Annotated in this window: 57 protein-coding genes and 4 tRNA genes (2 of these 61 running past the window's edge); 33 read left to right on the forward strand and 28 right to left on the reverse strand. The window is 36.2% G+C overall.

Annotated elements, in window-relative coordinates; genetic code table 11:
- Window positions 1-637, forward strand: the 3' portion of a protein-coding gene (locus IE155_RS06345; protein ID WP_189377401.1) for an FAD-dependent oxidoreductase. Its footprint begins 533 nt before the window's first position; the window shows 637 of its 1170 coding nt (coding positions 534-1170); its start codon lies beyond the left edge, outside the window; the stop codon is at window positions 635-637.
- Between the two features lie 65 nt (window positions 638-702).
- Here the strand turns inward: IE155_RS06345 and IE155_RS06350 are convergent.
- The 11 genes from IE155_RS06350 to lolB form a co-directional block, all read right to left on the reverse strand.
- Window positions 703-777: transfer RNA gene (locus IE155_RS06350), tRNA-Gln, on the reverse strand.
- Window positions 778-836: 59 nt separating this feature from the next.
- Window positions 837-911, reverse strand: a tRNA-Gln gene (locus tag IE155_RS06355).
- Window positions 912-983: 72 nt separating this feature from the next.
- Window positions 984-1068 (reverse strand) — tRNA-Leu (locus tag IE155_RS06360).
- 24 nt (window positions 1069-1092) lie between these two features.
- Window positions 1093-1169: transfer RNA gene (locus IE155_RS06365), tRNA-Met, on the reverse strand.
- 186 nt (window positions 1170-1355) lie between these two features.
- Window positions 1356-1706: a DUF3718 domain-containing protein gene (locus tag IE155_RS06370; RefSeq protein ID WP_189377402.1), complete on the reverse strand. Its 351-nt coding sequence runs from the start codon at window positions 1704-1706 to the stop codon at window positions 1356-1358.
- A 181-nt stretch (window positions 1707-1887) separates the two neighbouring features.
- Window positions 1888-2979: a redox-regulated ATPase YchF gene (ychF, locus tag IE155_RS06375; RefSeq protein WP_189377403.1), complete on the reverse strand. Its 1092-nt coding sequence runs from the start codon at window positions 2977-2979 to the stop codon at window positions 1888-1890.
- 31 nt (window positions 2980-3010) lie between these two features.
- Window positions 3011-3598 carry an aminoacyl-tRNA hydrolase gene (pth, locus tag IE155_RS06380; RefSeq protein ID WP_189377404.1) on the reverse strand — a complete coding sequence of 196 codons (588 nt, stop codon included), beginning with the start codon at window positions 3596-3598 and terminating at the stop codon, window positions 3011-3013.
- 19 nt (window positions 3599-3617) lie between these two features.
- Window positions 3618-4235, reverse strand: a complete 618-nt coding sequence (locus IE155_RS06385; protein ID WP_189377405.1) for a 50S ribosomal protein L25/general stress protein Ctc — start codon at window positions 4233-4235, stop codon at window positions 3618-3620.
- Between the two features lie 236 nt (window positions 4236-4471).
- Entirely contained in the window at window positions 4472-5419 is a 948-nt protein-coding gene (locus tag IE155_RS06390; RefSeq protein WP_189377406.1) for a ribose-phosphate pyrophosphokinase, read from the reverse strand.
- 123 nt (window positions 5420-5542) lie between these two features.
- Window positions 5543-6412, reverse strand: a complete 870-nt coding sequence (gene ispE, locus IE155_RS06395; protein ID WP_229817093.1) for a 4-(cytidine 5'-diphospho)-2-C-methyl-D-erythritol kinase — start codon at window positions 6410-6412, stop codon at window positions 5543-5545.
- A gap of 10 nt (window positions 6413-6422) precedes the next feature.
- On the reverse strand, window positions 6423-7109 hold the full coding sequence (gene lolB, locus IE155_RS06400; protein WP_308433813.1) for a lipoprotein insertase outer membrane protein LolB: 687 nt from the start codon (window positions 7107-7109) through the stop codon (window positions 6423-6425).
- A 161-nt stretch (window positions 7110-7270) separates the two neighbouring features.
- Here lolB and hemA point away from each other — a divergent pair, with 161 nt between their 5' ends.
- From hemA to kdsA, 7 genes are all read left to right on the forward strand, one after another.
- Window positions 7271-8539 (forward strand): glutamyl-tRNA reductase, encoded by a 1269-nt coding sequence (hemA, locus tag IE155_RS06405; protein ID WP_189377408.1) that lies wholly within the window; start codon window positions 7271-7273, stop codon window positions 8537-8539.
- A gap of 136 nt (window positions 8540-8675) precedes the next feature.
- Window positions 8676-9764, forward strand: coding sequence for a peptide chain release factor 1 (gene prfA / locus IE155_RS06410; protein ID WP_189377409.1), 1089 nt, complete (start codon window positions 8676-8678; stop codon window positions 9762-9764).
- 27 nt (window positions 9765-9791) lie between these two features.
- Complete coding sequence (gene prmC, locus IE155_RS06415) at window positions 9792-10637, forward strand: peptide chain release factor N(5)-glutamine methyltransferase (protein WP_308433814.1); 846 nt, start codon at window positions 9792-9794, stop codon at window positions 10635-10637.
- Window positions 10638-10690: 53 nt separating this feature from the next.
- Window positions 10691-11056 (forward strand): SirB2 family protein, encoded by a 366-nt coding sequence (locus tag IE155_RS06420; RefSeq protein WP_189377411.1) that lies wholly within the window; start codon window positions 10691-10693, stop codon window positions 11054-11056.
- Window positions 11057-11147: 91 nt separating this feature from the next.
- Window positions 11148-11948 carry a tetratricopeptide repeat protein gene (locus IE155_RS06425; RefSeq protein ID WP_189377412.1) on the forward strand — a complete coding sequence of 267 codons (801 nt, stop codon included), beginning with the start codon at window positions 11148-11150 and terminating at the stop codon, window positions 11946-11948.
- Window positions 11949-11973: 25 nt separating this feature from the next.
- Window positions 11974-13242 carry a DUF819 family protein gene (locus IE155_RS06430; RefSeq protein ID WP_189377413.1) on the forward strand — a complete coding sequence of 423 codons (1269 nt, stop codon included), beginning with the start codon at window positions 11974-11976 and terminating at the stop codon, window positions 13240-13242.
- Window positions 13243-13263: 21 nt separating this feature from the next.
- The gene (gene kdsA / locus IE155_RS06435) at window positions 13264-14106 is read left to right on the forward strand and encodes a 3-deoxy-8-phosphooctulonate synthase (RefSeq protein WP_189377414.1); all 843 of its coding nucleotides are present in this window, start codon (window positions 13264-13266) and stop codon (window positions 14104-14106) included.
- A 113-nt stretch (window positions 14107-14219) separates the two neighbouring features.
- Here the strand turns inward: kdsA and IE155_RS06440 are convergent, their stop codons facing one another.
- Window positions 14220-14495 carry a hypothetical protein gene (locus IE155_RS06440; RefSeq protein ID WP_189377415.1) on the reverse strand — a complete coding sequence of 92 codons (276 nt, stop codon included), beginning with the start codon at window positions 14493-14495 and terminating at the stop codon, window positions 14220-14222.
- 288 nt (window positions 14496-14783) lie between these two features.
- On the opposite strand from IE155_RS06440, the gene IE155_RS06445 reads away from it, so the two are divergent.
- The 4 genes from IE155_RS06445 to rlmM are packed head-to-tail and all read left to right on the forward strand — an operon-like array spanning window position 14784 to window position 17762.
- Window positions 14784-15677 (forward strand): transcriptional regulator GcvA, encoded by an 894-nt coding sequence (locus tag IE155_RS06445; protein WP_189377416.1) that lies wholly within the window; start codon window positions 14784-14786, stop codon window positions 15675-15677.
- Between the two features lie 3 nt (window positions 15678-15680).
- Window positions 15681-16319 carry an alpha/beta fold hydrolase gene (locus IE155_RS06450; protein WP_189377417.1) on the forward strand — a complete coding sequence of 213 codons (639 nt, stop codon included), beginning with the start codon at window positions 15681-15683 and terminating at the stop codon, window positions 16317-16319.
- Window positions 16300-16683, forward strand: a complete 384-nt coding sequence (locus tag IE155_RS06455; protein ID WP_229817095.1) for a DUF423 domain-containing protein — start codon at window positions 16300-16302, stop codon at window positions 16681-16683. Before IE155_RS06450 ends, IE155_RS06455 begins: the two co-directional genes overlap by 20 nt.
- Window positions 16680-17762 (forward strand): 23S rRNA (cytidine(2498)-2'-O)-methyltransferase RlmM, encoded by a 1083-nt coding sequence (rlmM, locus tag IE155_RS06460; RefSeq protein WP_189377419.1) that lies wholly within the window; start codon window positions 16680-16682, stop codon window positions 17760-17762. The genes IE155_RS06455 and rlmM overlap by 4 nt, the downstream gene beginning before the upstream one ends.
- Before the next feature lie 48 nt (window positions 17763-17810).
- On the opposite strand, the gene IE155_RS06465 is transcribed toward rlmM, so the two are convergent.
- The 6 genes from IE155_RS06465 to queF all read right to left on the reverse strand — a co-directional run bounded on the left by IE155_RS06465 (window position 17811) and on the right by queF (window position 24461).
- On the reverse strand, window positions 17811-18818 hold the full coding sequence (locus IE155_RS06465; RefSeq protein ID WP_189377420.1) for an isocitrate dehydrogenase: 1008 nt from the start codon (window positions 18816-18818) through the stop codon (window positions 17811-17813).
- A gap of 223 nt (window positions 18819-19041) precedes the next feature.
- On the reverse strand, window positions 19042-19458 hold the full coding sequence (locus tag IE155_RS06470; protein ID WP_189377421.1) for a DUF3192 domain-containing protein: 417 nt from the start codon (window positions 19456-19458) through the stop codon (window positions 19042-19044).
- Between the two features lie 199 nt (window positions 19459-19657).
- Window positions 19658-20464 carry a flap endonuclease Xni gene (gene xni / locus IE155_RS06475; RefSeq protein ID WP_189377422.1) on the reverse strand — a complete coding sequence of 269 codons (807 nt, stop codon included), beginning with the start codon at window positions 20462-20464 and terminating at the stop codon, window positions 19658-19660.
- On the reverse strand, window positions 20465-21811 hold the full coding sequence (gene ppnN / locus IE155_RS06480) for a nucleotide 5'-monophosphate nucleosidase PpnN (RefSeq protein ID WP_189377423.1): 1347 nt from the start codon (window positions 21809-21811) through the stop codon (window positions 20465-20467).
- A 27-nt stretch (window positions 21812-21838) separates the two neighbouring features.
- Window positions 21839-23422 carry a diguanylate cyclase gene (locus IE155_RS06485; protein ID WP_189377424.1) on the reverse strand — a complete coding sequence of 528 codons (1584 nt, stop codon included), beginning with the start codon at window positions 23420-23422 and terminating at the stop codon, window positions 21839-21841.
- A 193-nt stretch (window positions 23423-23615) separates the two neighbouring features.
- A complete protein-coding gene (gene queF / locus IE155_RS06490) occupies window positions 23616-24461 on the reverse strand; it encodes an NADPH-dependent 7-cyano-7-deazaguanine reductase QueF (protein ID WP_189377425.1) in 846 nt (281 codons plus the stop codon).
- A gap of 58 nt (window positions 24462-24519) precedes the next feature.
- Here queF and syd point away from each other — a divergent pair, with 58 nt between their 5' ends.
- A complete protein-coding gene (gene syd, locus IE155_RS06495; RefSeq protein ID WP_229817096.1) occupies window positions 24520-25098 on the forward strand; it encodes a SecY-interacting protein in 579 nt (192 codons plus the stop codon).
- 7 nt (window positions 25099-25105) lie between these two features.
- Here the strand turns inward: syd and IE155_RS06500 are convergent, their stop codons facing one another.
- Window positions 25106-25420: a hypothetical protein gene (locus tag IE155_RS06500; RefSeq protein ID WP_189377426.1), complete on the reverse strand. Its 315-nt coding sequence runs from the start codon at window positions 25418-25420 to the stop codon at window positions 25106-25108.
- A gap of 173 nt (window positions 25421-25593) precedes the next feature.
- Between IE155_RS06500 and IE155_RS06505 the strand changes: the two genes are divergently transcribed.
- Together IE155_RS06505 and IE155_RS06510 are read left to right on the forward strand one after the other, a co-directional pair.
- A complete protein-coding gene (locus IE155_RS06505; RefSeq protein ID WP_189377427.1) occupies window positions 25594-25971 on the forward strand; it encodes a DUF3192 domain-containing protein in 378 nt (125 codons plus the stop codon).
- 102 nt (window positions 25972-26073) lie between these two features.
- Entirely contained in the window at window positions 26074-26712 is a 639-nt protein-coding gene (locus tag IE155_RS06510) for a GNAT family N-acetyltransferase (RefSeq protein WP_189377428.1), read from the forward strand.
- Window positions 26713-26826: 114 nt separating this feature from the next.
- Here IE155_RS06510 and IE155_RS06515 read toward each other — a convergent pair whose 3' ends face one another.
- The gene (locus tag IE155_RS06515; RefSeq protein WP_229817098.1) at window positions 26827-27741 is read right to left on the reverse strand and encodes a permease; all 915 of its coding nucleotides are present in this window, start codon (window positions 27739-27741) and stop codon (window positions 26827-26829) included.
- Between the two features lie 123 nt (window positions 27742-27864).
- Between IE155_RS06515 and IE155_RS06520 the strand changes: the two genes are divergently transcribed.
- Window positions 27865-28155: an ArsR/SmtB family transcription factor gene (locus tag IE155_RS06520; RefSeq protein WP_189377429.1), complete on the forward strand. Its 291-nt coding sequence runs from the start codon at window positions 27865-27867 to the stop codon at window positions 28153-28155.
- A gap of 502 nt (window positions 28156-28657) precedes the next feature.
- Here the strand turns inward: IE155_RS06520 and IE155_RS06525 are convergent.
- From IE155_RS06525 to IE155_RS06540, 4 genes are all read right to left on the reverse strand, one after another.
- A complete protein-coding gene (locus IE155_RS06525) occupies window positions 28658-29584 on the reverse strand; it encodes a DMT family transporter (protein ID WP_189377430.1) in 927 nt (308 codons plus the stop codon).
- Between the two features lie 101 nt (window positions 29585-29685).
- A complete protein-coding gene (locus IE155_RS06530) occupies window positions 29686-30393 on the reverse strand; it encodes an AraC family transcriptional regulator (protein WP_189377431.1) in 708 nt (235 codons plus the stop codon).
- 1541 nt (window positions 30394-31934) lie between these two features.
- A complete protein-coding gene (locus IE155_RS06535; RefSeq protein ID WP_189377432.1) occupies window positions 31935-32234 on the reverse strand; it encodes a DUF3301 domain-containing protein in 300 nt (99 codons plus the stop codon).
- 1 nt (window position 32235) lies between these two features.
- On the reverse strand, window positions 32236-33261 hold the full coding sequence (locus IE155_RS06540; protein WP_189377433.1) for a DUF3549 family protein: 1026 nt from the start codon (window positions 33259-33261) through the stop codon (window positions 32236-32238).
- Window positions 33262-33398: 137 nt separating this feature from the next.
- Here IE155_RS06540 and truC point away from each other — a divergent pair, with 137 nt between their 5' ends.
- A complete protein-coding gene (truC, locus tag IE155_RS06545) occupies window positions 33399-34148 on the forward strand; it encodes a tRNA pseudouridine(65) synthase TruC (protein WP_189377434.1) in 750 nt (249 codons plus the stop codon).
- 101 nt (window positions 34149-34249) lie between these two features.
- Here truC and dapD read toward each other — a convergent pair whose 3' ends face one another.
- The 4 genes from dapD to IE155_RS06565 all read right to left on the reverse strand — a co-directional run bounded on the left by dapD (window position 34250) and on the right by IE155_RS06565 (window position 39288).
- Window positions 34250-35080, reverse strand: coding sequence for a 2,3,4,5-tetrahydropyridine-2,6-dicarboxylate N-succinyltransferase (gene dapD, locus IE155_RS06550; protein WP_189377435.1), 831 nt, complete (start codon window positions 35078-35080; stop codon window positions 34250-34252).
- Window positions 35081-35106: 26 nt separating this feature from the next.
- Window positions 35107-37722, reverse strand: coding sequence for a [protein-PII] uridylyltransferase (gene glnD, locus IE155_RS06555; RefSeq protein WP_229817101.1), 2616 nt, complete (start codon window positions 37720-37722; stop codon window positions 35107-35109).
- A gap of 45 nt (window positions 37723-37767) precedes the next feature.
- Window positions 37768-38556: a type I methionyl aminopeptidase gene (gene map, locus IE155_RS06560; RefSeq protein WP_189377436.1), complete on the reverse strand. Its 789-nt coding sequence runs from the start codon at window positions 38554-38556 to the stop codon at window positions 37768-37770.
- Window positions 38557-38682: 126 nt separating this feature from the next.
- Complete coding sequence (locus tag IE155_RS06565; protein WP_189377437.1) at window positions 38683-39288, reverse strand: hypothetical protein; 606 nt, start codon at window positions 39286-39288, stop codon at window positions 38683-38685.
- A 377-nt stretch (window positions 39289-39665) separates the two neighbouring features.
- On the opposite strand from IE155_RS06565, the gene rpsB reads away from it, so the two are divergent.
- The 16 genes from rpsB to dnaE form a co-directional block, all read left to right on the forward strand.
- Window positions 39666-40394 (forward strand): 30S ribosomal protein S2, encoded by a 729-nt coding sequence (rpsB, locus tag IE155_RS06570; protein ID WP_189377438.1) that lies wholly within the window; start codon window positions 39666-39668, stop codon window positions 40392-40394.
- Window positions 40395-40505: 111 nt separating this feature from the next.
- A complete protein-coding gene (gene tsf / locus IE155_RS06575; protein ID WP_189377439.1) occupies window positions 40506-41345 on the forward strand; it encodes a translation elongation factor Ts in 840 nt (279 codons plus the stop codon).
- Between the two features lie 127 nt (window positions 41346-41472).
- Window positions 41473-42216 (forward strand): UMP kinase, encoded by a 744-nt coding sequence (gene pyrH, locus IE155_RS06580; RefSeq protein WP_189377440.1) that lies wholly within the window; start codon window positions 41473-41475, stop codon window positions 42214-42216.
- 26 nt (window positions 42217-42242) lie between these two features.
- Window positions 42243-42800: a ribosome recycling factor gene (frr, locus tag IE155_RS06585; protein ID WP_189377441.1), complete on the forward strand. Its 558-nt coding sequence runs from the start codon at window positions 42243-42245 to the stop codon at window positions 42798-42800.
- A 158-nt stretch (window positions 42801-42958) separates the two neighbouring features.
- Window positions 42959-43654: a polyprenyl diphosphate synthase gene (gene uppS, locus IE155_RS06590; protein WP_189377543.1), complete on the forward strand. Its 696-nt coding sequence runs from the start codon at window positions 42959-42961 to the stop codon at window positions 43652-43654.
- 19 nt (window positions 43655-43673) lie between these two features.
- On the forward strand, window positions 43674-44540 hold the full coding sequence (locus IE155_RS06595) for a phosphatidate cytidylyltransferase (protein ID WP_189377442.1): 867 nt from the start codon (window positions 43674-43676) through the stop codon (window positions 44538-44540).
- Between the two features lie 6 nt (window positions 44541-44546).
- Window positions 44547-45761 carry a 1-deoxy-D-xylulose-5-phosphate reductoisomerase gene (ispC, locus tag IE155_RS06600; RefSeq protein WP_189377443.1) on the forward strand — a complete coding sequence of 405 codons (1215 nt, stop codon included), beginning with the start codon at window positions 44547-44549 and terminating at the stop codon, window positions 45759-45761.
- Window positions 45762-45766: 5 nt separating this feature from the next.
- A complete protein-coding gene (gene rseP / locus IE155_RS06605; protein ID WP_189377444.1) occupies window positions 45767-47122 on the forward strand; it encodes a sigma E protease regulator RseP in 1356 nt (451 codons plus the stop codon).
- A gap of 31 nt (window positions 47123-47153) precedes the next feature.
- On the forward strand, window positions 47154-49619 hold the full coding sequence (bamA, locus tag IE155_RS06610) for an outer membrane protein assembly factor BamA (RefSeq protein ID WP_189377445.1): 2466 nt from the start codon (window positions 47154-47156) through the stop codon (window positions 49617-49619).
- A gap of 62 nt (window positions 49620-49681) precedes the next feature.
- Window positions 49682-50200 (forward strand): OmpH/Skp family outer membrane protein, encoded by a 519-nt coding sequence (locus IE155_RS06615; RefSeq protein ID WP_229817102.1) that lies wholly within the window; start codon window positions 49682-49684, stop codon window positions 50198-50200.
- Window positions 50201-50367: 167 nt separating this feature from the next.
- Window positions 50368-51405, forward strand: coding sequence for a UDP-3-O-(3-hydroxymyristoyl)glucosamine N-acyltransferase (gene lpxD / locus IE155_RS06620; protein ID WP_189377446.1), 1038 nt, complete (start codon window positions 50368-50370; stop codon window positions 51403-51405).
- A 25-nt stretch (window positions 51406-51430) separates the two neighbouring features.
- Window positions 51431-51883 carry a 3-hydroxyacyl-ACP dehydratase FabZ gene (gene fabZ, locus IE155_RS06625; RefSeq protein ID WP_189377447.1) on the forward strand — a complete coding sequence of 151 codons (453 nt, stop codon included), beginning with the start codon at window positions 51431-51433 and terminating at the stop codon, window positions 51881-51883.
- Window positions 51884-51899: 16 nt separating this feature from the next.
- Window positions 51900-52670: an acyl-ACP--UDP-N-acetylglucosamine O-acyltransferase gene (gene lpxA / locus IE155_RS06630; protein WP_189377448.1), complete on the forward strand. Its 771-nt coding sequence runs from the start codon at window positions 51900-51902 to the stop codon at window positions 52668-52670.
- 6 nt (window positions 52671-52676) lie between these two features.
- Window positions 52677-53843 (forward strand): lipid-A-disaccharide synthase, encoded by a 1167-nt coding sequence (gene lpxB, locus IE155_RS06635; protein ID WP_189377449.1) that lies wholly within the window; start codon window positions 52677-52679, stop codon window positions 53841-53843.
- Between the two features lies 1 nt (window position 53844).
- Window positions 53845-54471: a ribonuclease HII gene (gene rnhB / locus IE155_RS06640; protein WP_189377450.1), complete on the forward strand. Its 627-nt coding sequence runs from the start codon at window positions 53845-53847 to the stop codon at window positions 54469-54471.
- Between the two features lie 13 nt (window positions 54472-54484).
- Window positions 54485-57671, forward strand: partial view of a DNA polymerase III subunit alpha gene (gene dnaE / locus IE155_RS06645; RefSeq protein ID WP_189377451.1) — the 5' portion only. It continues 356 nt past the right edge of the window; 3187 of the gene's 3543 nt are visible here — the first part of the coding sequence; it begins with the start codon at window positions 54485-54487; its stop codon lies beyond the right edge, outside the window.

Raw genomic sequence — 57671 nt, forward strand, 5'->3', positions numbered from 1 at the left:
GTGGGATTACGGACAAGCCGCAATGTTAATTAATGTTGAGACAGAATATCCTCAACAAAATATTACTTGGCAACAATTCAGGACAACAGGCCCAGTTGCTATGCTACCTTTAGCAGGAAATAATGCATCTTTAGTTTGGTACAATAATAAGTCAGAGGTAAATCGTTTATCTTCATTGTCCAATTCTCAATTATGCTTAGAAGTTAATCAGCAATTTCCAGAAAAACTAGGACATATTAAGCAAGTAATAGCCAAAGGCGCTTTTCCGTTAACACGACGACATGCCAACCATTATCAACAGGGACAGGTAATACTTATTGGTGACGCTGCACATACAATTAACCCTCTAGCAGGACAAGGTGTGAACTTAGGTTTCAAAGATGTTTTAGCGTTAAAGAATGTTATTGCAGAAGCCATTGGAAATGGTGAAATGTGGCATAGTGAGCTGGTTTTATCTCGATATGAGCAATTGCGCCGTCCAGATAACTTATTAATGATGACAACTATGGATGCTTTTTATGGAGTATTTAGTCATTCATCTAATTTTGTTAAATCATTTCGTAATGCAGGATTATCTTTTATCAATAAATCATCACGTATAAAAAATAAAGCGCTAGCATATGCATGCGGAATTTGATGTGAAAATATAAATAATTATGCGTATTTGAATATATAGATGTTATTGGGAAATTCAAAAGAAAGTGGCAGGGGTAAGAGGATTTGAACCTCTGAATGACGGGATCAAAACCCGCTGCCTTACCGCTTGGCTATACCCCTACAAGTAAACTGTAGTCATGTTACATTAAAAACTTTCATGATATATCAGAAAAAGAAAGTGGCAGGGGTAAGAGGATTTGAACCTCTGAATGACGGGATCAAAACCCGCTGCCTTACCGCTTGGCTATACCCCTGCAATGTAACTTACTTTCACAACTTTCGTTGTNGCAATGTAACTTACTTTCACAACTTTCGTTGTGTTGAAATGGTACGGGGTGAGAGACTTGAACTCTCACATCTTGCGATACTGGAACCTAAATCCAGCGCGTCTACCAATTCCGCCAACCCCGCATTATTCATACTACTCAGTTGTAATGGTGGCTACACCGGGATTTGAACCTGGGACCCCATCATTATGAGTGATGTGCTCTAACCAGCTGAGCTATGTAGCCTTTCCAACTCGCCTCTCAGCAAGTGGCGCGTATTATGCAAATCTGCTTAGCTTACGTCAACCGTTTTTTTCTAAAAAAGTAGACTTTTTATCTGTTTGCTTAAAGTCTCACCATTTTGCGCGTATTATACACGAAAATGGTGAACATTATGGTGAGTTTAGTAAAAATGAAATAAGCCTAGCAGGTTTATTTTACTCGTTCTTTCGCTTTTTCTTCTAAATGTTTTGAGTATTTTGCTATTTCAGCGATGTTAGCTGTTACTTCTTTTACCGATGTGTTGCCAATTACAAATTCACCGGTTTCTAAGGCCGAATTACTGGCTGAAAATACAAGTAAATTTTGTTCGTTACACATGATTTTATCGTATACATCTCGTAATTTAAGTTTATTTTGTTTTAGATACGACCGTAAACGACTTTTGTCGTTGGCTGCAACATATTCACAAATTCGTAATGAAATGTTGTCATCAGCATAAGTCATGGGGGCTAAAACGATTGAGTGAACTGCTAATACGCTAATTAAAATAATTTTTTTCATATTTAAGCCTTTCTAGTAAAGATAATAAGTAATTATTATCGGTAGTAGTATAATTTTAATGTGGCTATGTGCTTGCCAATTTAAGTTTGGTCTATTTTTTAATAATTACAAGAAAAGTAAAAAGGCTTATGAATGAATCCATAAGCCTTTTGTTGAGTTTTAAAAGGAGGGGGACTATTTATTAGACATTAAATCTAAAATGCACCACATCACCATCTTTAATCAGATAGTCTTTACCTTCTAAGCGCCATTTACCGGCGTCTTTGGCTCCAGACTCACCATTAAATTCGATAAAATGCTCATAGCTAATGACTTCAGCTCTGATAAAACCTTTTTCAAAGTCAGTATGAATAACGCCAGCAGCTTGCGGTGCAGTTGCGTTTTGCTTAACAGTCCACGCTCTTACTTCTTTTACACCAGCAGTGAAATAAGTTTGTAGATTCAATAAGCCGTAACCTGAATTGATTACTCTATTTAAGCCTGGCTCTTCTAAGCCCATTTCTGCCATGAATTCATCGCGATCTTCTTCATCCATTTCTGAAAGTTCGCCTTCAATTTCCGCACATACCGCTACTACAACAGCGCCTTCGACTTCAGCTATTTTATGGACGACATCAAGATATGGATTATTTTCAAAACCATCATCATTAACATTAGCGATATACATGGTAGGTTTTATTGTTAAAAAATTTAAATAAGCGACTGCAGCTTTTTCTTCTTTAGATAAATCTAAAGAACGTACCATATGACCGTCTTCTACATGCTTTAATATTTTTTCTAAAACAGGGAGCTCAAATTTAGCGTCGCTATCACCGCCTTTTGCGCGTTTAGCTTGTCGAGTAATGGCACGCTCAGCGGTATCCATATCTGCTAACGCAAGTTCGGTATTGATAACATCAATATCTTCAGCAGGGTCTATTTTATTGGCAACATGAATGATATTGTCATTTTCAAAACAGCGAACAACATGTCCTATTGCATCTGTTTCACGTATGTTGGCCAAAAATTTATTACCAAGACCTTCACCTTTAGAAGCACCCGCAACAAGGCCAGCAATATCAACAAATTCCATAGTTGTTGGTAGAACACGCTCAGGCTTTACAATTGCGGCTAATTTATCTAGTCGCGGATCAGGTACAGGTACTACACCTGTGTTAGGCTCAATGGTACAAAAAGGAAAGTTTGCGGCTTCAATACCCGCTTTAGTTAACGCGTTAAATAGAGTAGATTTACCAACGTTGGGCAAGCCAACAATACCACATTTGAAACCCATGATTATTACCTATAATTGTTACGCTCAGTGCTTATGCTTGAGCCTTAAATGAGTGTAAACGATTTTGTGCTTTCTTTAAGTCGTCTTTTTGCCATATATCAAAACAACGACTGGCTTCATCGATACTTTGTTCTATTAAATTTTGTTCATTTGCAGGGGCTTTACCTAAGACATGTCCTGTTACTCGGTCTCTGTGCCCAGGATGTCCGATGCCTATTCGCAAACGGTAGAATTCTTTATTATTTGCCATACAGGCAATAATGTCTCGTAATCCATTATGACCACCGTGGCCACCGCCTTGCTTAATTTTACATATACCAGGTTCCATATCTAGTTCATCATGTGCCACTAAGATGTCTTCGATAGGAATTCTAAAGAAATTTGCTAGGGGAGCGACAGCATGACCACTACGATTCATAAAAGTGGTAGGCACTAATAAGTGGACATTTTTACCGCCAATAAGTCCTTTACCGTATAGGCCGGAATATTTTTTTTCGGGTCTTAAAGTAATGTTATTTCGCGAGGCTAGTTCGTCGACGAACCAAACACCGGCATTGTGGCGGGTTTTTGTGTATTCGGGGCCTGGATTACCCAGGCCCACAACTAGTTGAATAGTCATTTAAGGAATAAACTTTAAATTATTCTTCAGTAGTTTCTTCTTCTGCTTCAGCGTCGTCAGCTTTGCCTTTAGGAGCATTCGCAGTTACAACAGCTAAGTCATGACTCTCACCTTTAGCTAGTTCATCAGATGTTACACCTTTTGGAAGAGCGACATCAGATAAATGAAGAGTTTGACCTACTTCTAAATCTGCAACATCTACTTCAATGAACTCTGGTAAGTTCTTTGGTAAACATGAAATAGCAATTTCAGAAACGTGATGTGCAACAATAGCGCCTTTCTTAACAACAGCTTCTTCATTAATGAAGTGAACTGGAACGTTAGTATGAACGGCATGAGATGCATCAATACGCATAAAATCTAAATGCATGATCACTTGTTTGAACGGATGACGTTGCATGTCTTTGATTAAACATTCAACAGGTTTTCCGTCAACATTTAATGTTAAAACGTGAGAGTAAAAAGCTTCTTCTTGTTGAGCACGGAATACTTTATTGTGTGCTAAAGTTAAAGAAACAGGCTCTTTGCCTTCACCGTAAAGGATTGCTGGAACTTTGTTCGCGTGACGTAGGCGGCGGCTCGCACCTTTCCCTAAATCAGTACGTACTTCAGCATCCAAAGTAAAAATATCAGTCATGGTTTTATACCTAATTTTAAATAAAAGTTGCGTTGTTTTTTGCGACCAAAAACAACAAGTAATACCTTTAAATACCTAGTGGGTTTAACTACCAGATAAAAAAGGCGCGCAATATTACCATTTCATTGATAACAATGCCAATAATTTAGAATACCTAAATGCAAAAAAGTAGCTAACATCGTTAAATATTAGCTACTTTTGTAATACGCTAGTTGATTAGAAATAAATTTTCTAACTTAATTATCAAACATCGCTGAAATAGATTCTTCGTTGCATACACGACGAATGGCTTCAGATAACATACCGCTTAATGTTAATTGGCGTACTATTTTCAGCTTTTTGATTTCTTCAGTTAAAGGAATAGAGTCTGTAACAACAACTTCATCAATGACTGAATCTTTAAGGTTTTGCGCAGCATTTCCAGATAAAACCGGATGAGTAGCATAAGCAAACACGCGTTTAGCGCCATGTTCTTTGAGCGCTTCTGCTGCTTTGGCTAATGTCCCGCCGGTGTCAATCATATCATCAACGATGAAGCAATCTCTACCTTCCACGTCACCAATAATATGCATAACTTGTGCAACGTTAGCTTTAGGGCGTCGTTTATCAATAATAGCTAAATCAGCATCATCTAATAACTTCGCTACTGCCCTTGCGCGAACAACACCACCAATATCTGGAGAAACAACCACAGGGTTTTCAATGTTCCTTGCCAGCATATCTTCAAGTAAAATTGGTGTACCAAAAACGTTATCGACAGGAACATCGAAAAAGCCTTGAATTTGTTCAGCGTGAAGGTCTACTGTTAGTACTCGGTCAACACCTACACTTGATAAGAAGTCAGCAACTACTTTTGCAGTAATAGGAACACGAGCACTACGCACTCGGCGATCTTGGCGAGCATAACCAAAATATGGCATAACTGCTGTAATGCGGCCAGCTGAAGCACGACGAAGTGCATCAATCATGACGATTAATTCCATTAAGTTATCATTGGTTGGCGCACAGGTAGACTGTATGATAAATACATCAGCACCACGTACATTTTCAGTTATTTCAACACTTATCTCGCCATCGCTAAAACTACCAACCTTGGCTTCGCCTAAGGTGATATATAGACGGTTCGCTATTTGTTTGGCCAGTTCAGGGGTGGCATTACCCGCAAAAATCTTCATGTCAGGCACAATCAGTTCCTCAGAAACTTATGACATTTAAATTACAACACAGTGATAAATTTAGTACAAATTATAACAATGCATTGGGTTGAGTATTACCAATAGTAGTTGGCAAACTTGATAATTCCTAATTTATTTTGGTGCGAAATTCAATGCAACCTTTGCTAATTGTGCATGCAAAGTTGATTGGTTAACACCTTGAGCTACAAACGATTCAATACCTTGCGGTAGTTTGGATTGAACGAGCACAGCCTCTTTTTGAGTGGTAAAACGTGAGAAAATACAAGCGCCAGTACCAGTCATACGAGACGGCGCGTATTCTACCAACCAAGTCAGTAGCTTGGCAACCTCAGGATAGCGATTTATTACCAGAGTTTGACAATCGTTTCGGCAACTTTCTACTTCAATATCATTACTACTTAATTTTACTGTATCTCTAGGAAGTTGAGGATCGTTAAAGATAGCGGCTGTTGATATATGGACATTAGGTTTAGTGATTAAATACCAGTATTCTTTAGGGTTAATAGCACTAAGCTTTTCTCCAACTCCTCGAGCTATAGCGGCATATCCATGAATAAAAATTGGTACATCAGCGCCGAGTGATAGTCCTAATTGAGCAAGAGTTGATAGTGGCAAATTAAGTTGCCAAAGTAAGTTTAATGCAAGTAATACCGTTGCAGCATTAGACGAACCTCCACCTAAACCTCCACCCATGGGCAATATTTTATCTATCTTTATATTAGCGCCTTGGCTACAGTTAGTGTGCTTTTTTAATAATAAAGCGGCTTTTACGATTAAGTTGTCTTTTGCTTCAACACCAGCAATTGGTGTAAGTAAATTAATTTCGCCTGATTGATTTATCGCGATTTCAATTTGATCGTTATAATCTAGAAACTGAAATAATGTTTCTAATTCGTGGTAGCCATCATCGCGTCGCCCAACAATATGTAAAAATAAATTTAATTTAGCTGGTGCAGGAAAAATATAAAAGGGTTCAGTCACATCAACCTCGTTAGAACATCCACTGATTAATTACTATTTTAATTGTTAACTGGTCTTGTTTTATTGTTAATTGTTTAGGCAAGGGGATATTGTTAACGTTAATATATTCTTTATATAAGATATCCCATGTTTGGTTATTATAACTCCCTATAATTGATTCGGGGAGCTGGGTTTTACTATGGTATGTGATCTTATCATTTACAGAAAAAGGTATCGCTTTAATCCAACTTTTAAGTGCTTGGGAAGGCAGTTGATAACCAGTAAGAGACATTAAAATATGATCAATATTGCTATTTTGATAGCTATTTCCATCAACTTCAATCGTATAAATACCTTCAGCAAGGTTAACTTCTAGTACATTTATGCCCAAATAAGTGGTTAAACTTAATTGCTCTGTATTTTTATTTGGGTTATTTTGCCAAAAAAGCGTCGCACTTTTTCTTTCTTTATCATCTAAAAAAGCAATTTTTCCATTTATTTGCCAATTGTTGATGGTAGTCAAATAATCCACTCTGTTTTCAAGGCTATAATTAGTTGGAAGTGATTGCTGATTTAATTTAGGCATACTACTGCAGCTTACTAAAAATGCTACTAAACACAGCGTAGTTAATTTAACCGCGAACATTGAGATTGATCGCTTATATATGTTTATAACGCAAGTTAGCGCTAATGCTGAAGAGTATCTACTTTCAATCATGATAAATATTTCGTAAAATTGCGCTATTGTTTAAATAATTAATAAATTTGTGTGTCGTTGTTGATCTTGTACACAATACGTTGATGTCGATTATATCGGTAACATGACACTTCTGTCATGCCTACATGATAATTAATCACTAATTAGGCTAAAAACTTTATATGTCCATTGTTGCTGTTGGTATAAATCATAAAACTGCGCCAGTTGCTGTTCGGGAAAGAATTTCATTTAATCCTGATCAGTTAAGCATGGCATTACAGGAAATGTTACAACACGTTCAATGCAAAGAAGCGGCTATTTTATCAACGTGTAATAGAACCGAATTATACTTAGTACAAGAAGGAGATATAGCATCAACTAAAGAAAGGGTTTTAAGGTGGTTAGAGCAACATCATAAGGTTCCTGCATCTACGATAAGTCCTAGTTTATATTGGCACAATGATCACAATGCTGTAAATCACATGATGCGTGTTGCTTGTGGCTTAGATTCGCTAGTTTTAGGTGAACCGCAAATTTTAGGGCAAATGAAACAAGCTTATAGTCAAGCAAAAGCCGCGGGTTCTATGTCTTTAGTCATGGACCGTTTATTTCAACGAACCTTTGGTGTTGCTAAACAAGTACGTACTGAAACCGAAATTGGTGCAAGTGCTGTATCTGTTGCATTTGCTTCTGTTAATTTAGCTAAGCACATTTTTGCGGATATTGAAAAAGCGAAAGTGTTACTGGTCGGTGCAGGTGAAACTATTGAACTAGTGGCTAAACACTTGTACGAAAATAAAGTGAATAAAATTACTGTTGCTAATCGCACTTTAACTCGGGCTGAAGGTATGGCTAAACAGATAGGCGCTGATGTAATCACCTTAGCGCAAATACCTGAGCGAATGGCAGACGCTGATATTGTTATTAGTTCTACCGCTAGTACTCTGCCTATTATTGGAAAAGGCATGGTAGAACAAGCATTAATTAAACGTAAGCATAGACCTATTTTTATGGTTGATTTGGCTGTACCTAGAGATATTGAAGAACAAGTCTCTGATCTAGACGATGTATTTTTATATACGGTAGATGATTTACAAAGTATTATTGCTAAAAATTTAGATAAACGTCGAAAAGCAGCTGTTCAGGCAGAATCTATCGTTACTAAACAAACAGATGGCTTTATGGCTTGGTTACGCGGACTTAATACGCAAGATACGGTGATTAGCTATCGTAACCAATGTATTGAAGAGCGTGATATTTTACTAGAAAAAGCGTTATTACAACTTAATACTGAAAAACCGCCAGAAGCAGTAATTGCAGAATTAGCAACTAAATTAACGAATAAGTTTATGCATGCGCCAACGAGTGCTATACAAAATGCAGCACAAGGCGGTGAACTTGATAAAATTGTTTACTTAAGAGAAATTTTTAATCTTGACCAATCTAATTAAGGTTTTCGCCTACTATAAGATTAATTGCAACTAGCGTTATTAATCTTTACACTGCCGTCAATTTATCATGTGATAATTGTTCAATGTATTGAATCTTTATCGCCCATAATTTTATCTATTTTAGTAAGTTAATTTAATGAATAATTCTGTTTATCAAAAGCTTGAAGGTTTAGTAGAACGCTTTGAAGAAGTTCAAGCTTTATTGTCTGATCCTGAGACCATATCAAATCAAGAAAAATTCCAAGCATTATCAAGAGAGTTTTCACAGTTAGAAGAGGTTACCCAAGCCTTTCATGCTTATCAAGGCGCCGAAGAAAACTTTGCGACAGCAGAAGAAATGCTAAAAGATGATGACCCTGATATGCGTGAAATGGCGCAAGAAGAGTATAAATCAGCGAAACAAGCTGTTGAAGACCTTACCCATGAATTACAAATTCTTTTACTGCCAAAAGATAAAAATGACGACAATAACTGTTTTGTTGAAATACGCGCAGGTGCTGGCGGTGATGAAGCTGCAATATTTGCTGGTGATTTGTTCCGTATGTATAGCCGTTATTGTGAAAAGCAAGGCTGGCGTATTGAAGTAATGAACATGAACGACAGTGAACAGGGCGGTTTTAAAGAAGTTATTTTTAAAATAGTGGGTAATAGTGTTTACGGTCAAATGAAATTTGAATCAGGTGGGCATCGAGTTCAACGCGTGCCAGAAACTGAATCTCAAGGGCGAGTCCATACATCTGCTTGTACTGTGGTTGTTATGCCTGAAATTCCTGAATCAGAAGCGATAGAAATTAATAAAGCTGATTTGAAAATTGACACTTTTAGAGCATCCGGTGCGGGTGGTCAGCATGTTAACAAAACTGATTCAGCTATTCGTATTACCCATATACCCACTGGGGTTGTGGTGGAATGTCAGGATCAACGTTCTCAACATAAAAATCGTGCGCAAGCTATGTCGGTTTTACAAGCTAGATTACAAGCTGCAGAAGATGAAAAACGTAGAAGCGAGGAAGAGTCGTCTCGTCGAAATCTAGTGGCTAGTGGTGACCGTTCTGAGAGAATTCGCACTTATAATTATCCACAAAGCCGAATGACAGATCATCGTATTAACCTTACACTTTATCGATTAGGTGAAATTATGGAAGGTAATTTACAGTTAATACTTGATCCAATATTACAAGAAAATCAAGCTGATTTACTTGCTGCATTAGCTGAACATCAATAGCTCTTAACTTGTACTATTCATCATAATATGATGGCAATTTCAACGATTAAAAAACTGATTCATTTGGGCGAGGTTACACTTGCCCAAATTTCTGATAGTGCCAAGCTTGATAGTCAAATTCTACTGAGTTTTGTTTTACAAAAACCGATCAGTTATTTTTATACTTGGCCTGATGAACAGGTTAGTCAAATACATGAAAAAACCTTTTTAGCATTATTAAATAGGCGAAGTAACTATGAGCCAATTGCTTACATAACTGGTGAAAAAGAGTTTTGGTCAATGATGTTTAAAGTTGCTCCTAGTACTCTTATTCCAAGACCTGATACCGAAGTTTTAGTAGAAACGGTATTAAAGCATCATAATAATGATAAGTTATTATGTTGCGATCTGGGAACCGGAAGTGGGGCTATTGCTCTAGCATTAGCTTCAGAGAGGCCTAGTTGGTTAATTGATGCGTTAGACTTTAATGTTGAAGCGGTCTATTTAGCACAAGAAAATGCAACAACATTAGGTTTCTCTGACGTAAATATTTATCAAAGTCATTGGTTTTCTCAAGTGTTATCACAAAAGCGTTTTGATATTATTGTCAGCAATCCACCTTATATTGATAAGGAGGATCCTCATTTAACCCAAGGTGATGTACAATACGAACCGTTATCGGCTTTAGTTGCTGATGATAAAGGAATGAAAGATATTCAAAATATTGCACAACAGGGGCGTAATTATTTAAAAGCAAATGGTATGATATATTTCGAGCATGGGTATAACCAAGGTATGCAGGTGCGAGACTTATTACTTGATTTAGGTTACCAGAATATTGAGACTGTTATGGATTATAATGGGAATGAACGAGTTACTTTTGGTCGTATATAAATTATCCCAGTAATACCTTTAATAATAACTAAAAATGAAGAGAGTAGTAACACATGTTTAAACATTTACATATGACACTAGCTGTTATCAGTGTTTTATTATTTACAATAAGATTTATTTGGACATTAATTGATTCACAACAATTATCAAAAAAGTGGGTTAAAATTACTCCGCATATTATTGATACATTATTGCTAGTCTTGGGTATTGTAATGGCCGTGAAATTGGCAATTAACCCATTAGAACAACTTTGGTTAGGTGAAAAAATTCTAGCAGTTATCGCGTATATATTTACAGGCTACTACACATTAAAATTAGCAAGGAACCGTATGTTACAAGTCATTGGTTTCTTAGGCTCTATTGGTTGGATTATGCTTGTGTTTCGAATTGCGATGACAAAAGAAAATATTATCTTTTAGCGTTTATTACCTTTAAATTTCTAAATTCTCCCTTATATAGGGAGAATACCTTTTCCAATTACTACAGATAAGTTGTTGCTATTTTTATCCTATGAATGATTTGTTGTTATCTGAAATTAATGCTCCGCGTCGATCTTTATTGAATCAACTTTCATTACTTGAAACGTCTATTTTTGGTCAATCTACTGATATTAATAAAGCGTTAGCACCTTTAATTGATAGTTGTTCACTTGCTATGAATGATCATGAAAATTCCATGGATAGAGCGGAAGTTTTTATTAACGAAATTTTTATTTCACAACTTTTGATTGATAATTCGCGTGCTCTATGGCCCGTGTTATCGTATCGAATTGCTGAAAGTGTTAATTTTAAAGTGATTGCACCGGTAGTAAAAGCTGCTGTAATCCAGTATGTGGCAAATAAATGTGAATTAGAAACAGAGATCGTTTATTTACCTGAAAAAGTGATGATACGAATTTTATGTGATGATATATATTCAATTATTTTTGATCCCATCACTGGAGAATCTCTTAATTGGCAAGAATTAGAACAAGGCTTAGATGATCTGGGCGGTGACCCAAGTCGAATGCAGTTAATACCCATGGAGCAAGAATCTATTGTTGTGGAGTATTTAACTGGGTTGAAAAACAGCCTAATTAATGAAAGTAGCTTCGAAAAAGCGTTGAAATGTGTTGATTTGTTATTATCTATGCGCCCTGATGACCCTTTCGAGAGAAGGGATAGAGGTTTTTTATTACATCAATTGGATTGTTTTAAAGTCGCATACGACGATTACCAGTACTTTGTTGCGCAATGCCCTAAAGATCCCGCGGCCCAATTATTAAAATTACAACTTGATAATATCTCAGTAAAAGATACCGTATTACATTAAATAATAAAAAGAACATGGAGATTATATGACTGATGCACCATCAGAGGCGCTAATCCATAGCCCAATGCTTACCAATGACGCTACAATTTTAGGAATTCTTGCCATTATGCTAGGGGCTGTATTTTATACAGCACAAAGTGGCCATTCTTTTTGGAAAAAGTTTTATAGTATAGTACCAGCTGTACTTGTTTGTTATTTTCTCCCTTCTTTACTTAATACCTTTGGCGTTGTTGATGGTGAACAATCTAAATTATACCATGTTGCCTCGCGTTATTTACTTCCTGCCTGTTTAGTCTTATTAACCCTGAGTGTTGATTTAAAAGCGATAGCAAGATTAGGTAATAAAGCCATTATTTTATTCTTAACAGGGACTGTAGGTATTGTTATTGGTGGGCCAATTGCTTTATTAACCGTTTCTGCATTTGTACCTGAGCTTATTGGCGTTGATGGCCCAGAAGCTGTATGGCGCGGCATGACAACGGTTGCGGGTAGCTGGATTGGTGGCGGGGCTAACCAAGCATCAATGAAAGAAATTTATGGCGCCGGCGACCAGATATTTTCAGCAATGGTAACTGTTGATGTTATTGTGGCAAATTTATGGATGGCAGTGTTACTTATTATGGCAAGTAATGCTAAAACAATAGATGCTAAATCAGGAGCTGATGTTTCTGCTATTGCTGATTTAAAAGAAAAGGTTGAACAATTTCATGCAAAACATGGTCGTATTGCAACTTTACCTGACTTAATGATTATAGTGGCTGTAGGCTTAGGCGTAACAGGATTTGCACATTTATTTGCTGATATTGTCACGCCATTTTTTGTTGAAAATTACCCTGATAGTGCTCGATTTAGTTTTCATAGTAAGTTCTTTTGGTTAATTGTTTTTGCTAGTACTGTTGGGGTATTTTTATCATTTACTAAAGCGAGAAAATTAGAAGGAGCGGGAGCTTCTAAAGTAGGCTCTGCATTTTTATATATTCTTATTGCGACTATCGGCATGAAAATGGATGTACGTATGATTGTTGATGCGCCAATATACTTTATTATTGGTGCTTTATGGATGATTGTGCATGCTAGTTTGATGTTGATCGTTGCTAAACTTATTAAAGCGCCACTTTTCTATATGGCAGTTGGAAGCCAAGCTAATGTTGGTGGGGCAGCATCAGCACCTATCGTTGCGAGTGCATTTCATCCATCGTTAGCACCTGTTGGTGTTTTACTTGCCGTACTTGGTTATACTTTAGGTACGTATATGGCATGGTTTTGCGGACAAATATTACAAGTTATCGGTTAAAAAGCTGGTAAAGGAAACAATATGACAATTTCAAAAATCGAGCTCGGTAATATTACAGTTGCCAACGATACTGCGTTTACATTATTCGGTGGTATGAATGTACTTGAATCAAGAGACTTAGCCATGAAAATAGCTGAGCATTATGTTCAAGTTACACAAAAACTTAATATCCCTTATGTATTCAAAGCTTCATTTGATAAAGCTAATCGATCTTCGGTTAATTCCTATAGAGGGCCGGGTTTAGACGAAGGTTTAAAAATATTTGAAGAAATTAAATCGACTTTTAATGTACCTATCATTACCGATGTCCATGAACCTTATCAAGCTAAGCCTGTTGCGGAGGTTGTTGATGTTATTCAATTACCCGCATTTTTAGCTCGACAAACAGATCTCGTTGTCGCTATGGCTGAAACTAACGCTATTATTAATGTTAAAAAACCGCAATTTTTAGCCGCTCATGAAATGCGTCATATTATTAAAAAGTTTGCTGAAGCAGGTAATGAGCAAGTCATGCTTTGCGAACGAGGAAGTTGTTACGGCTATAACAATTTGGTTGTGGATATGTTAGCGATGGATGAGATGAAGCAATATGCCCCAGTCATTTTTGACGCAACACATGCGCTACAAAAACCAGGCGGTAGAACCGACTCTGCTGATGGAAGAAGAGCTCAAGCCGCACAATTGGCGCGTAGTGGTATGGCACTAGGTATTGCAGGACTTTTTATTGAAGCTCATCCAGATCCTACAATCGCTAAGTGTGATGGCCCATGTGCACTACCACTTGATAAGCTTGAGCCGTATTTAGCTCAAATGAAAGCAATTGATGAGTTAGTAAAAAGTTTTCCTGCACTTTCTACAGATTAAGTTAAAAGGATAAGCTTAAACAACCATAAAAAACAAAGGGTGCTCTACACAATAGAGCACCCTTTTTTATTAATTCTAGAGAAATTAATAATATTGTTTATACGTTTAGTATGTTATTCCGCATTATAACTAATATTAGCAAGTGTCATCGTTTTACGCTTTTCTTGCTGATCTGTATTTTTTAACACGGTAATAATGGGTAGCTCATTATTAACGATAGAAATGCTTGAAACAGCCATAGTTTCTTGTAACTGTACTTTTACAGTTGCATGTAATTTATCGAGGTTGATTGGTTCAGCTTTTTCGATTTCAAGTGTTTGAGCACTTGCTGTGCTTGCGAATAAAATAGTGCTAATGGTTATGCTTAAAAGAGTGTTTAATAGTTTCATGTTTGTCACCTGTATATACTACGATTACTATCTATATAGATGCTTTGGGACTTTACTCTCGCGTTGTGAGTTTTGGTTGGGAGTGAAACTAACAACTTGCTACATTGAAACATTAGGAAAGATGATGTCCTTCATCTACGGTTGCTATAATAAGGTAATGCTGGCTTTATTTAAAACGACATTTTATAATGTTTTTCATTAGAAAAACTAATGAGTTGCTTTGTGTGTATTTAATTACGTCAAACGATTTGTTTATTGTGATAAATAATTTTATTTATAGGATTGATTGTGGCTGCCAGACTCCCACCACTAAACGCTTTGAAAGCTTTTGAAGCATCGGCAAGGCAGTTAAGTTTCACTAAAGCTGCTGAAGAATTGTTTGTAACTCAAGCAGCTATTAGTCATCAAATAAAATCCTTAGAGGAGCATTTAGGCTTAAAACTATTTATGCGAAAAAATAGAGCGCTTTTACTTACGGAAGAGGGGCAGTCTTATTTTTTAGATATTAAAGATATTTTCACATCACTCCAGGAAGCAACGGAAAAACTATTAGCAAGAGGCTCTAAAGGAGCAATTACTGTAAGTTTACAACCAAGCTTTGCTATTCAGTGGTTAGTCCCTAGGTTGACGAGTTTCAGTGTACAGCATCCTGAAATTGATGTTCGTATCAAAGCGGTTGACCAAGATGATAACTCGTTAACAGAGGATGTTGATGTTGCGATATATCATGGTAGAGGAAGATGGCCAAAAGTTCATGCTGATAAGTTGCATACAGAATATTTAATTCCAGTTTGTTCTCCTATGTTATTAACCGATAAAAAACCATTAAATACAATACATGATTTAGCTCATCATACTTTGCTGCACGATACCTCTAGACGCGATTGGAAACGCTGGTTTAAGGAAGCAAATGTTAAAGGCATGAATGTTAATCATGGACCTATTTTTAGTCACTCAGCTATGGTTGTGCAAGCTGCAGTACATGGACAAGGTGTGGCCTTAGCACAAAGTATATTGGCGAAACCTGAGCTTGACGCAGGCAGATTAATTAACTTGTTTGATCTACATTTAGTCAGTAAAAATGCATTTTATATCGTGTGCCGCGAGCACCAAATGGAAGTCGGTAAAATTGCAGCGTTTAGGCAATGGGTACTTGATACAGTAGCGGCAGAAGAAGAATAAGATATGAGTAACACCTCAATAGTCAGTCAAACAGTGACTCATGCTAAAGCCACTGTGATTTTTGCGCATGGCGCAGGAGCAGATAAAAATAGTGATTTTCTTAATTTAGTATCAGCGCAGCTTTTACCACATGGCATAAATGTACTGCGTTTTAACTTTCCTTACATGGACAAGCGTTTGCAAGATGGTAAGCGAAGACCACCTGATAGAATGCCAAAGCTTATAGAATGCCTAGCACAAGTTATTGAGGAACATAAAACAAGTCTCCCGTTATATCTTATGGGGAAGTCTATGGGCGGGCGTGTTGCTGCAACTTTGGCAAAAGATCATAGTGAGCATATTCGAGGCGTTATTTGTTTGGGGTATCCATTTCATCCGCATAAACAACCTGATAAATTGCGTCTTGAACCGCTACAAAATATCACTAAGCCTGTATTAATTATTCAAGGTGATCGCGATGCATTAGGTAATAAGTGTGAGATTGAACGTTACGAAATATCAACGCGTTGTCAGCTTCACTTTCTCCCTGATGGTGATCATGATTTAAAGCCAAGAGTTAAATCTGGCCATACACATCAACAGCATTTACACTCAGCTATAACGATTATCAATGGATTTATTAATGAAAATAACGAGAATTGATCGCTTTTTAGTGGTTTTTATTGGTATCAGTGGCTGTTTTTCAGTATTATTCGGCGCTTGGTTATCACATGCCGCTCAAGGCTTAATCGCAGAGCAAATGCATAGGGTACAAGTCGCTCATCAATATCAAATGCTACATACTTTAGCGTTGTTAGCTGTCGTTGTGTGGTATCGAATAGATAATAGTAAATTATTGTTATTTTCTGCGTTATCTTTCACCGCAGGCATTATGCTTTTTAGTGGTAGTTTGTATTTAAAAAGTTTTTTTTCTATTACTGGTATCAGTAATTTAGCACCATTTGGCGGTATTTTATTAGCGCTTGCATGGTTGCTATTAATATTTGTAGGTAAAAATAAGCTATGACAGCCGTTGTTTTATATTGTCGCCCCGGGTTTGAAAAGGAATGTGGGGCTGAAATTCAAGAAAAGGCTTCCTGGAACGAAGTTTATGGTTATCTTGAACTTACTAAAAACCAAGGAATTGTTTATTTCCATTTAAACAATTCAGAGGAAGGCGAAGTGTTAATGCAACGCATTCCTTTGAAGCGTTTGATTTTTACAAGGCAATGGTTTGTTACGTTAACCGATAAGATAGATTTACCTGATTATAATCGTGTTGAAGCAATAGTCGAATCTCTGGGTAAAGAGTGGCAATATGCCGATTTACGAATGGAAACTGCTGATACTAATGACGGTAAAGCACTGTCAAAGTTTTGTCGAAAGTTAGCGGTTCCATTACGTCAGGCATTAAGAAAAGAAAAAATTCTTACAGAAAAGCATGATAACGAAGGGGCTGTGCTGCATGCATTATTCTTTAGTGGCTCTGAAGTGATTTTAGGTTTTTCATTAGGCACGAATACCTCACCTCATGTTATGGGGATCCCGCGACTTAAGTTTCCAAATCAAGCACCAAGTCGTTCTACATTGAAACTTGATGAAGCCTTCTTATATTTTATCCCTAAAGATGAGTGGGAAACTCGACTCACTTCAGGGTTAAATGCTGTTGATCTAGGTGCTGCACCTGGTGGTTGGACTTATCAATTGGTGCGTAGGGGAATGATGGTTACATCAATTGATAATGGGCCCATGGCTGAGTCCTTAATGGAAACGGGTCAGGTTAAACATCGGATGGTTGATGGTTTTAAATATATACCGCAAAAGCAAAATGTTCATTGGTTAGTGTGTGATATGATAGAAAAACCTGATCGTGTTGCAAAATTAATGGCGCAATGGTTACTCAATGGCTACTGTAAAGAAGCGATGTTCAATCTGAAATTACCGATGAAAGGACGTTATGCAGAAGTGGTAAAAGACTTACAAATTCTTAAAGATGCTTTTTCAGAATATAATGTGAAATATGAATTATTTGCCAAACACTTATATTATGATCGCGAAGAAGTCACTGTTCATGCAAGACTGCTATCTCCAGTGCCAATTTTTTAATGAGATAGACAGGTTCTAGATCTTAGGATCTAGAACCCAAGTGCTATCTTACAAGCGTTCTAATACGGCATCTGTAAAGTCTGTAGTGCCATGAGAACCGCCTAAATCACGCGTTGTTCTATCGCCAGATTCAATTACATCTGTAATTGCTCTTCGGATATTTTCGGCTTTATCACCCATTTCTAAATATTCTAACATTTGAATTGCGGCTAAAATAACGGATGTTGGGTTCGCTAAGTTTTTACCTGCAATATCAGGTGCACTGCCATGTACGGCTTCAAAAATAGCACAATCTTCACCGATATTAGCGCCAGGAGCCATACCTAAACCGCCGACTAAACCAGCACATAAGTCAGATAAGATATCGCCAAATAAATTAGTGGTAACAATCATATCGAATTGTTCAGGATTCATCACCAGTTGCATACAACAGTTATCTACAATCATTTCAGTTGATTCAATATCAGGATATCGCTGTGCTACTTCACGAGCAACTTTTAAAAATAATCCTGACGTTGATTTTAAAATATTGGCTTTATGAACGGCAGTAACTTTTTTACGCCCTTCTTTTCTAGCGGTTTCATAGGCAAAAGTAACGATACGCTCTGCGCCTTCTCGCGTCACTAAACTCATTGCTTCGGCTTTCATACCATCTTCAGAAAGTGTCTGACCTAAACCTGAATACATGCCTTCGGTGTTTTCACGAATAGTGATGATATCAATATTGTCGTAGCGTGCTTTTGTGCCTTTAAATGAAAGAACAGGGCGAACATTAGCATATAGTTGAAATTGTTTACGTAAGGTGACATTAATTGATGTAAAACCTTCGCCAACAGGCGTTGTAAGAGGACCTTTTAATGCTATTTTATTTTTTTTAATGAGTGCTAATGTTTCTTCAGGAACTAGCTCACCGTGCTTTTCTAATGCAACAAGGCCAGCATCGGCATATTCATATTCAAAATTACATCCAGCTTTATCAAGAACTTTAATCGTTGCGTTGATTATATCAGGGCCGATTCCATCGCCAGGGATCACAGTAATTATTTGTTTAGCCATTAGTTGTACCTTTAGGATTGTCTATTTAGATCAAATACGAGCTGATCTTGTGTTTAATAGTAGGTTTGTTTGCAAAGTAAAATATACTCTAAGCTTTGAATGAACATTACGCTTTTTATAATAGATTTATTACAATTTAAGCGTTTTGTTATTAATTATACCTTTTTTATCTACTGTTTGGTGGGTAAATAGTATAAAAATTTCAGAAAAGTGCCATTCGACATTAGTCGGTAGCTGTAGTTCTCTTTTGATGTTGCAGAATTACCTCATCAAGGCCATCATATTGACTAGCAATGGCATACTCTTGTAAAACATTATCGATAAAAAGCAAATAGGAACATTCATCTTGCGTAGTAAATCCGTCTGATTTCATATGCTGAGTACGATAAAATAACACTTGGTAATATCGACCATCGACTGACTTTGCTTCGGTAATGTCAGGTTTACCTAATTTTTCAATAGCTTGATCAAAATGAAACTTGTTAATTTGAAGTTGATTAATAAATTGACGATTAAACTCTTCTCTGTCTTCCCACTTCATATTTGATGGGTTATCGTCGTAGAATTTAACAACTAACAATACAAATAAGCCATAAAGACCTAAAGCAAAAATAATACGAAAAACAACTTTTTTGTTCATTTTTATCCTGAAAAGTAAGGTTCGGCCATTAATGTAATAGCTGAGTGCTTTATTGTTTCTCATATTTTATAGCACACAAAAAACAAAGCTTATAATAAAATGCGATGAATGGTTTATTAAGAAAGATATTATTAGGATTATTAATCTAAGTAATATTGCAAACCTAAAATTTATTGTAATAAATGCTTAGGCTAACTAATTAATCTTGTTGAGAAAGGCGGATATCTTTTAGATTGAACCCTAAGGGAATATCTATTTTTAATGTAAGTAATGTTTTACTTAAATGTATTTGTTCACGATGCTGCGCTAATTTTTCTCTTAAACTTGCTTTAATATCGGTGGCATTTAGTAAAGCATTTAACGAACCATACTGATTCAATAAGTTAGCTGCAGTCACTTGCCCTATGCTTGGCACACCTGGTATTTTATTTGTGTTGTCTCCCGTAAGTGTCCATAAATCGAGTAACTGTTCTGGTTTAACGTTAAACTTTTCTTTCGCATATTGGTGGTCAAGGTAACGACGATTAAAATAGTCATATACGTGTATATTTTGATTTAATAAAGATAAATAACATTTATCAGTAGAGATGATTGTAACTCTTTGTCCTCGTAGTGCGACTTTAGTTGCTAATGTGGCAATGAGGTCGTCTGCTTCATCTGATTCGGAATCAAGGGAATCAACATTACGCTTCAAAAAAACATCTTGAATATCATTTAGCTTTTCGGCTAAATGCTCAGGCATTTTTTTTCTACCTTTTTTATAGTCAGGATAAAGTTGATAGCGCCAACATGGATTTTTACTGTCAAATACGGCTAAAGCATGTGTGGGCTCTTGGCTTTCGAGTATTTTTAAAAGCGCATTTTCACAGGCTTGAACGGTATTAAATAATACTTGTTTTTTGGTGTTATCAGCAAGCTCGCTGTTATGTAAAAAAGGGCGCTCTTGGACTGCGTATATTCTACGAATTAAATTAAGAGCGTCGATTAATACTAAATGTGCAGACATCTATTGCTCTCGGATGACTTTATAACAAGGAATATATTCACTACCAGGTAGTTTCATACGTTGTTGAGTCACAAAAGAATTAAGTAACGTATCAATAAGTGCCATAATTTTTGTGTCACCAGTAATTTTAAATACACCGTGCTCTCTAATTGCTTTAATCCCTTCTGATTTTACATTACCTGCAACAATTCCAGAGAAAATGCGTCTTAAGTTTGCGGCAAGTGTTGCGGTGTCTAATTCATAGCTTATTTCTGTGTTAGCCATATTTTCATGGTTAGGTTCAAAAGGATGCTGAAAATCAGGCTCTATGGCTAATGACCAATTAAAATGGTACGCATCACCCATTTCTTTGCGGTAATTCAGTACATCTTCTAGTCCTTTCGACATAGTTTGTGCAACAAGTTGTGCGTCATCAATAATTATTTGATAAAGCTCTTGTGCCTCTTTGCCTAGTGTCTCACCTATAAAGGCATCAATTTGCTGAAAGTATTCAGCACTTTGTGCGGGGCCTGTAAGAATAATAGGCAGTTTTTGTGCTTTATTTTTTGGGTGTAACATTATACCTAATAGATAGAGTAACTCCTCAGCAGTGCCGGCACCACCAGGAAAGATTATAATCCCGTGCGATATTCTCACAAATGCTTCTAAGCGTTTTTCTATATCTGGCATGATAACCAATTCATTAACAATAGCATTAGGGGGTTCAGCAGCAATAATACTTGGCTCTGTTAAGCCAATATATCGCCCATTATTAATGCGCTGTTTCGCATGGCCTATGGTTGCTCCCTTCATTGGGCCTTTCATAGCACCAGGTCCGCAACCAGTGCAAATATTAAAACTTCGCAGGCCTAACTGATAACCGACCTCTTTTGTATATTTATATTCATGTTCTTGAATTGAATGCCCACCCCAACATGTAACAAGGTTAGGTTCACTATCTGGAATTATAATTTCAGCATTTCTTAGAATATCAAACGTTTGATGAGTAATACTGGCAGATGAGTCATTATCTGTGTAGCGATTGTTAATAAATAAAATATCACGTAAAACAGCAGAAAGGTGTTCTTGTATCCCTCTGATAATTTTACCATCAACAAAGGCATGCATAGGAGGGTTTTCCAATGCTATTTTTACACCTCGTTCTCGACGTAATACCTGTATATTGAACTCTTTATATTGTTGATAGATTACTTCAGCGTCATCTGTGTGACTACCTGAGTTAAGCACCGCTAATGAGCAATTACGGTACAACTGATATAGCTGACATGTTGCTGACTGCTGTAGTTGCTGAACTTCCAAAGGAGACAATAAGTTCATATTTCCGACAGGGTTTAATTGAATTTGCACAAGCAACTCCTTTACGACGAAGAATAATTAAGCGTAAATAATTTGGTTTTTACCACTTTCTTTAGCTTTATAAAGAGCAGCGTCAGCTCGTTCGAACGCCAGATGAATATTATCGTTTTCAACAATGTGCGTTACTCCAATTGATAAGGTAATGCTGACACTGTTGTTTTTAAATTTAAAAGGAAGTTTAGCGACTTTTAGTCGAATTTCGTTAAGCTTTTCAATAAGTTTTTCTTTATTGTAGTTACTATATATCATTACAAATTCTTCACCACCATAACGACCAACAAACTGCTCTTTATCAACAGACTTAGCTAGAGTATTAGCAATAACTTGAAGCGTTTTATCGCCGGCGGTGTGCCCATAAGTATCATTAATACGTTTGAAATTATCTAAATCTAATACAACAATTGCCAGTTCAAATGGTGAGTGATGAAAACGTACCATTTGCTTGGTGAAATAGTCATCAAAGGCGGCCCTATTACCTAATTTTGTTAACGCATCTTGATAACTACGCGCTTGTTGTTCTTTAATTTTTTTCTCAAAAGCGCGCCCTTGAACCTCTAATATATTAACCTTTTCCTGCATGCTGTTTAATTGTTCGCTTAAAGCCTTAAATTGTTCAAATTCGAAAGCTGTTTTTTCTTCAAGTGAAGTAACTATTTGCTTAAGCTTTTCATTAATATCAATTTTAATTCCAGCGAGTGAGTTTGCATTTTCTACACCTTCAGCTAATTCCGTGATATTTTTCTTTAATTGTTGGTTAAGTTCACTATGTTTAGTTTTTGACGCTTCATTTGAGCTAATTGTTGTTTGAACTGCTGTTTGCACGGAAGATAAAGTTGCGCTTAATGTCGACAGAAAAACTTTAGCAGTATTACGCTCTTCTATTAGATCTTTATTAATTATTTCAAAGACTTCAAGGAAGTCATCTAATAATTCTTGGTGCGAAATTTTATCTGATAATTCAGACTTAATTTTATTGATAGCTGGTTTGTATGGTTTAGAAACGTTTAAGTGTGTTAGGAAAAAAGTAAAACGCTCAATCACTACTTTATCTACGTAGGGATTTTGGATCGCTTTAGGGGGAGTAACATTACTTAACTCATTACTAGGTAAATTTTCCTTTGCTATTAATGCTGCCTGGTAGAATTCAATTAATTGACTTAATGGCGATACATATTGCACGACAGAATCTTTTTTATCTGTTGTATCTGTTAACAACGTACGTAACTCTCGACGTAGAGAGTCAGGTAAGTTTCTAATTTTTTGTAATAAAGCCCCAGCTTGATGAAATTGTTGATGTAAATGTGCAATGTTATTATCATTTTTAATAGAATGCTTTTGTAACAACTGAGCTATGTCATTAAACATTGCTTGTACATCTTCCCAAGATGATGACTTAGAAAGCATTTTTCTTAATTTTGCTAATTTATTATCCAGTAAAACATCAATACCTTTAGCTGTTTGTGATAACTTACTGATAAATTGAACAAAAGCTGATGATTGAATTTCTAGATCTTTTTGTAACTCTAAACGAGCATGAATGGCAGAATCCAACTTCTTTTTTAATGCAATAATTTCTTTATCTGCGCTAGTTGGTTGATTCATAAAAACGTCATTCCTTTATATTTTAAAAACGACTTTACGCTAAGTCATTGTCTAAACTTTCTTTTAATTATGTAACAAGATCAATAATCATTTAACAATAGTATACGCAAGATTAATAAAAGTCAGTAATGATGATTTAAAAAACCGATAACAAATATGATTTTATCAATCGTCATTTAATCGGTTGTTAAATTTACTGCCTTAATGTTCGCAAGTTAGGAGCTGAACTGTGTTTAGTCGAACGATAAGGATTAATGTCTAGTCCACCTCTTCTTGTGTAGCGAGCGAACACAGTGAGTGACTCTAGCTGACAATAATTCATTAAATCTATAAATATACGCTCTACACATTGCTCGTGAAATTCATTGTGTTGGCGAAATGAAATTAGATATTTTAAGAGGGCTTGATGGCAAATTTTGTTGCCTTGGTATTCAATATAAATAGATGCCCAATCAGGTTGATTGGTTATAAGGCAGTTGGATTTAAGCAAATGACTCACTAGTTTTTCTGACACGGTATTATTCGTTTCGGGGAACTTAAGGTGCTCAGGATCAAGTTGGTAATTAGTTATTTCAATATCTTGCTCATCAATACAAATATAATCATTGGGCATAATCGCTAGAGCAGGGCACTCTTCTACATTAAATAGAGTTACTTTTACATCGCCCTCAACAATGTTTGTTAAATCTTTAATCATTACCGCTTGAACATCTTGCCACGTACTAAAGCAACTCTGATTGAAGCTATTAAGGTATAACTTGAAAGATTTTGATTCAACAATATTAACGCTGGTACAGGAGAATCTAAATTCAGCAACTGCAACAACAGGCTTACCTTTGTTATTTAGCCAAGATAATTCATAACCGTACCAAACATCTTCACCGTAAAATGGTAAACTGTCGGCAGTAATGCTTAATTGCTCTCTGTTTAAAGTACGGGGTACGCCCTGTAGTAAATTAGGATCGTAACATTGACTATAGTCTGTAGCTTTTCCTAAAGTCAGTTTGCTTAATATTGAATTATTACTGTATTGACTCATACTTATAATTAATTGAGTATTTGCCTTTTATTTTACTTTATTTCGTTCGGAGAAGATATTGTTAAACAGCAGTTTATCCTCATCACTTTGTTTATTCAGCCAACAATATGTTGCAGCTTATCAAAAGCAATTTAATCATTTACCGCTAACTGAAGTTGACGAGCAGTGGCCATCGCCGTGTATTGTAAATTCTTTTGACGAGCAGCTAAATGAGTGGCAACCACAAGTTATCGCTAATCCATTGTCTTTTACAAATGTAGAGCAAGCGTTAGGTGTAGAATTACATGAGGATATTTGTCAGTATTTCACTACCCTCTTTAGTGAAAGTATGCCTGCAAATTGTGAGCATGGTGAATTGTCATTATTATTTGCTTGGAGTGAGGATGATTTTGTTAGGCTGCAAGAAAATATTATCGGTCATATCTTAATGAAGCAAAAATTAAAGCAAAAAATAACCGTCTTTTTTGCCGTCACTGATGACGATAACTTTCTTTTATCCGTTGATAATAATGATGGTTCTGTTTGGGTTGAACGTATTGGTTGTGAACCGCATAAGAAATTGGCTGATTCACTTAATGAATTCATCAAAAGCTTAACACCATTTATCTATATAGAAGAATTACATAAGAAAACCTAGTAAAAACTTACTTATCTATTTGAGATTTTAAGTTTTCTAATTGTGTTCTTAAGGCATTAATTTCTTGGCGAAGTGGTTCGATAGCTTGAGATATCATCAGCTCAATTTTATTCTCTTCGGTTTCCATTGTGAGGGGAGATTCCTGCGCAGTTAATGGTATTTCGGTATTATCTGGTTCATGTTGCCAATTCTTAAGCGTATTAATTAAGAGAGCCAAAGGCACAGATTGACTTAGTCTAGATTTTACTAATGCCACAGTGGGCTTTTTTCCGGAGTTGGCTAATCTGTTAGCGATGATTAAAATTTCTTCAGAAGTCGTCATATTAATAAAATCCATGTGTTTAATTGACTAGATTTTAGCTAAATTACCAAACAAAGTCTTTACAATATTTATAATTTAACTTGTAACTTATTGTATATAAAAGAATTAAAACAATTGGCTTATTGATTGCTAATTTAAATAAAAATTAATAAACCGATTTAAAGGAATATAACATGAAAAAATCATTAATAGTTTTAGCTCTTCTTGCTCCATTAACACTAACTGGTTGTGTAATTGCGGTTGACGGGGATCGTGATGGTCACAATATCAATTCAAGTTTCGATGATAGAGAATACGATAACCGTAAAATTATTACGGCATTACCTCTAAAATCTAGCATTATCGATGTTAAAACTCGCTTAGGTACGGCTGATTTTACAGAATCATATGAAAGTGAAGGTAGCACGATTAATGTATTGTATTATCGCACGCATAGGGTTCATAAAGATGGTTTAACCACTAAAGATGAATGTACTTATTTGTATTTTGTTGATGGCGCTTTAACGGATACAGGTAATGGTGCTGATTTTAACCGAAATATGAGAACGTAAACTTTAAACATGCCTAATAAACTTATCTTCAATATTTGATCTTAATTTAATTTACCTGTTATTGTAGAAAAATAATAATTAAAAAATTAAGTAAGGATTTTTATGAATGCAGAATTACTGGTAGATGATAAAGTTGATATTAGAGCCTCGTACCTTGTTGCAGAAGATTTAAAGGTTGCAGCCTCGTTATTATACCAAGCTTATCACGATGATCCTGTGTTCCTCGAAATTTTTGATGGTGATAATATTGATTATGAACAGCGCTTACGTACTTCTATTCGTGAAGAACTAGGCGCTTTTTGGCATGCTAAACAACCAATAGTTGGTCTTTATTTAGGTGAGACTATGGTTGGCGTTGCTTGCTTAAATAAGTCCAATGATGGAGTTACTTCTGGTCGTTTTTGGCATTGGCGTTTGAAAATGCTATTAGGAGCAGGATATTTTAGTACTAAACAAATGATTGAAAAAGAGGATATTGTTATCTCCTCTGTTCCAATGAAAAACTTTCATATGCTGTCATTTATTGCTATTCATCCTTTGCATCAACATCATGGTTTTGGCCACTACTTAATGGCCGCTGTAAATACGTTATTAGATGAACACCCAGATAGTGAAGGAGTTGCTGTATATGCAACGACAGAAAAGTATCAAAAGTTTTTTAGTGGTGTTGGCTACCAATTAGTTAAAAATGTAACGGTGGGTAATATTTCTGGTTCACTAATGATTCATTATCGAGAGTGAGCTATTTTATATTGGAAGGCTTTTGAATATGTAAAGGGGCCATTTCTTATACTAAGTTGAAATGACGCTGCTTATACAGCAAAGCCCCTTTAGTTCATAACGTTAATAGCGTTATTAGAAAATGTAGGAATATAAGTAACCCGCACCTATTGCCATTGATAAAATCATTATTAAAAATGCAATTATCATTGGGTTTTTGAATATAGATTTTAGTAATACAACTTCTGTTAAACTAGCCCCTGCGCTACCTATGATTAATGCCATAACTGCACCAAGACTCATCCCTTTTGCAGCTAAAGCTGCACTTAATGGAATAACTGCTTCAGCCCGAATGTATAGAGGGATACCAATCACAGCTGCAATAGGAACGGCAAAGGGGTTATTGTCACTTGCTACACTAACAACAAATTCTGTTGGCATAAACCCGTAAATCATTGAGCCTAATGCGATGCCACCTATTAAATAAGGTAGTACACTTTTAAAGTCTGACCATGTGCTACGCCAAATTTTAGTCCATTTACTAACAGGTTTGATATTATTACCACAGCTACTTGTACAACCCTTACTTTCAGGTGGGATATAGGCTTCAGGTTTAATGTATCTTTCAAACCCTAACTTTTCTAATGAATATCCTGCAATAATTGACGCCCCCATCGCAATAGTAAAGTAGAACACAGTAACTTTTATACCAAAAGTAACAGCAAATAAGCCAATAATTATTGGGTTAAGTAATGGGCTAGCAAACAAGAATACCATCATAGTGCCAAAGCCAGCTTTTGCTCTAAGTAACCCTTTTAAGAAAGGAATCGTCGAGCAAGAGCAGAAAGGTGTAATGGCTCCAAGGAAGCCGGCTACGATATAGCCTCTGCCATTTTTACTACTTAATATACTTTGTATTTTACTTGGCGGAATATATTCTTGAAGAATACCAACAATATAGCTAATAAGTAAAAAAAGGATAGTGAGTTCGACGGCTAAAAAAGCAAACATATTTAAGGTATCAAAGACCATTTGTTGTGTAATATTCATAATAAAAAAACAATTAATTCCATATTTCTAGATTATTCGAATTATAGGTAAAAAAGTATCCTTGTCAATATATTTCTAGTAATATCGAACTATTAACAATTAAATTTATTTTGAGAAAAAATTATGGATATAGAAGTTGTTGCCAAAGCTTTGAAAGAATTAGGCCATCCAACTCGGTTAGCGGTGTTTAAGCGTTTAGTTAAATCCGGTGAAAGTGGAATTTCAGTGGGGGTAGTGCAAGAAGAACTAAAAGTGCCAAGCTCTACATTGTCACATCACTTAGCTAGTTTAGTTTCTGCGGGCTTAATTAAACAACGGCGCGAAGGAAGAGTGCTTTATTGTGTTGTTGAGTATGAAAAGCTATTATCTGTTATTGCATTTCTTCAAGAAGAATGTTGTGCCGATGAGCAATAAAATCTACACATGTGGATCTTTAAATAAAATGAGATTTATTGTTATTTTATTCTTGACTGTAGAGAGAAATGGACAATAACTTGAAGATTCCACGTCAAAAGTCGTGAGAAAATCATAAAAAACTTCACAATTAATCATAAAGCTCTTTCCGTATATCTTCGAAAGTTTTAGTGTCAATTAAATATGTAGCTAACTCCACATCAACTTTGGTTAACTAATGCAAATTTAACACTTACAACCGGAGTTCTAGCATTTGTCTTTTTCGTGTGCATTGTTAACCTTAGTTTTTGGCTATTATTTAAGGCAACTGATAGCCAAAAACTGATATTGGCTTTTGTAAGACATTAAACATATTAGTGGCAATTTTGACTAAAAATAAATACATGTTTAAGGGGCTTTTGTAAGTTCATACTTGCCGTTGATATTTTTACGTTAAGTTAAGTTGGCACCTAAAAACATTATGAATTTTTTATCAAAGCAGTAATTGTATAAGACGGTATAACTACGTTGATTTGATGGCTAACTGTAGTTGTTTTTGAGTTTTTATGGTTTGCATCAATAGACATAGTAATACTAAAGCGACACCTACCCAACCAATTACCTTAAACCTTTCGCCAATGATGAAAACAGCTAAAACAGTTGCAACCAATGGTTCAATTAAAGTTATGAGTGTCGCTTTACTTGCGTCAATAAAATTCAAGCCAAAACCAAATAATAGATACCCTAAAAACATTGGAATTATTGCCATATATAAAGATACCAACGCATTCGTTGAGCTTGAAAATAAATTATCACCCGTAAACCATAATGAGGGGAGTAACAATAGTGCGGCACAACCGAACAGCCCTGACATGGACGATGTTGAATGAACGCCACTTTCGATTAAACTCCTTGCTGCCCACGAATAACCTGCATAAGTTAATCCAGCAATACAGCCCAAGAAAATCCCCAAACTCTGTTGATTAACACTATAAGCAGTATTATTACTCTGGTCTTTACCTAAAGTTAACAACGTAATACCTATAGCCCCAACGACAAAGCTCAATATCCATTGTAACGATATGTACTTTTTACTAATAAGACGCTCAAGGATTGCGGCAAAAAAAGGTGCTGTAGCGATAGAAACCACAGTGCCAATGGCAACACCCGATAAACGCATTGAGGTATAAAAGGCTAATGGATAAATAGCGACAGAAGCGGCACCTAAAAGTAATATCTTAGGTTGTTTGAGCATCACTTTATAATCTATAAGTAGCTTTTTTCTACCTGTGATCAGAAGTAAGACTCCGCCTATACCCATAGAGAACGCACCAATCGCCAAAGAGCTTATATCAGGAGTATAGCTTGCTGCGGTGCCTGTCGTTCCCCAGAAAAAACTGGCAATAATAATAGCTATAACACTTTTAAAATTTTCGTGATTATTTTCCATAATGAGATCTGTTTATGATAACTTTATTACAGAAATAGTATGCTAATTATGGAAGGCATTTTTAACAATTAAGACGCAATCGTTAACAATTCAGACTAAGTTTACTTTTTGAACTTAGTTGGTGATAAGCCAAAGTATTGTGAAAATCTTCGGCTAAAGGTGGATGGCTCTTTATAACCTACTTTTTCACCAATAATTGCTAACGGGTAATCTGTATGCGTAAGTAAAGCTTGGGCTTTTTCCATTCGAAGTTTTGTTACGTACTTCATCACAGTCAACCCTGTTTGTTGTTTAAAGAGTTTCTTAAACTGTGTCTCACTTAGGAAAGCAGACTCAGCTAAACGTTTGATTTGGAGTTGCTCTGCAATATTTTTTTCGATAAAAGATATTGCTGTACCAATACGATTATCTACTTTTGGCAATAAAGGTTGCTCTGCAAGCAGTAAACTAAACATTTCAATCATTGCTTGCTCTAATTGAGCATTAACTTTGTTTTCTAGTTGGTTTTCGATGAAAGTTAAGTAACTTTTAAGAGATGAATTAATTGCAAAAACAATACATTGTGAAGATGAAATGTTTAGGGGGAGGTGTTCCATATCCACGACTACAAACCTAGCTTCAGTATCAGCAGCGAACAAGTGCTCTTCGTTGGCTTTAACTACAACACATTCACTGGGTGCAACTCTACCATTAAAATTACCAACACATATATTTATGACACCACGTAAAGGTAAAACCAATTGATTAAAGTGATGTGAGTGACGCGCTGGTTTTGTACTGTAGGAGCGAATGGATAATAGGTTCATCATAATAAAAGCAAATGTATGGTCTTACTTCATTCTAGTTCTGGTTATACATAGTAGAGCAATGGATGATAAAGTGAAGTGTTACTTTTTATTGATGCTTTACTTTCAAGTATCTATGACCGCTTTGGTAGCCTGATTCACACTCAAGCTGAGCCACTTACTTGCAAAAGCCATCATCAAAGCCTCAAATACTTATGTGGAGAGCGTCTGCTTTCGTATCAAATGTGAGCATAAACCTAAGTGTGGTTTTTACGAATCAATTAGGTCTACTGTATGACATTATTTATCATACGTGAGGTATATTTCCAAGCTAGGAGCAATAATAAAACGTAACTAATATGTTAAACTTTCATATCTGGTGAAGTTTTTCTCACGCTTCACCAAGATCAACACACAAAAATACCCAGTCATATCCCTAATTGTTGAAAACAATGTAAGACATATCTTACATTGATGTGCGATATCGCAGAATTATTTAGTATAAAATATTTACATTATTATTTAAGTTGTTGTTAATATTATAAATATATGGACTTTGGGTTGTTATCAAAATGTTACATTAACTTTGTTTTTATTTTACATCTTCGAAAACGTTGAGCTTAGCGTATTATAACGATCGTCAGGATGACAAGGTTAGGAAGACTTTGTATAAGGATATTAAATAAGGACAGCTTTAGGATAAGGCTTGGATATTGGATTTACCTGAACTAGCCAAGGATGAATGTTCATGGAAGATATAATCAGGATGGTAATAGGGAAGTTAGAAATTCAGGAAGAATTTCAACAAGGATTTGTTTATGGACGATGCATGATGCATATAAGGGAACGCTAAGGATAGCTTTTAAGGATGAAACGGGAACACCAATTATGCAGGATGCATAAAAGCTAGTTAAAGAAATGCGGCTCATTTTTATATGAGCCGCGTTTTTTACATTAGGCTATTTGATTTCTTAATTGATTTTCCTCACTAGCCTATTCATTTAGAATATCTCTCCCACTAAATTTCAATGTAATTATTCTAAACGGTTAATCATATGTTTTATCCTTTATGGTCGCCTTATTTGTAAGAGATAACCCACATTAGTGTAGGTAAATACTTAAATAATTGTAATAAAAACCTTTTTATTGCAATAAATCACTTTAATTTCAATAAATTAACTTTTTGTTGTTGTTTTGAATATAAATTTTCAAAAAGTCATTTATTTTCAACTCTAGCGTTTAAATAGATAAATACTAGAATTGTAATTGTCAGGATGACATGCGTTATGGATAACAAGATAAATTATATTTATGGAATAAAAATATTTATCGAACTCATGGAAACAAGGAATAAAGGATAGTGCAGGATGCACGCGTTAAATAACAATGTTAATAGTTTGCTGGATGCAAAACATACTCGGAGTATGTGAATAAGGATTTTGTTATTTGGGTCGTTAAAGGATTTTACTTAAGGATAAGTACTAGGAAGTATATGGGGTTGATGATGGATCATCTAAGTTAAGAAAAAGCGACTTTTTAGTCGCTTTTTTGCTATAACAATATTGCTAAATTCGGTAAGGAGGTAAAAATATATCACGTAATTTGTAGCCTTCTAATGTTAATATCCCTTGGTATTGTGATACACCATCTCCGCTAAATTCAAATTCAAATTTTGTTAACCAGTAAATTCCTAATCGCTTACTAAAATTAAGGCGGTTTGATATTCGGGCAATGGCAATAAATTGTAAGCCTTCTTTTTCACAATATTTTTGAGCGTGATAATTGGCAGTTTCAGCAACTTTGCGTAAGTAAATAAAATACCAAAAAACTAAACATACGATTAATAATAAATAAATATTTTCCATACTATTGTGGGCTATTAAATAAGCTTCCTATTGCTTTGGCTAATGCAGGACTTCTTTTTTCATCTCGCATACAGGCAAAAATGATCATTCGTAATGTAGGTAGAGTAACAAGATCTTTAAAAATAGCATCAAATAAAGCTGTATTATTATGATGTACTAGGTTTTCTAAGAAGTTCATCATGTGTTCTTGCTTTTGAAGTGATAACCAGTTTCTTCCTGAGATCACGATAAAATGCTCATCTAAAAGGCTAGGTTGGTTTAATATTTCCTGAACTAAAGCTATTACCATAGGGTGTTCGCTAGTTGACGCAAGTGCTCTTAAAAAGGCTTGCTGCATATCAGAGTTTTCTGTAACCCGATAAAGATCCGTTATTTGTTTTACTAAAGACACGGGTAGTTCAATATTTTCAACTGCGCAGCATAAGGGATTTAACACCTCAATAGGAAGATGTGCTAATGCGTTAATCATTATGGTTTGATGTTCTGAATCGTTAAGTCTACAAGCAAAGTCACTTAATCCTTGTATCCCTATTTGAGGCCAATTATTCCAGCCTATATCACCTTTCATGTATTCAAAGCATTGCTGATAATATTGGCTAGCTGCTTGATTAAGGGTTATTTTTAATAAGCTATTTAAACTAGCGAGTTTATACTGAGCCGGTGTAAAATTATAAGGGTTAGCTTTTAATAATTCTTCTTGTTTTTCTGTTGGGTCAACGGTTAAATCGGTTCCCAGCGCTTCTATTATTATGGCAATAAAATGATTTCTAGCGCCTTGATTAAGCAAACCTCTTTCATCTAGTGGCAGCTTAACAAACCATAAATAGGGATGTTTATTTTCTTTTTGCCAAAACGCTATGGCTATATGAGCATGTCCTTGTGAAGGGTATGGATAAGGCACTTGATTAGATTCGATTTTATTAAATTGCTCTTTTGAAATTTTATCTATTTTTCGCCCTAAGTCATAAATACGATATTGAGACTTTGATAGCGTTAGTAAATCAGAAATAGTGTCAATGGTGGTCATAGTTATAATAGTTTTTCAATAGTGTAGGTATTATAGGGACAATACTTTATTAACTCCACACCAAGACAGGCTTTACCTTATAATATATCTTCTGTAGTAAAGTTAATTAGCATAACGTTAAATAAAAGTAGTAGTGAATGACGATAATATTTAGTGAGAAACCTGAGTTAAAAATTTTATATCAGGATGAGTATTTAATTGCAGTAGATAAGCCCGCAGGGCTATTTGTTCATCGAAGTTTTTTGGATAAAAATGAAATTTATTTTGCCCTTCAGTTAGTCAGAGATCTTGTTGGCCAATATGTTTATCCTTTACATCGCTTAGATAGACCAACTTCAGGCGTTTTACTCTTTGCTTTAAATGAAGATGTCGCGAGAATAATGGGGCAAGCTTTTACTGATAAAACTATTCAAAAAATTTACTATGCATTAACTCGTGGGCATTTATTAGGTGAAGACACTGTAGATTATTCCTTAACTGTAAAGTTAGATAAAATAGGGGATAAGTTTTCCAATACAAGCAAAGAGCCGCAATCAGCGATAACCCATTATCAATCTATAGCAATAACTACGATAGATGAACCTTTAGGCAAATATGATAGTGTTCGTTATTCGTTAATTAAATTACAACCTGAAACAGGGCGTCGCCATCAATTAAGAAGGCACTTAGCACACCTTAGGCACCCCATTATTGGTGATATAAACTATGGTGATAATAAGCAAAATCCATTTTTTATTAAACGCTTTGGTTATAAAAGGTTGATGCTAATCGCTAAGAAACTAGAATTTATTCACCCAATTACTCAGGTAAAGGTAGCGATTGAGGCTGAGTTTGATCAACAATGGCAACAATTATTTGAAGCATTTGACTGGAAAATTAACATCTAATCACTCTCTTAAAAAGCATTCTTTTTGTGTAAGGGCGATATAAATACAAAAAAGCAGAAGTAAAATAACTTCTGCTTTTTAGAAAATTATTCTATTGTGATTTATTCGTCATCGACTGAGCGAAGTAGGGCGTTAATACCTATTTTGGCGCGAGTTTTTGCATCCACTTTTTTAACGATTATTGCAGCATATAAACTATAGCCACCGCATTTAGACGGCAAATTACCAGGAACGACTACAGAACCAGCAGGAACACGACCATAGTGAATTTCTCCTGTTTCACGGTCATATATACGGGTACTTTGACCAATATAAACGCCCATTGAGATGACTGCGCCTTCTTCAACTACTACACCTTCTACAATCTCTGAACGCGCGCCAATAAAACAGTTATCTTCAATAATGGTAGGTCCGGCTTGTAAAGGCTCTAAAACTCCACCAATACCTACGCCACCTGATAAATGTACATTTTTACCAATTTGAGCACATGATCCTACTGTAGCCCAGCCATCGATCATACAACCTTCATCTACATATGCACCAATATTAACAAAACTTGGCATTACCACTACATTTTTGCCTATATAGCTGCCAGTTCGCACTGAAGCTCCAGGTACAACTCTCACACCATCAGCTTCAAAATCTGCTTGCTTATAGTCACTATACTTCATTGGTACTTTATCAAAATAAGTGCTTTCTGCGCCGTCAATTACTTGGTTATCCCAGATACGGAAGGAAAGAAGCACGGCTTTCTTTAACCATTGATGAACAACCCATTCTCCTGCTACTTTCTCAGCCACACGAGCACTACCATTATTAAGTGCTTTAAGTGCATCTAATATAGCTTGTTTAACTTCATTAGTTACGGTTGAAGGGGTGATGCTCATGCGATTTTCGAAAGCGTTTTCAATAATATGTTGTAGCTGAGACATTATTTTATTCCTGATCTTTATATTAGTTATACATCTTCGCAAAGTTTTTGCGATAAAATCATTTGTTGTTGTTCAGTTAATGCTTGATTGTCTTTATTTGAAACCGTGAATACATCTTCTGCTTTTTCACCAAATGTTGTAATTTTTGCTGAGTGTATTGTGATCTCACAGGCAATAAATACTTTAGCAAACTTAGCTAGTAGGCCTGGACTATCTAAAGCAACAATCTCAAGTAAGGTTCTGTTTTTACTAGAAGACTTTATAAAACTCACTTGTGTCGTCACTTTAAATTGCTCTAAACGTTTGGTTGTTGAAGGTATTGTGAATTTAAAATTAGGATCTGATAAAGCTTCAGTTAACGACTGTGCTATGTCTAAGGCTCGGTAGCTATCACTAATAGCATGGCCTTGTTGATCTAAAATAACGAAGGTGTTTGTCGTAAAGCGTCCTTTGCTCGTAATAATTTTAGCATCATGTATCGATAAGCCTTTAGCACCGAGTAAGGTTACTATTGTGGCAAATATTTTTGCATTATCTCTGGTATAAACAAATACCTCTGTGCCGCCACGATAAGCCTTAGGACTTATTAGCACCATAGGTTTAGATTTATCATGTTGCAAAATATGTTCACTATGCCAAGCTATTTGTTCAGGGGAATAACGCAAAAAGTAATCTGCTTTAAACTCACGCCAAAGTATGGCAAGTTTTGCTAGGTCAAGTTTATTATCGAGTAATAATTTAGCTTGATCTTGGTTCTCACGAATTTTCGCACGTAAATCAACAGGTTTTTCTAATCCGCGCCTAAAAGCACGTTTAGTATTAAAGTAAAGTTCTTCTAATAAATTTGCCTTCCAGCTATTCCATAAGCTTTCATTAGTCGCTCGCATATCCGCAACAGTTAAACAATAGAGATAGTCAAGGTGAGCTTCGTCACGCACAATGCTAGCAAACTCTTTAATTACTTCAGGATCGGCTATATCTCTACGTTGAGCGGTTACAGACATTAATAAGTGATATTTAACTAACCATGCGATCATTCGTCCATCGTGATCATTTAACTGATGGACTTTACCAAAATTAAGTGCATCTATGGCGCCTAGTTTAGCGTGATCACCACCGCGGCCTTTAGCAATATCATGAAAGATGCCTGCTATATAAAGTACTTCAGGCTTTCTTATACGTTGAACTATTTTGCTACATAGTGGAAACTCATGGTCAAACTCTGTCTGACTAAAACGATATAAATTCTTTATGAGTCGGTAGCTGTGTTCATCAACTGAATAGGCATGAAATAAATCAAATTGCATTTGTCCAACAATATTACGCCATTCGGGCAAATAGGCGCCTAAAATAGAATGTTGATGCATTAAGGTAAAAGTTAAACCAAGACCACGTGGATGACGCATTATTTGCATAAAAATACGACGACAGTTAGCGTAATCTAACATTCCTGAAACAAGTCGACGTCGTGAGTTACGCAGTAAACGGAGCGTATCTGGGTGTAAGTCAATTATCTCTTCACGCTGAGCGATAATTAAAAACATTTCCATGATTTTAGTGGAGCGCATAAAAACACGTTTGTTAAGTGCTTTTATTAATCCGTCAACTATAATGAAATCTTCATTAACTTGGATTTCTATATCTGTTTTATTATTCTTTAAAATTGTAAATTCAAAATGCTGTAATAGCATTTTATTGAGTTCAGCAACACGCCCAATGATACGGAAGAAACGTTTCATCATACGTTCAATTGCAAATTTACCTTGATCACCAAAGCCCATTAAAGTTGCAACGTCCGCTTGATAATCAAACAATAGACGATTTTCACTTCTACCAGCAATAAAGTGCAATGCACAGCGCATTCGCCAGAGGTATTCTTGACATTCAAGAAGTTCAAAATATTCGTTATTTGTCAGGTATTTGTGCTGAACAAGTTCTTCTAGTGAGTCGGCCTGAAAATGTCTTTTTGCCACCCAACCAATTGTTTGAATATCTCGTAAACCACCAGGGTTAGCTTTTAAATTAGGTTCTAGTGTGTAAGCTGCACCATGATATTGTTCGTGGCGCTGTTGTTGCTCTTCTCGCTTAGCAATAAAAAACTTTTGAGAGGTCCAAAAGTCATCTTCATTAATTGATGAGTGCAATTGTTCGGCTAATATTTTATTGCCAGAAATTTGTCGCATTTCCATTAAATTGGTAGCGATAGTGACATCATTAATTGCTTGCTTTAAACATTCTTTTACGCTGCGGACACTGTGTCCAACATCGAGCTTTACATCCCATAGCTGTGTAATAAAAGCTGAAATTTTTTCTTCGAGCTCAGGCGTTGTTTTATCTTGAGTCAGTATTAAAATATCAACGTCAGAATAGGGGTGTAATTCACCACGGCCATATCCGCCGACAGCAATTAATGCTATTTGGTATTCATCAAGTTGATGTTGACACCAAAGCTTACTCAATAAAGTATCAACAAAAGTTGCGCGAGCAGCAACAATATTTACGATATAGTCAGTTGAAAATTGCGACTTTTGCCAATCTTGAAAGTCACGACTTATTTGACAAATCTCCTTAATTTCAATGTTAGGAGATGTCATGGAAAGCGGTACTAAGAATTGATCTGGTACAAACACTGAAGTAAGCAATTGCGTTTTCTCATATTGATGATTTAATTTAAATAAGGCACTTATTTAATTATGAAGTACTCTTGCGATTGTTTCCTCACTTCTAAGTGTTAATATTTCACACCCAGTTTTTGTGACTACAATAGTGTGTTCCCACTGCGCAGATTTTTTACCATCAATGGTGTAAACCGTCCAATTATCTTCTTTATCTAGTACTGTATTTGCTCGTCCTAAGTTAATCATGGGCTCAATAGTAAAGCACATGCCTTCTTCCATTTTTGTTTTATCATTATTTTTATAATGAACAATCTGAGGTTCTTCATGAAACTCTTTGCCAATACCGTGACCACAATATTCTTTTACAATAGTATAACGACCTGATTTTTTAATAAATTTTTGAATAGTTGCGCCAATTTCTCCAAATGCTGCACCAGGTTTTACTTTTTTTAATGCAAGATATAAAGACTCTTGGGTAATTCTACATAAACGCGCATCTTCTGGAGATACTTCGCCAATTAAAAACATTTTACTGGTATCGCCATGGTAACCATCTTTTATTACCGTAATATCGATATTAATGATATCACCATCTTTTAACTGCGTGTCGTCAGGAATACCATGACAAACGACATGATTAACTGAAGTACAAATTGATTTAGGAAAACCATGATAATTAAGTGGGGCAGAAATGGCTTCTTGAACATTTTCAGTGTAATCAGCACAGATCTTATCTAATTCTGCAGTGGTAATACCTGCTTTAACATGGGGAGTTATCATTTCTAATACGTCAGCAGCTAATTTACCTGCAATACGCATTTTTTCAATTTCGTCTTGGCTTTTTATTTGGATCGACATTAATGCCTCAAGTTTCTATATTTTAAACACATTAATATGCGTCGGAAAATAGTGATAATTCTACATGATTTTCACTGATTTCCCAATGCTGTTTTGATCAAAAATCCTTATTGCTACTTAAAGTGGTTATTTGGCTAACTCAAGCTTTATGGCTTCAACAATTGTTTGAGGATCCTTTAAATAAAGATTATGGTTCAGTAAAACTAAGTCATCATTAACAGCAAGCAATAAGGCAGGAATAGCTTGTGTTTCAATTACCTCTTGAATTTCTTCGATGTGAGCAAAAGTAAATTCGGCGTCTTTGGTAAATTTATCACTTTTTAACACTTTATTAGGGGGAGATAATTTAAATTCTTTAATTAAACTGTCAAAATCATCGGTGGTTTTTAATGAATTACCTTGCTCAAAGTGCTGTTGTTGAATAGCTGTTAATAAAGGCAGGGTGACACTAGGCATTTTATTGGAAACCCATGCGAGTATGTTTGCAGCAATAGTTGAATCAACAGCATTCTTAAGTTGTTTTTTATAAGTAGACGTAAAGGTAACGCTACTATCTAGTTCAACTTGATCTAACGTTTTATTACTTATTTGTTCATCACCTTCATATCTTGCGCAGTGCCATAAATGTAATTCAATTTTTGGAAAGGCTTGATGGATTGCTTCTACTAATGGTGTGGTTGCATAGCTCCAAGGACAATGAGAATCGTAAATAAAAAATAGTTCTGCAGACATAAGGTTATTTATAAAGTTTAGAAATAGATGATGCAGTATTTTACCTTGCAATTATTCTTTCGCCTACTACTAAAATTTAAACAGTAAAGATCGGTTGATGACTATTTGAGCCTGGTAAATGGTCAAATGATAAATTTTAGGTGTTTATACTGAAACTATTGGCTAATTTTTGAGTTATGTGGTATAAAGTGCGCCGCTGAATTCTGTCGTAGCCTTGTCTTCGATGATATTTAGCAATAAAACTGGTGTTGAAATCAACATTAAACAATAAACTCACATACATTTAGTAGCAGATATACCGGGGTGCCGCGCTCAATAGAGCAATTAAGGTCGTGTGTATCGAATGTATGGACGCTTAACCCCAAAGGAAATTAATTATGCCAAACGTATCAATGCGCGATATGCTTAAAGCCGGTGTTCACTTCGGCCACAAAACTCGTTACTGGAATCCAAAAATGAAATCTTACATTTTTGGTGCTCGTGACAAAGTTCATATTATCAACTTAGAACAAACTGTTCCTATGTTCAACGAAGCTCTTGCTTTTGTTTCAGGTGTTTCTTCGAAAAAAGGTAAAGTATTATTTGTTGGTACTAAACGCGCAGCAAGCGATGCTGTTAAAGATGCAGCGATCAAATCTGACCAATTCTACGTTAACCACCGTTGGTTAGGTGGTATGTTGACTAACTGGAAAACAGTACGTCAATCTATCAAACGTTTAAAAGAATTAGAATCTCAAAGTACTGACGGTACATTTGAAGCATTAACAAAGAAAGAAGCGTTAATGCGTACTCGTGAGATGGAAAAACTTGAGAAAAGTCTTGGCGGTATCAAAAACATGGGTGGTTTACCTGACGCTTTATTTGTAATCGATGCTGATCATGAGCACATTGCTATCAAAGAAGCGAATAACTTAGGTATTCCAGTAATCTCTGTTGTTGATACAAACTCAAACCCAGATGGTGTTGATTACATCGTACCTGGTAACGATGATGCGATTCGTGCAGTAACATTGTACTTAGACTCAGCAGCTAACGCTGTAATAGAAGGTCGTGAAAAAAACATCGTTGTACAAGCTGAAAAAGACGGTTTTGTAGAAACTGAGTAATCCTTAGTTTTTAACATAACAAACGTTTTATTTTGCTGATGCCACATTTGTTTAATACAAGTGTGGCAATCTGATTGTATTAATATTTATCTGAATTTGAGGAATTAACTCATGGCAATTACTGCTGCACAAGTTAAAGAATTACGTGAACGCACAGCTGCGGGCATGATGGATTGTAAAAAAGCACTTCAAGAAGCTGATGGTGATATGGAACTTGCGATTGAGAACATGCGTAAGTCTGGTCAAGCTAAAGCGGCTAAAAAAGCAGGTAACATTGCTGCTGAAGGTCAAATCATCATTAAAGATGGCGCATTAGTTGAAGTTAACTGTCAAACTGACTTTGTTGCTAAAGATGCTAACTTCTTAGCATTTGCTAATAAAGTTGCAGATGCTGCAGCTGCTTCAAAAGCAACGATTGAAGAACTTCAAGCACAGTTCGAAGAAGAGCGTATTGCATTAGTGACTAAAATTGGTGAAAACATCAATGTTCGCCGCGTAGCTTATGTTGAAGGTACTACCTTAGTTTCATACAAGCATGGTGCTACTATCGGTGTTGTTGTTGCTGGTGAAGGTGATGCTGAGTCACTTAAGCATATTGCAATGCACGTTGCTGCAAGCAAGCCAGAATTCTTAACTCCAGAAGACGTTCCAGCTGATGTTGTTGCAAATGAAAAGCGTATCCAAATTGAAATGGCGATGAATGAAGGTAAACCTGCAGAAATCGCTGAAAAAATGGTTACTGGCCGTATGAAGAAATTCACAGGTGAAGTTTCTTTAACTGGTCAAGCTTTCATTATGGAACCTAAGCGTACTGTTGGTGACATTCTGAAAGAGAAAGGCGTTACAATTTCATCATTTGTTCGTTTAGAAGTTGGTGAAGGTATCGAAAGAAAATCAGAAGATTTTGCTGCTGAAGTAGAAGCACAACTTGCTGCTGCTAAAGGCCAATAAATAAGCAATTAATTGCTTAAAGAACTTCTTTTTTCAGTTTAGACTTTCGATAGTTAGCTAAACGTATTAAAATAGCCGCGGTTAATTTTGACCGCGGCTTTTTTACATCTACAGGAATGTTTATTATATGAGCATCAATCCCAAACCAACATATCGTCGAATTTTATTAAAACTCAGTGGTGAAGCCTTAATGGGCGCAGAAGGATTTGGCATCGATCCAAGTGTCCTTGACCGTATGGCTCAGGAGATTAAAGAGTTAATCGAAATGGGGATCCAAGTTGGTTTAGTGATAGGTGGTGGTAATTTATTCCGCGGTGCAGGGCTTGCAGAAGCTGGCATGAATAGAGTAGTAGGTGACCAAATGGGGATGCTTGCTACTGTAATGAACGGATTAGCAATGCGTGATGCTCTACATCGTGCATTTGTAAATGCTAAGTTAATGTCGGCGATCGATTTAGCCGGTGTTTGTGATACTTACAATTGGGCTGATGCAATTGGCTTGTTAAAATCAGGTAGAGTCGTTATCTTTAGTGCGGGAACGGGGAATCCATTTTTCACGACAGATTCTGCAGCTTGTTTACGTGGCATCGAAATTGAAGCTGATGCTGTTTTAAAGGCGACGAAAGTTGATGGAATTTACTCTGCTGACCCTGTATCTAACCCTGATGCTGAATTGTATACACACTTAACATATCAAGAAGTGTTAGAAAAAGAATTAAAAGTAATGGATCTTGCTGCATTTACGCTAGCGCGAGACCACAATATGCCTATTCGCGTGTTTAACATGAATAAACCTGGGGCATTAAAAGCGGTGGTTATGGGTGACTCAGAAGGCACAACAATTAACCATGCTGAAAATTTAGAAGAATAATAGACTGTTTTTAAGGAAATATTAAAGTGATAGATGATATTAAACAAGATGCCAAAGAGCGCATGGCAAAAAGTATTGAAGCTTTCAAAACAAACCTAAATAAAGTGAGAACAGGACGCGCGCATACTTCGTTGTTAGATAATATAAGTGTTGAATACTATGGTATGGCCACACCGTTAAATCAAGTAGGAAATATTTCTATTCCTGATGCGCGAACTATCGCGATAACTGTATTTGATAAAGCGATGATCTCTGTTGTAGAAAAAGCGATTTTAGCATCAGATTTAGGTTTAAACCCATCATCTCAGGGCACGTTAATTCGTATCCCTTTACCACCTTTAACAGAAGAGCGTCGTAAAGATCTCGTTAAAGTAGTAAAAGGAGAGGGTGAAGGCGCTAAAGTTGCTATACGTAATATTCGACGCGATGCAAATTCAGATATTAAATCCTTGAATAAAGAAAAAGAAATTAGTGATGATGAAATGCATCAAGCAGAAGATCAAATTCAAACGATTACAGATACTTTTGTAAAACAAGTAGATGCTATTTTGGCTGATAAAGAAGCCGAATTGATGGAAATATAACAACATATAGTTGATATTACGCTGTAGTATTAAGTTATTTTTTAACTAGCTACAGCGTTTTTGTATTTATAAAAGATAAGTTTGATGGAGTTTTTGTGAGCGATACGGAACCTAAGACCAATGAGTTAATTAATATACCTCAACATGTCGCGATTATTATGGATGGCAACGGTCGTTGGGCTCAGTTACGCGGAAAAAAAAGAGTTGTAGGCCATAAAAATGGTGTAGAATCTGTTCGCGCTGTTGTATCAACAGCGAGAAAACAAGGAGTTAAAGCATTAACGCTTTTTGCCTTTAGTAGTGAAAATTGGCAACGTCCAGAAGGCGAAGTGAGCGTATTGATGGATTTATTTATGTATGTGTTAACGCGAGAAGTTAAAAAGTTACATAAAAATAACATACGCTTTCAAGTGATTGGTGATATATCTCGGTTTTCAGATAAACTCCAAACAATGATCAAATCGTCCGAAGTACTAACAGAAAATAATAATGCTATGGTACTGTCGATAGCAGCTAATTATGGTGGTCGATGGGATATTGCCAATGCGGCAAAAAAGATAGCCGAAAAAGCTGTTGTGGGTGATATAACAACAGATCAAATAAATGAAGATGTATTAGCTCAAGAAATGAGCTTAGCTAATTTACCAGAATTAGATTTATTGATCCGCACAGGTGGTGATTATAGAATCAGTAACTTTCTATTATGGCAAGCAGCGTATGCCGAATTATATTTTACTGACGTGCTTTGGCCAGATTTCCAAGACGAGGAATTATTAAAAGCAATGAGTTGTTTTGATAATAGAGAACGTCGATTTGGTCTTACTGGCGAACAAATTAAAAATAATAATAATTAAAATAGAAAAGGGTTAGCGTTTGTTAAAACAGAGAATAATAACAGCAGTTGTCTTAGCGCCTTTAGCGATTTCAGCAATATTTTATTTACCGCTTGCTAATTTCGCCGCTTTAATCATGGCAATTATGGCGATAGGTGCTTGGGAGTGGGGGCCTTTAATGGGGTTCGACAAAAATAATCGTCGAATGGCGTTTGTCATAGCTACAATCGCTTTAATTAGTCTTTTATGGCTTAAATTCCCACTAGAGAAACTATGGCATGATCACACTATTTTACAGACGGGTGCTGTCTATGTACTTTGGTTGGCTATAGCGTGGTGGTTGCTTTCTGCTACTCTCACTTTTTTGTACCCACGTTATAGTAAGTTTTGGTCAAGTCATCGTTCCGTTAGAGGCGTTTTTGGTTGGTTGACCTTAGTACCGACTTGGCTTGCTTTTATGGTCATACGTAGCAACGAATATCAATCAGACCCATATCATGGTGCGCAATTAATCATGTTTTTATTTTTAATGGTATGGGGTGCTGATATTGGAGCTTACTTTGTTGGTAAAGCAATTGGTAAGCGTAAACTCATGCCGAATGTAAGCCCAGGTAAAACGATAGAAGGTTATATTGGAGGGGTAATTTTTTCTTGCTTATTAGTCAGCCTTGCGGGATATATTCTTGGCTGGAATCAGCAACAATATATATTAGTCATTTGTGTAACCGTATTAATTACAACTATTTCTGTGTTAGGGGACTTAAATGAAAGTATGTTTAAGCGCCAGGCAGGTATAAAAGACAGTGGCACCATTTTACCTGGGCACGGTGGAATATTAGATAGAATTGATAGTTTAACTGCTACGGCACCTGTGTTTGCATTATGTTATGCCGTTATTGGCTGGTAGGGGATGATGCAAAATATTTGTATATTGGGCTCTACAGGCTCTATTGGTATTAATACTTTAGATGTTATTCGTCTTCACCCTTCATTATTTAATGTCGTTAGCTTATCTGCAAACGCAAGTGTTGATGTGATGTATGAACAATGCCTTGAATTTAAGCCTAATGAAGTGGTTATGGTGTCTGAGATTCATGCGCAAGCGCTTAAAAACAAACTTAAGGAAAGTGGTTTAGAATCTATTCAAATTAGTTCTGGTGAACAGGCTCTTATAGCGCTAGCTAGTGCTGATGATACTGATACGGTTATGGCAGCAATTGTCGGAGCATCTGGCTTGTTACCTACCCTATCTGCTGTTAAAAAAGGTAAACGTGTCTTACTTGCCAATAAAGAAGCGTTAGTTACTTCAGGTGCTATTTTTATTGAGGCAGTAAAAAAATCTGGTGCTGTACTTTTACCTATAGATAGTGAACACAATGCTATTTTTCAATGCTTACCGACAAAAGCACAAAACCAAATAGGTTATTGTGCTCTTTTTGAACAAGGGGTGAGTAAAATACTACTTACGGGCTCTGGTGGTCCGTTTAGAGAATTACCTATTGAAGAATTAGGCAATGTTACCCCTGAACAAGCCTGCACTCACCCTAATTGGGATATGGGGCGTAAAATATCAGTCGACTCCGCCACTATGATGAATAAAGGCTTAGAATTAATTGAGGCTAAATGGTTATTTAATGTTGCCGTAGAAGATATTAAAGTGGTGTTACATCCACAAAGTACTATTCATTCAATGGTGCAATATAAAGACGGCTCTGTTTTAGCACAAATGGGTAATCCAGACATGCGAACCCCCATTGCACATGCACTAGCTTACCCTGAACGCATAGATGCTGGCGTTCAACCACTTGATTTTTTTACCACGCCTGCTTTCGAGTTTTCTGATGTGGATTTTAATCGTTATCCAAATTTAAAGTTGGCTATAGAGGCCTGTAAATCTGGACAAGCGGCTTGTACAGCGCTTAATGCAGCTAACGAAATTGCTGTTGATGCTTTTTTAAACGAACGTATAAAATTTACTGATATAGCAAAAATAAATGAAACTTCTGTGAAAAAATTTGTCTCAGAAAAGGTAGAAACAATTGATGATGTTATTAATATTGATAAATCAGCACGAGTTGTTGCAAGTTCAGTAGTTCAAGAACTTAGCAATCAGGGTAAAGGTAAATAAGTCGTATGTTTGAATTTTTATGGAATTTATCTTCCTTTATTGTTGCCTTAGGTATTTTAATTACGGTGCATGAGTATGGGCATTTTTGGGTTGCCCGAAAAAATGGCGTAAAGGTTGAACGTTTCTCAATTGGTTTTGGTAAAGCGCTTTGGCGAAGAAAAGATAAACTCGGTACTGAGTATGTGATCGCACTTATTCCTTTAGGTGGCTACGTTAAAATGTTAGATGAACGTGTCGATGATGTTGCTGAAGAAGACAGGGAAAATACCTTTAATAGTAAAACAGTATATCAGCGTATTGCTATTATTGCAGCAGGGCCATTAGCTAACTTTATTTTTGCCATATTTGCATTTTATTTAATGTTGATTATTGGCGTACCTTCAGTAAAACCAATTATTGGGGAAGTTGAATTAAACTCTATTGCTGCCCGTAGCCAAATACCGGCTAATAGTGAAATTATTAAGATTGCTGGACAAAAAACACTTAATTGGACAGATGTTAATTTAGCGCTCGCTGCCCAAATCGGTGAGGATAGCGTAAGTGTCTCGATCAAAGAAGAGGGTAGTGTGAGCCCTAAAGCTTATTTATTGGATACTCAAACGTGGACTTTTCAGCCAGATAAAGAGTCAGCTTTTCAGAGTTTAGGAATTATACCCTACCAAGCTAATCCATTAAATGAATTAGCTACTGTGATAAAAGAATCACCTGCTGAACAATCAGGATTAAAAGTAGGTGATAAGTTTATCGCGATAAATGGAGAAACTAGCGGTAATGATTGGGAATATTTTTCGACAGAAATAAAAAAATATCCTAGCCAAGAGGTAACATTAACGGTACAACGTAATGAAGAAGTACTTAAGTTATCAATTACACCTAATAGTACTGAGCGAAACGGACAAGTGATAGGTACTATTGGCGTATTGCCAAAAGTAGAACCTTATCCAGAACAATACCTGATTAACATTGTTTATGGACCTCTTGAGGCCATAGGTAAGAGCATAGAAAAAACATGGGACTTAGTTTGTTTAAGCTTCGATATGATTGGAAAGCTGATCACCGGAGATGTGTCAGTTAAAAATTTAAGTGGTCCTATAGGAATAGCGCAAGGAGCAGGTGATCACGCAGGTTATGGTTTTGTTTACTTTTTAGGCTTTTTAGCCTTAATTAGTATTAATTTAGGCATAATTAACATTTTACCGGTACCAGTACTTGATGGTGGCCATTTAGTTTATTACCTTATAGAGCTTTTGACGGGGAAACCCGTACCAGAAAAAATTCAAGAAATTGGGTTCAAGTTTGGTACACTAGCGCTCTTAGGGTTAATGAGTATCGCAATATTTAACGATTTTTCGCGATTATAAAGAAAATTAAGAAGTATAAAGTAATTATTATATGATGATTAAAAAAATAGCCCTTGCGGTATTATTAGGTGCCTTTGGTAGCACAGTAGAAGCTGCTGAAGTATTCAAGGTAGAAGATATAGAAGTTAAAGGATTACAGCGCGTCGCTTTAGGTGCAGCGTTGACCCATATTCCTTTTAACATAGGCGATACTCTTAACGATTTTCGAATTTCTCAGGCGATTAAATCATTATATCGTTCAGGTCATTTTAACAATATTGTTGTATCTAAAAGTGGCAATCGAGTTATTTTTCGTGTTCAAGAACGTGAAACTATTAGTGCTATTACTTTTGAAGGTAATAAAGACTTAAAAGATGAACAGCTCAATGAAAGCTTAGATGGCAGTGATATTCGTGTAGGCGAGACACTTGATAAAACGGTTATTTCTGGCCTAGAAACTGGCTTAGAAGACTTTTATCACAGTGTTGGAAAATATAATGCAGATGTTAAAGCTGAAATAACTCACTTACCTCGAAATAGAGTTGACTTAAAATTTATTTTTAGTGAGGGTGATGCGGCAGCTATTAAACAAATTAATATTGTTGGCAACGAAGTATTCTCAGATGAAGAGTTACTTGAGCATATCGAGTTAACGTATGATTCACCCTGGTGGGACTTTATGGCGCAAGACCGCTATCAAAAGCAGACCCTTCAAGGTGATATGGAAACTATTGAGAGCTACTATCTTGATCGAGGCTATCTTCAATATAAAGTTGACTCTACTCAAGTGTCAATGACACCAGATAAAGAGTCTGTTTACATTACTCTTAACGTTACAGAAGGCGAGCAATACAACGTAAGTGAAGTTGACTTTATTGGTGATATGGCTGGTTTTGAAAAAACGATTCGTGCAATAAATCCATTAAAATCGGGTAAGCTTTATAATGGTGCTGAAGTTACTTATACAGAAGAAACCATTAGTAAATTTTTAGGTAGATTTGGTTATGCTTATCCAAAAGTTACCACTATCCCAGACATTAACGAAGAAGATAAAACGGTTAAACTTTCTATTTCGATTGACCCTGGTAAACGGGTTTATGTAAATAGAATAAACTTTAAAGGTAACAATGTTACCGCAGATAACGTATTACGTCGTGAAATGCGTCAAATGGAAGGTGCGTGGTTATCTAACAGTTTAGTTGAAGGCTCAAAAGCTTGGTTATCACGCCTTCCTTATATGGAAACCGTTGAATTTGAAACCAAACAATTGCCAGGTGAAGATGATTTAGTTGATGTAGATTTTACTGTAAAAGAGCAAGCATCAGGTTCATTTACGGCCGGTATTGGTTATGGTTCAACAACTAAGTTAAGTTTAAATGCAGGAATACAGCAAGATAACTTTTTAGGCACAGGTAACCGTTTAGCTTTTAGTATTAATACTATGAGTTACTCTAAAAGTGCTAATATTTCATATACAGATCCCTATTTTACCAAAGATGCCATCTCATTAGGTGGTAGTATTTATTACAATGAGTTTGATGCTGGGAGCGCTAACCTTGTTGAATATAATAATAAAACTTATGGTGTAGGCGTTAATTTTGGTTTCCCCATAAATGAATATCTTCGTTTGAATTTTGGCCTAGGTTATAAGAGTAACGGTATTACACGTTTACAAACTTACGAACAAATACAAAGATTTTATGAATTATACTCTGATCCTAATAACCCTGATGGAGGATTAGAATTTGAAACCTTTGATGTATCGGCAGCTATTTCTCGATCTACCTTAAACCGAGGAACATTCCCAACTGCGGGTTCACAACAAAGCTTAAGCTATAAAATGACTACACCGAACTCTGATGTAAATTATTTTAAAGTTAATTTAGATACTAAATGGTACTTCCCTATTGCCAGAGGATGGAGTGTTTTAACTCGCATGCAATTAGGCTATGGTAATGGCTATGGTACGATTAATGGAAATGATCAAGTATTACCGTTTTGGGAGAATTTTAGAGCCGGTGGTTCTGACACACTACGTGGCTTTGAAACAAATACTGTAGGCCCTCGTGCTATTTTCAGATACCCAACGACAATTACGGGAACACCTGATCCTATTTCAGGGACAAGTTGTTGTTTAGGACCAGATCATGATGTAGTACAGGCATCAACACGTTCAGTAGGTGCAAATGCTATTGCTCTTGCTGGTTTGGAATTGATAGTGCCAACGCCATTTATCGATGAAGGATTTGCAAATAGTGTCAGAACAAGTTTATTTATTGATGCCGGTAATGTTTGGGATACAGAATTCCAAATAGAAGATTATAAAGATCTTGCTGCTCAAGAATTTGCTAAAATTCACGATTATGCTGATGTTGGACGCTTTAGAGCATCTGCTGGTTTATCAGTACAATGGTTATCACCAATGGGACCTATGATTTTTAGCTTTGCTAAAGCATTGAAAGAAGAAACTGGTGATGACACGAAATTTTTTACCTTTAATATAGGTAAAACCTTTTAATTTTAAAACTTGATCCCAATATAAATAAAAATGATCAAACATCATATAAGTAGGAGAAGACATTGAAAAAGTTATTTAAATCTATTGCCATTGCAACAGTAGCTTCTGGCGCAATTTTATCAAGTGCGGCTATGGCGGCAGATCAAAAAATTGGCGTTGTTAACTTTCAGGAAGTGATGGGTACTATCCCTCAAACAGCCGCAATTATGCAGCAGTTAGAATCTGAATTTAAAGATGAACGTGCGGTTGTTGCTCAACTAGAAAAAGACATTAAATACTATCAAGAGAAAAAAGTGCGAGATGGTGCTTTAATGAGTGCAAAAGAAAAAGAAGATCTTGATAAGCAAATTGGCGACTTATATGGCCAATATCAAGAAAAAGGTAAAGCATTGCAACAAAAGGCGGGTGCGCGTCAAAATGAAGAGCAAAACAAGTTAATTGCTTTAGTTCGCCAAGCAATCGACAATATTGCTTCAAAAGATAAATTTGACCTTATTTTACAACAACAAGCGGTTGCATTTTCTAAGCCTGATGCAGATATTACTAAAAAAGTTGTTGAACAAGTTAGTAAACTTAAATAACAACCTTTAGAGCGTAAGCTCAAGTAAAGCTACGATAAATTCATTGTAACCTACTTATGCTTTTCTGATCGTCTATACTTTATAGCTGATCAGAAAGGCAAGGATTGTTCTTACAAAGATACTAAGATAAGTAGCTTTGTAATATTATCCCTAAAAGATAGGTTATTATGAATTACACCCTTCAAGAAATTGCCGATAAAATTGGCGCTTCAGTTCATGGCGATGGAAATTGTCAAATTACGTCACTTGCTACTTTAGCTGATGCAAATATAGGCAATATAGCCTTTTTATCAAATAGTAAATATAAATCACAATTAACCAATACCAAAGCTAGTGCCGTTATTGTAAATGAAGAATGCTTAGCTGATTGCCCATCAAATGCTCTAGTAATGAAAAACCCTTATATTGGGTATGCCATTGTTGCACAATTATTAGACACCACTCCTAAGCCAGCAAGTAATCTGCATCAAAGCGCGGTAATTGACGAAAGTGCGACCTTAGGCAGTAATGTCACTATTGGCGCCAATTCTGTAATAGAGTCAGGAGTTACATTAGGAAATAACGTTAGCATTGGAGCAGGGTGTTTTATTGGTAAGAATGCTGTTATAGGTGAAAATACATCATTATGGGCTAATGTCACTGTTTATCATCAAGTTGAAATTGGCAATAATTGCTTAGTTCAGTCTAATACTGTTATAGGTTCTGATGGATTTGGTTACGCCAATGATAAAGGCCGCTGGGTTAAAATTCCTCAATTAGGTACTGTAATCATTGGAAATAATGTTGAAATTGGTGCAAGTACTACCATAGATCGCGGTGCGTTAGGTAACACAGTTATCAATGATGGTGTTATTTTAGATAACCAAATTCAAATCGCTCATAATGTAGAAATTGGCTCTGGTACGGCAATGGCGGCTTGTAGCGTTATCGCTGGAAGTACAAAGATTGGTGAAAATTGTACAATAGCAGGGTTGGTTGGTATTAATGGCCACATTGATATTACTGATAATTGTATGTTTACGGGCATGACCATGGTGACTAAATCAATCAAAGAACCAGGCGTTTATTCATCAGGAATGCCTTGTGCACCTAATAAAGAGTGGAATAAATCTAACGCTAGAATTAGGAAGTTAGACACAGTTAATGTTAAAATAAAAGCACTTGAACAAGCTCTCAATGAGCTTAAAGCACAAATGCAAAATTAATATTAAAATCTAAAAGGAATGACAATTGGATTTACAAAAAAACGTAATTGGTGTTGAAGAAATTCAAAAACTTATCCCGCATCGTTACCCAATGCTTTTAGTGGATCGCGTGCTGGATTATCAACCTGGTAAATGGTTGCACGGAATTAAAAACGTCACCATTAATGAACCTATTTTTACTGGGCACTTTCCTGAACTTGCTATCTTCCCTGGTGTGTTAATTTTAGAGAGCTTAGCACAAGCGACTGGAATTCTAGGTTTTAAAACCACAGAAGGGCGTGAAGACGATGAGATGTATTTGTTTGCTTCAATTGATAATGCCAAATTCAAACACCCTGTAGTTCCCGGTGACACTATGCACTTGCATGTTGAGTTTATTAAAGAACGTCGTAATATGTGGAAATTCTATGGTGAAGCTAAAGTTGATGGCAAAGTAGTTTGTTCTGCTGATTTAATGTGTGCTCGACGTAAACTGTAAATAGAGGTTGGAAAATTTGATCCACGAACAAGCAATCATAGAAGAAGGTGCTAAAATTGGCAAAAATGTCACTATTGGGCCTTGGACATATATTAGCAAGGATGTTGTCATAGGCGACAATTGTCATATTAGCTCTCATGTTGTAATTAATGGTCCTACGCGAATAGGCAAAGGAAACCGTATTTTTCAATTTGCTTCAATTGGTGAAGATTGCCAAGACTTAAAGTATGCAGGCGAACCTACCGAATTAGTGATTGGCGATAATAATACTTTTCGTGAATGTTGTACTATTCATAGAGGTACTATTCAAGATCAAGGGTTAACGGCTATAGGCTCAAATAATTTATTCATGGCATATACCCATGTCGCTCATGACTGCATGGTAGGAGATCATTGTATAATGGCTAATAATGCGTCTATTGCGGGGCATGTTCATCTAGGTGATTATGCTATTTTGGGTGGAATGAGTGGTATACATCAGTTTTGTCATATTGGCGCGCATAGTTTTGTTGCTGCTAATAGCCTAGTGGTTAAAGATGTTCCGCCTTACATAATGGCATCTGGAGATGGCGCTAAACCGTTTGGTTTAAATAGTGAAGGCTTAAAACGCCGCGGCTTTAATGGGGAAGTAATTTCTTCAATAAAAAAAGCTTATAGAATATTATATCGTCAAAAATTAACGATTGATGAAGCATTAGACAAAATTAATAATGAATTACCTGAGAGTTCAGAGTTACAAGTGTTTATCGATTTTATTAAATCTTCTAATCGAGGCATTATCCGCTAAACCATTATGGACAATGAATCTACAGCTCAGAGTGTTCAGTCTGATTTAGCACCAATTTTTGCTATCATTGTTGGTGAACATTCAGGAGATACCCTAGGCGCAGGCTTGATGTTAGAGCTTACCCGCCATTACCCTAATGCTAAATTTATTGGTATTGGTGGCCCAAAAATGTTGGATTTAGGCTTTGAAAGCCTATTTGCCATGGATGAACTTTCAGTCATGGGTTTGGTTGAGGTGCTTGGTCGAATCCGACGATTACTTCATGTTAGAAAAACAGTTACTCAATACTTTATTAAACATCGCCCTGATGTGTTTATTGGGATAGATGCTCCTGATTTTAATTTAAACCTTGAAGAAAAGCTAAAAAAACAAGGTATTAAAACTGTACATTATGTTAGCCCGTCAGTGTGGGCATGGCGAGAAAAGCGTGTTTTTAAAATTGAAAAAGCCACTAATATGGTACTTTCGTTATTACCTTTTGAAAAAAAATTCTACGATAAACATCAGGTACCTTGTACATTTGTCGGTCATCCGTTAGCTGATGATATCCCACTCAATTCCAATAAAGAAGAAGCAAGAGCAGGGCTTTCATTAGCCAAAGACAATAAGATAGTTGCTTTAATGCCGGGGAGTCGTGGTGGCGAACTTGAACGTCTAGTGCCGCCGTTTTTAGCAAGTGCACAACAGTTAAGAGCTTCGGATCCAACACTGACTTTTGTTGTTCCAATGATCAGTGAAAAAAGAACTGCGCAATTTAATCAAATAAAACAAACCATCGCGCCTGATCTTCCCATCACTGTTATTACGGGGAAAACTCAAGAAGTCATGGCGGCGAGTGATTGTTTATTAATGGCATCAGGCACAGTTACTCTAGAGGCTGCATTAATTAAACGTCCTATGGTTATTTGTTATAAATTTAACTTAATTACCTATTGGTTAGCTAAATGGTTGGTTAAGTTACAATGGTTTTCATTGCCGAATTTATTAGCCAACAAAACCTTAGTGCCAGAATTATTGCAAGATGAGGTTGAACCTGAATATATAGTGCCTTTAATCAAAGAGCGCCTGTATAACGATCAGAATAACCTTACTGATGAATTTACTAATATTCACTTGCAGTTGAGGCAAAATGCTAGTGAAAAAGCTGCAAAAGCGGTTGTAGAGTTATTATAAAATGGCAAAAGTTAAGCATGTATTCCCTCCTTTTGAATATCCGATCGCTTATTGCATAGCTGGAGTTGATGAAGTAGGTCGCGGACCTTTAGTAGGTGATGTGGTGACTGCGGCAGTAATTCTTGATGCTGAAAACCCAATTGAAGGTTTAATGGATTCAAAAAGATTATCTGAAAAAAAACGAGATCACTTTTTTGAAGAAATTAAAGAAAAAGCAATAGCATGGTCTATTGGACGAGCAACGCCTGAAGAAATTGATACATTAAATATATTACATGCCACTATGTTAGCCATGCAGCGAGCTGTACAAGGTTTAAGTGTTATTCCTGACTATGTGTTGGTTGACGGAAATAGAACGCCAACCTTTGGTTGTGAACAAGGGACTATTCCTAGTCAATCAGTTGTAAAAGGTGATGATAGAGTTGCTGAAATTAGTGCCGCCTCTATTTTAGCAAAAGTTGTGCGAGATCGAGAGATGATCGCTTTAGACAAATTATATCCAGAATATGGTTTTGCTCAGCATAAAGGTTATCCAACCAAACTTCATTTGGAAAAAATAGCGCAGTATGGTGTACTAGACTGCTACCGCAAAAGTTTTAAGCCCGTTGCAGCAATTATTAATCAATAGAGTTAAATAAATAATGTCAGAAGTAGCGCCAACAGAATTACAGGTTATTGAGGCGACCACTCCCCCGAAGTTTATTCATTTACGGGTACATAGTGATTTTTCAATGTCTGACGGCCTAAATAAAGTTAAGCCTATTGTAGCTAAAGCGACTGATCTTAAAATGCCAGCCTTGGCATTAACTGATCAAACTAATTTATGCGGTTTAGTTAAGTTTTACCATGCAACACATGGTGCAGGTATTAAACCGATAATAGGTAGTGATTTTTGGGTTAAAAGTGACGAATTAGATAATGAACTATTTCGCTTGGTAATTATTGCTACTGATAATGTTGGCTATAAAAACTTAACAGAATTAATCTCTAAAGCATATCTTCGTGGTCATATTCAAGGTCGAGCTGTTATTGATAAAACTTGGTTAATTGAACATGCTTCAGGTTTAATTATTCTCTCAGGTGGTCGAGAAGGAGATATAGGTAAAGCGTTAATAAAAGGTAATCGAGACCTTGTCAATCGAATGGTTAGCTTTTATCAACAATACTTTACTAATTGCTTCTTTCTTGAACTTATTCGTACAGGCCGAGAAAATGAAGAACATTACTTACATCTAGCGGTTGAATTAGCAGAGCAAATAGAGTTACCGGTAGTTGCAACTAATGAAGTGGTTTTTTTATCGGAAGATCTATTTGACGCTCATGAAATTCGTGTTGCTATCCATGATGGTTATACGTTAGATGATAAGCGACGTCCGAAAAAATATAGCCCACAACAGTACCTTCGCAGTGAAGAAGAAATGCTTGAGCTATTTTCTGATATCCCTGAAGCACTTGAAAACAGCGTTGAAATTGCGAAACGCTGTAATGTAACGGTACGTTTAGGCGAATATGTGTTACCTGACTTTCCAACAGACGGTATGAGCATTGAAGATTATTTAGTAAAAGTATCAGAGGAAGGCTTAGAGGAACGTCTAGAATTTTTATTTGATAAAGACGCTCCAGACTTTGCAGAAAAACGTAAGCCCTACGACGAAAGACTTGCTGTTGAACTTGAAGTTATTAATAACATGGGATTTCCTGGTTATTTCTTGATCGTAATGGAATTTATTCAATGGAGTAAAGACAATAATATTCCTGTTGGGCCTGGTCGAGGCTCTGGTGCAGGTTCATTAGTCGCTTACGCACAAAAAATTACCGATCTGGATCCGTTAGAATATGACCTACTATTTGAACGTTTTTTAAATCCAGAACGTGTCTCTATGCCAGATTTTGATATTGACTTTTGTATGGATCGTAGAGATGAAGTCATTGATCACGTTGCTGAGCTTTATGGCCGAGACGCCGTTTCACAAATTATTACTTTTGGTACTATGGCGGCTAAAGCGGTAATACGCGATGTTGGCCGAGTATTAGGGCATCCCTATGGCTTTGTAGATCGCATTTCAAAATTAATTCCAGGCGACCCAGGCATGACATTGGCTAAAGCCTTTGAAGTTGAACCTAAGCTACCTGAAGCTTATGCACAAGACAGTGAGGTACGTGACCTGATTGATATGTGTCGCATTCTTGAAGGCACTACAAGAAATGCTGGTAAGCATGCTGGTGGTGTTGTTATATCACCTACTACTATTACTGATTTTGCGCCACTATATTGTGATGATGAAGGGAAAAACCCCGTAACTCAGTTTGATAAAAATGACGTAGAAGATGCAGGATTAGTCAAGTTTGACTTTTTAGGGTTACGAACACTTACCATTTTACAATGGGCCATTGAAATTGCCGATGAGAAGCTAATTAAAGCAGGGAAAGAGCCGATTAATATTGCGGCGATTCCTTTAGATGATAAAAAATCATTCTCAATGTTGTTAAAGTCGCAAACAACAGCGGTATTTCAGCTTGAATCTAGTGGAATGAAGTCACTGATTGACAAACTAAAACCTGATTGTTTTGAAGATATTATCGCATTAGTAGCACTCTTTAGGCCCGGACCATTACAATCAGGCATGGTTGATAACTTTATTGAACGTAAGCATGGTCGAGAAGAAATCTCTTATCCTGATTCAACCTGGCAACATGAAGACTTAAAACCAATTCTTGAGCCTACCTACGGTATTATTTTATATCAAGAACAGGTAATGCAAATTGCCCAAGTACTTGCCGGTTATACCTTAGGTGGCGCAGATATGCTCCGCCGAGCAATGGGAAAGAAAAAGCCTGAAGAAATGGCAAAACAGCGTGCTGGCTTTGAACAAGGTGCAATAAATCGCGGTGTTGATGGCGAACTTGCCATGAAAATATTTGATTTAGTAGAAAAATTTGCTGGCTATGGTTTTAACAAATCACATTCTGCTGCTTATGCATTAGTTTCTTATCAAACATTATGGATGAAAGCACATTTCCCAGCGCCATTTATGGCCGCGGTAATGTCTGCGGATATGGATAACACCGATAAAATTGTTACCTTAGTTGATGAATGTAAAAATATGGGCATCGATTTGTTACCACCTGATGTAAACTGTGGATTGTACAAGTTTACAGTCAACGAGCAAGATCAAATCGTTTATGGTATTGGTGCAGTAAAAGGGGTAGGGGAAGGTCCTATTGAAGCGATAATTGCTGCACGTGAAAGCGGTGGTCCATTTACTGATTTATTTGATTTTTGTGCCCGCTTAGATCTGAAAAAAACCAATAAGCGTGTACTGGAGCGTTTAATTAAATCAGGAGCAATGGATGCTTTAGGACCTCAACTTGAAAAAGGCCCACATCGTGCTGCGCTATTTGAAACATTACCAGAGGCAATAAAAGCAGCTGAGCAACATGCTAAAGCACAAGCATTAGGACAAAATGACTTATTTGGCTTAATTAATGAAGAGCCTGAAGATACCCGACAAGCTTTTAAAGACGTTGCTCCATGGCAGGAAGAGGTCTGGTTAGAGGGTGAGAAAGAGACCCTTGGCTTATATTTAACGGGTCATCCTATTGATCGCTATTTAAAAGAAATTAAAAGATACTCCACAGGGCGTTTAGTTGCTATGCAACCAACAGGAAAAGACCGAACCGCGACAGCAGTAGGTTTAGTTATTGGTGTTAGAGTTTTAGTGAATAAACGTGGGCGACGATGGGCATTGGTTACTCTTGATGATAAAAGTGCACGAATGGATGTTCGCTTTTTTCCCGATGATTATGATACCTTTGCAGACTTACTGG

Origin of the sequence: Thalassotalea profundi (genome assembly GCF_014653195.1) — a bacterium.
In the GTDB taxonomy this organism is placed as follows: domain Bacteria; phylum Pseudomonadota; class Gammaproteobacteria; order Enterobacterales; family Alteromonadaceae; genus Thalassotalea_B; species Thalassotalea_B profundi.

What these genes read in the sequence shown, in the direction of transcription:
- IE155_RS06370 (WP_189377402.1), bottom strand. Translation starts at nt 1,706, where the DNA reads ATGAAAAAAATTATTTTAATTAGCGTATTAGCAGTTCACTCAATCGTT.
- ychF (WP_189377403.1), bottom strand. Translation starts at nt 2,979, where the DNA reads ATGGGTTTCAAATGTGGTATTGTTGGCTTGCCCAACGTTGGTAAATCT.
- pth (WP_189377404.1), bottom strand. Translation starts at nt 3,598, where the DNA reads ATGACTATTCAACTAGTTGTGGGCCTGGGTAATCCAGGCCCCGAATAC.
- IE155_RS06385 (WP_189377405.1), bottom strand. Translation starts at nt 4,235, where the DNA reads ATGACTGATATTTTTACTTTGGATGCTGAAGTACGTACTGATTTAGGG.
- lolB (WP_308433813.1), bottom strand. Translation starts at nt 7,109, where the DNA reads ATGATTGAAAGTAGATACTCTTCAGCATTAGCGCTAACTTGCGTTATA.
- hemA (WP_189377408.1), top strand. Translation starts at nt 7,271, where the DNA reads ATGTCCATTGTTGCTGTTGGTATAAATCATAAAACTGCGCCAGTTGCT.
- prfA (WP_189377409.1), top strand. Translation starts at nt 8,676, where the DNA reads ATGAATAATTCTGTTTATCAAAAGCTTGAAGGTTTAGTAGAACGCTTT.
- prmC (WP_308433814.1), top strand. Translation starts at nt 9,792, where the DNA reads ATGATGGCAATTTCAACGATTAAAAAACTGATTCATTTGGGCGAGGTT.
- IE155_RS06420 (WP_189377411.1), top strand. Translation starts at nt 10,691, where the DNA reads ATGTTTAAACATTTACATATGACACTAGCTGTTATCAGTGTTTTATTA.
- IE155_RS06425 (WP_189377412.1), top strand. Translation starts at nt 11,148, where the DNA reads ATGAATGATTTGTTGTTATCTGAAATTAATGCTCCGCGTCGATCTTTA.
- IE155_RS06430 (WP_189377413.1), top strand. Translation starts at nt 11,974, where the DNA reads ATGACTGATGCACCATCAGAGGCGCTAATCCATAGCCCAATGCTTACC.
- kdsA (WP_189377414.1), top strand. Translation starts at nt 13,264, where the DNA reads ATGACAATTTCAAAAATCGAGCTCGGTAATATTACAGTTGCCAACGAT.
- IE155_RS06440 (WP_189377415.1), bottom strand. Translation starts at nt 14,495, where the DNA reads ATGAAACTATTAAACACTCTTTTAAGCATAACCATTAGCACTATTTTA.
- IE155_RS06450 (WP_189377417.1), top strand. Translation starts at nt 15,681, where the DNA reads ATGAGTAACACCTCAATAGTCAGTCAAACAGTGACTCATGCTAAAGCC.
- IE155_RS06455 (WP_229817095.1), top strand. Translation starts at nt 16,300, where the DNA reads ATGAAAATAACGAGAATTGATCGCTTTTTAGTGGTTTTTATTGGTATC.
- rlmM (WP_189377419.1), top strand. Translation starts at nt 16,680, where the DNA reads ATGACAGCCGTTGTTTTATATTGTCGCCCCGGGTTTGAAAAGGAATGT.
- IE155_RS06465 (WP_189377420.1), bottom strand. Translation starts at nt 18,818, where the DNA reads ATGGCTAAACAAATAATTACTGTGATCCCTGGCGATGGAATCGGCCCT.
- IE155_RS06470 (WP_189377421.1), bottom strand. Translation starts at nt 19,458, where the DNA reads ATGAACAAAAAAGTTGTTTTTCGTATTATTTTTGCTTTAGGTCTTTAT.
- xni (WP_189377422.1), bottom strand. Translation starts at nt 20,464, where the DNA reads ATGTCTGCACATTTAGTATTAATCGACGCTCTTAATTTAATTCGTAGA.
- IE155_RS06485 (WP_189377424.1), bottom strand. Translation starts at nt 23,422, where the DNA reads ATGAATCAACCAACTAGCGCAGATAAAGAAATTATTGCATTAAAAAAG.
- queF (WP_189377425.1), bottom strand. Translation starts at nt 24,461, where the DNA reads ATGAGTCAATACAGTAATAATTCAATATTAAGCAAACTGACTTTAGGA.
- IE155_RS06500 (WP_189377426.1), bottom strand. Translation starts at nt 25,420, where the DNA reads ATGACGACTTCTGAAGAAATTTTAATCATCGCTAACAGATTAGCCAAC.
- IE155_RS06505 (WP_189377427.1), top strand. Translation starts at nt 25,594, where the DNA reads ATGAAAAAATCATTAATAGTTTTAGCTCTTCTTGCTCCATTAACACTA.
- IE155_RS06510 (WP_189377428.1), top strand. Translation starts at nt 26,074, where the DNA reads ATGAATGCAGAATTACTGGTAGATGATAAAGTTGATATTAGAGCCTCG.
- IE155_RS06515 (WP_229817098.1), bottom strand. Translation starts at nt 27,741, where the DNA reads ATGAATATTACACAACAAATGGTCTTTGATACCTTAAATATGTTTGCT.
- IE155_RS06520 (WP_189377429.1), top strand. Translation starts at nt 27,865, where the DNA reads ATGGATATAGAAGTTGTTGCCAAAGCTTTGAAAGAATTAGGCCATCCA.
- IE155_RS06525 (WP_189377430.1), bottom strand. Translation starts at nt 29,584, where the DNA reads ATGGAAAATAATCACGAAAATTTTAAAAGTGTTATAGCTATTATTATT.
- IE155_RS06530 (WP_189377431.1), bottom strand. Translation starts at nt 30,393, where the DNA reads ATGATGAACCTATTATCCATTCGCTCCTACAGTACAAAACCAGCGCGT.
- IE155_RS06535 (WP_189377432.1), bottom strand. Translation starts at nt 32,234, where the DNA reads ATGGAAAATATTTATTTATTATTAATCGTATGTTTAGTTTTTTGGTAT.
- IE155_RS06540 (WP_189377433.1), bottom strand. Translation starts at nt 33,261, where the DNA reads ATGACCACCATTGACACTATTTCTGATTTACTAACGCTATCAAAGTCT.
- truC (WP_189377434.1), top strand. Translation starts at nt 33,399, where the DNA reads ATGACGATAATATTTAGTGAGAAACCTGAGTTAAAAATTTTATATCAG.
- dapD (WP_189377435.1), bottom strand. Translation starts at nt 35,080, where the DNA reads ATGTCTCAGCTACAACATATTATTGAAAACGCTTTCGAAAATCGCATG.
- map (WP_189377436.1), bottom strand. Translation starts at nt 38,556, where the DNA reads ATGTCGATCCAAATAAAAAGCCAAGACGAAATTGAAAAAATGCGTATT.
- IE155_RS06565 (WP_189377437.1), bottom strand. Translation starts at nt 39,288, where the DNA reads ATGTCTGCAGAACTATTTTTTATTTACGATTCTCATTGTCCTTGGAGC.
- rpsB (WP_189377438.1), top strand. Translation starts at nt 39,666, where the DNA reads ATGCCAAACGTATCAATGCGCGATATGCTTAAAGCCGGTGTTCACTTC.
- tsf (WP_189377439.1), top strand. Translation starts at nt 40,506, where the DNA reads ATGGCAATTACTGCTGCACAAGTTAAAGAATTACGTGAACGCACAGCT.
- pyrH (WP_189377440.1), top strand. Translation starts at nt 41,473, where the DNA reads ATGAGCATCAATCCCAAACCAACATATCGTCGAATTTTATTAAAACTC.
- uppS (WP_189377543.1), top strand. Translation starts at nt 42,959, where the DNA reads ATGGATGGCAACGGTCGTTGGGCTCAGTTACGCGGAAAAAAAAGAGTT.
- ispC (WP_189377443.1), top strand. Translation starts at nt 44,547, where the DNA reads ATGCAAAATATTTGTATATTGGGCTCTACAGGCTCTATTGGTATTAAT.
- rseP (WP_189377444.1), top strand. Translation starts at nt 45,767, where the DNA reads ATGTTTGAATTTTTATGGAATTTATCTTCCTTTATTGTTGCCTTAGGT.
- bamA (WP_189377445.1), top strand. Translation starts at nt 47,154, where the DNA reads ATGATGATTAAAAAAATAGCCCTTGCGGTATTATTAGGTGCCTTTGGT.
- lpxD (WP_189377446.1), top strand. Translation starts at nt 50,368, where the DNA reads ATGAATTACACCCTTCAAGAAATTGCCGATAAAATTGGCGCTTCAGTT.
- lpxB (WP_189377449.1), top strand. Translation starts at nt 52,677, where the DNA reads ATGGACAATGAATCTACAGCTCAGAGTGTTCAGTCTGATTTAGCACCA.
- rnhB (WP_189377450.1), top strand. Translation starts at nt 53,845, where the DNA reads ATGGCAAAAGTTAAGCATGTATTCCCTCCTTTTGAATATCCGATCGCT.